The sequence below is a fragment of the Lautropia dentalis genome (assembly GCF_003892345.1).
GTDB classification, from domain to species: domain Bacteria; phylum Pseudomonadota; class Gammaproteobacteria; order Burkholderiales; family Burkholderiaceae_E; genus Lautropia; species Lautropia dentalis.
In genome coordinates, this window is sequence record NZ_RRUE01000001.1 from 1672764 (window position 1) to 1730434 (window position 57671).

At 65.7% G+C, this 57671-nt stretch carries 40 protein-coding genes and 2 pseudogenes (2 of these 42 cut by a window edge); 24 read left to right on the plus strand and 18 right to left on the minus strand.

Annotated features, from left to right (window positions below; all coding sequences use genetic code 11):
* A protein-coding gene (locus EHV23_RS06485; protein WP_125095210.1) for an ABC transporter permease crosses the window boundary here: on the plus strand, positions 1-2366 show its 3' portion. The gene continues 538 nt to the left of window position 1, outside the view; the window shows 2366 of its 2904 coding nt (coding positions 539-2904); the start codon falls outside the window, past its left edge; its stop codon occupies positions 2364-2366.
* A gap of 305 nt (positions 2367-2671) precedes the next feature.
* Entirely contained in the window at positions 2672-3961 is a 1290-nt protein-coding gene (gene aceA, locus EHV23_RS06490; RefSeq protein ID WP_125095570.1) for an isocitrate lyase, read from the plus strand.
* Between the two features lie 177 nt (positions 3962-4138).
* On the opposite strand, the gene EHV23_RS16610 is transcribed toward aceA, so the two are convergent.
* Positions 4139-4321, minus strand: coding sequence for a methyltransferase domain-containing protein (locus EHV23_RS16610; RefSeq protein WP_125095211.1), 183 nt, complete (start codon positions 4319-4321; stop codon positions 4139-4141).
* A 274-nt stretch (positions 4322-4595) separates the two neighbouring features.
* Between EHV23_RS16610 and EHV23_RS15990 the strand changes: the two genes are divergently transcribed.
* The 13 genes from EHV23_RS15990 (at position 4596) to EHV23_RS06560 (ending at position 20285) form a co-directional block, all read left to right on the plus strand.
* Positions 4596-5216: a Flp family type IVb pilin gene (locus EHV23_RS15990; RefSeq protein WP_238990307.1), complete on the plus strand. Its 621-nt coding sequence runs from the start codon at positions 4596-4598 to the stop codon at positions 5214-5216.
* Between the two features lie 194 nt (positions 5217-5410).
* Positions 5411-6844 (plus strand): Tad domain-containing protein, encoded by a 1434-nt coding sequence (locus EHV23_RS06505; protein ID WP_125095212.1) that lies wholly within the window; start codon positions 5411-5413, stop codon positions 6842-6844.
* Positions 6804-7859 carry a hypothetical protein gene (locus EHV23_RS06510; protein WP_125095213.1) on the plus strand — a complete coding sequence of 352 codons (1056 nt, stop codon included), beginning with the start codon at positions 6804-6806 and terminating at the stop codon, positions 7857-7859. The genes EHV23_RS06505 and EHV23_RS06510 overlap by 41 nt, the downstream gene beginning before the upstream one ends.
* A gap of 20 nt (positions 7860-7879) precedes the next feature.
* Positions 7880-8656, plus strand: a complete 777-nt coding sequence (locus EHV23_RS06515; protein ID WP_125095214.1) for a hypothetical protein — start codon at positions 7880-7882, stop codon at positions 8654-8656.
* Between the two features lie 83 nt (positions 8657-8739).
* Positions 8740-9039 (plus strand): hypothetical protein, encoded by a 300-nt coding sequence (locus EHV23_RS06520; RefSeq protein WP_158615862.1) that lies wholly within the window; start codon positions 8740-8742, stop codon positions 9037-9039.
* The gene (cpaB, locus tag EHV23_RS06525) at positions 9036-9830 is read left to right on the plus strand and encodes a Flp pilus assembly protein CpaB (RefSeq protein WP_125095216.1); all 795 of its coding nucleotides are present in this window, start codon (positions 9036-9038) and stop codon (positions 9828-9830) included. The genes EHV23_RS06520 and cpaB overlap by 4 nt, the downstream gene beginning before the upstream one ends.
* Before the next feature lie 617 nt (positions 9831-10447).
* A complete protein-coding gene (locus EHV23_RS06530; protein ID WP_158615863.1) occupies positions 10448-12106 on the plus strand; it encodes a type II and III secretion system protein family protein in 1659 nt (552 codons plus the stop codon).
* 185 nt (positions 12107-12291) lie between these two features.
* A complete protein-coding gene (locus tag EHV23_RS16480) occupies positions 12292-14706 on the plus strand; it encodes a TadA family conjugal transfer-associated ATPase (RefSeq protein WP_125095218.1) in 2415 nt (804 codons plus the stop codon).
* Positions 14703-15569, plus strand: a complete 867-nt coding sequence (locus EHV23_RS06540; RefSeq protein WP_125095219.1) for a type II secretion system F family protein — start codon at positions 14703-14705, stop codon at positions 15567-15569. The genes EHV23_RS16480 and EHV23_RS06540 overlap by 4 nt, the downstream gene beginning before the upstream one ends.
* Positions 15570-15729: 160 nt before the next feature.
* A complete protein-coding gene (locus EHV23_RS06545) occupies positions 15730-16626 on the plus strand; it encodes a type II secretion system F family protein (protein WP_158615864.1) in 897 nt (298 codons plus the stop codon).
* Between the two features lie 216 nt (positions 16627-16842).
* Positions 16843-17208 carry a DUF192 domain-containing protein gene (locus EHV23_RS06550; RefSeq protein ID WP_125095221.1) on the plus strand — a complete coding sequence of 122 codons (366 nt, stop codon included), beginning with the start codon at positions 16843-16845 and terminating at the stop codon, positions 17206-17208.
* Between the two features lie 23 nt (positions 17209-17231).
* Complete coding sequence (locus EHV23_RS06555) at positions 17232-18569, plus strand: tetratricopeptide repeat protein (RefSeq protein WP_125095222.1); 1338 nt, start codon at positions 17232-17234, stop codon at positions 18567-18569.
* A 360-nt stretch (positions 18570-18929) separates the two neighbouring features.
* Positions 18930-20285 carry a TadE/TadG family type IV pilus assembly protein gene (locus EHV23_RS06560; protein ID WP_158615865.1) on the plus strand — a complete coding sequence of 452 codons (1356 nt, stop codon included), beginning with the start codon at positions 18930-18932 and terminating at the stop codon, positions 20283-20285.
* Positions 20286-20294: 9 nt separating this feature from the next.
* Here EHV23_RS06560 and EHV23_RS16005 read toward each other — a convergent pair whose 3' ends face one another.
* Together EHV23_RS16005 and EHV23_RS06570 are read right to left on the minus strand one after the other, a co-directional pair.
* Entirely contained in the window at positions 20295-21716 is a 1422-nt protein-coding gene (locus EHV23_RS16005) for a transglycosylase SLT domain-containing protein (RefSeq protein WP_158615866.1), read from the minus strand.
* Between the two features lie 372 nt (positions 21717-22088).
* A complete protein-coding gene (locus EHV23_RS06570) occupies positions 22089-23420 on the minus strand; it encodes an AAA-type ATPase lid domain-containing protein (protein ID WP_125095225.1) in 1332 nt (443 codons plus the stop codon).
* Positions 23421-24023: 603 nt separating this feature from the next.
* On the opposite strand from EHV23_RS06570, the gene EHV23_RS06575 reads away from it, so the two are divergent.
* Complete coding sequence (locus EHV23_RS06575; protein WP_158615867.1) at positions 24024-26345, plus strand: RelA/SpoT family protein; 2322 nt, start codon at positions 24024-24026, stop codon at positions 26343-26345.
* A 302-nt stretch (positions 26346-26647) separates the two neighbouring features.
* On the opposite strand, the pseudogene mog reads toward EHV23_RS06575, so the two are convergent.
* Together mog and yjgA are read right to left on the minus strand one after the other, a co-directional pair.
* Positions 26648-27250 (minus strand): annotated as a pseudogene (mog, locus tag EHV23_RS06580) (molybdopterin adenylyltransferase); the annotation flags it as partial.
* Between the two features lie 260 nt (positions 27251-27510).
* Complete coding sequence (yjgA, locus tag EHV23_RS15210) at positions 27511-28047, minus strand: ribosome biogenesis factor YjgA (protein WP_158615868.1); 537 nt, start codon at positions 28045-28047, stop codon at positions 27511-27513.
* Positions 28048-28537: 490 nt separating this feature from the next.
* On the opposite strand from yjgA, the gene pmbA reads away from it, so the two are divergent.
* Positions 28538-30019 (plus strand): metalloprotease PmbA, encoded by a 1482-nt coding sequence (gene pmbA / locus EHV23_RS06590; protein ID WP_125095229.1) that lies wholly within the window; start codon positions 28538-28540, stop codon positions 30017-30019.
* 55 nt (positions 30020-30074) lie between these two features.
* On the plus strand, positions 30075-30635 hold the full coding sequence (greB, locus tag EHV23_RS06595; RefSeq protein ID WP_125095230.1) for a transcription elongation factor GreB: 561 nt from the start codon (positions 30075-30077) through the stop codon (positions 30633-30635).
* Between the two features lie 39 nt (positions 30636-30674).
* On the opposite strand, the gene EHV23_RS06600 is transcribed toward greB, so the two are convergent.
* The 3 genes from EHV23_RS06600 to EHV23_RS06610 all read right to left on the minus strand — a co-directional run bounded on the left by EHV23_RS06600 (position 30675) and on the right by EHV23_RS06610 (position 34119).
* A complete protein-coding gene (locus EHV23_RS06600) occupies positions 30675-31700 on the minus strand; it encodes a galactose-1-epimerase (RefSeq protein WP_125095231.1) in 1026 nt (341 codons plus the stop codon).
* Between the two features lie 3 nt (positions 31701-31703).
* Positions 31704-32858, minus strand: a complete 1155-nt coding sequence (gene galK / locus EHV23_RS06605) for a galactokinase (RefSeq protein WP_125095232.1) — start codon at positions 32856-32858, stop codon at positions 31704-31706.
* Between the two features lie 217 nt (positions 32859-33075).
* Positions 33076-34119, minus strand: coding sequence for a UDP-glucose--hexose-1-phosphate uridylyltransferase (locus EHV23_RS06610; protein WP_203228892.1), 1044 nt, complete (start codon positions 34117-34119; stop codon positions 33076-33078).
* Between the two features lie 239 nt (positions 34120-34358).
* Between EHV23_RS06610 and mglB the strand changes: the two genes are divergently transcribed.
* From mglB to mglC, 3 genes are all read left to right on the plus strand, one after another.
* Entirely contained in the window at positions 34359-35345 is a 987-nt protein-coding gene (gene mglB / locus EHV23_RS06615; protein WP_238990308.1) for a galactose/glucose ABC transporter substrate-binding protein MglB, read from the plus strand.
* Positions 35346-35421: 76 nt separating this feature from the next.
* On the plus strand, positions 35422-36960 hold the full coding sequence (gene mglA, locus EHV23_RS06620; RefSeq protein ID WP_203228893.1) for a galactose/methyl galactoside ABC transporter ATP-binding protein MglA: 1539 nt from the start codon (positions 35422-35424) through the stop codon (positions 36958-36960).
* A 13-nt stretch (positions 36961-36973) separates the two neighbouring features.
* The gene (gene mglC / locus EHV23_RS06625) at positions 36974-38005 is read left to right on the plus strand and encodes a galactose/methyl galactoside ABC transporter permease MglC (protein WP_203228894.1); all 1032 of its coding nucleotides are present in this window, start codon (positions 36974-36976) and stop codon (positions 38003-38005) included.
* A gap of 192 nt (positions 38006-38197) precedes the next feature.
* Here the strand turns inward: mglC and EHV23_RS06630 are convergent, their stop codons facing one another.
* The 4 genes and pseudogenes from EHV23_RS06630 to EHV23_RS06645 form a co-directional block, all read right to left on the minus strand.
* Entirely contained in the window at positions 38198-40642 is a 2445-nt protein-coding gene (locus EHV23_RS06630; protein WP_125095234.1) for a RelA/SpoT family protein, read from the minus strand.
* A 268-nt stretch (positions 40643-40910) separates the two neighbouring features.
* On the minus strand, positions 40911-41114 hold the full coding sequence (gene rpoZ / locus EHV23_RS06635) for a DNA-directed RNA polymerase subunit omega (protein WP_125095235.1): 204 nt from the start codon (positions 41112-41114) through the stop codon (positions 40911-40913).
* Positions 41115-41418: 304 nt separating this feature from the next.
* Entirely contained in the window at positions 41419-42042 is a 624-nt protein-coding gene (gene gmk, locus EHV23_RS06640) for a guanylate kinase (protein ID WP_125095236.1), read from the minus strand.
* Between the two features lie 259 nt (positions 42043-42301).
* Positions 42302-43819: pseudogene (locus EHV23_RS06645) on the minus strand (catalase).
* Positions 43820-44743: 924 nt separating this feature from the next.
* Between EHV23_RS06645 and EHV23_RS06650 the strand changes: the two are divergent.
* The 3 genes from EHV23_RS06650 to EHV23_RS06660 all read left to right on the plus strand — a co-directional run bounded on the left by EHV23_RS06650 (position 44744) and on the right by EHV23_RS06660 (position 46757).
* Positions 44744-45310 (plus strand): cytochrome b, encoded by a 567-nt coding sequence (locus EHV23_RS06650; protein ID WP_125095237.1) that lies wholly within the window; start codon positions 44744-44746, stop codon positions 45308-45310.
* A 14-nt stretch (positions 45311-45324) separates the two neighbouring features.
* Positions 45325-45900 carry a YceI family protein gene (locus EHV23_RS06655; RefSeq protein ID WP_125095238.1) on the plus strand — a complete coding sequence of 192 codons (576 nt, stop codon included), beginning with the start codon at positions 45325-45327 and terminating at the stop codon, positions 45898-45900.
* Between the two features lie 278 nt (positions 45901-46178).
* Positions 46179-46757: a YceI family protein gene (locus tag EHV23_RS06660; protein WP_125095239.1), complete on the plus strand. Its 579-nt coding sequence runs from the start codon at positions 46179-46181 to the stop codon at positions 46755-46757.
* A gap of 368 nt (positions 46758-47125) precedes the next feature.
* Here the strand turns inward: EHV23_RS06660 and EHV23_RS06665 are convergent, their stop codons facing one another.
* From EHV23_RS06665 to EHV23_RS06690, 6 genes are all read right to left on the minus strand, one after another.
* Positions 47126-48382: a saccharopine dehydrogenase family protein gene (locus EHV23_RS06665; protein WP_125095240.1), complete on the minus strand. Its 1257-nt coding sequence runs from the start codon at positions 48380-48382 to the stop codon at positions 47126-47128.
* Positions 48383-48604: 222 nt separating this feature from the next.
* Entirely contained in the window at positions 48605-49711 is a 1107-nt protein-coding gene (locus tag EHV23_RS06670) for a carboxynorspermidine decarboxylase (RefSeq protein ID WP_125095241.1), read from the minus strand.
* 608 nt (positions 49712-50319) lie between these two features.
* A complete protein-coding gene (locus EHV23_RS06675; protein WP_125095242.1) occupies positions 50320-51882 on the minus strand; it encodes an efflux transporter outer membrane subunit in 1563 nt (520 codons plus the stop codon).
* Positions 51866-55051 (minus strand): efflux RND transporter permease subunit, encoded by a 3186-nt coding sequence (locus EHV23_RS06680; RefSeq protein WP_125095243.1) that lies wholly within the window; start codon positions 55049-55051, stop codon positions 51866-51868. The genes EHV23_RS06675 and EHV23_RS06680 overlap by 17 nt, the downstream gene beginning before the upstream one ends.
* 11 nt (positions 55052-55062) lie before the next feature.
* Positions 55063-56463, minus strand: a complete 1401-nt coding sequence (locus EHV23_RS06685) for an efflux RND transporter periplasmic adaptor subunit (RefSeq protein WP_238990309.1) — start codon at positions 56461-56463, stop codon at positions 55063-55065.
* A 408-nt stretch (positions 56464-56871) separates the two neighbouring features.
* Positions 56872-57671, minus strand: partial view of an inositol monophosphatase family protein gene (locus EHV23_RS06690; protein ID WP_125095244.1) — the 3' portion only. It continues 154 nt past the right edge of the window; only the last 800 of its 954 coding nucleotides appear in the window; its start codon lies beyond the right edge, outside the window; it ends in the stop codon at positions 56872-56874.

Genomic DNA, 57671 nt, shown 5'->3' on the forward strand with positions numbered 1-57671 from the left:
TGGTGGGGACGGGAGGCAAGGATGCCGTAACCCTCCATCCGGGTGATCGGCCAGCCGGCGCGACTGGGGCGGCGGCCGCGATGCAGCCGGGAACAGGATCGGGACAGACAGCAGGGTCGGAACAGAGCGCAGGACCGGGGCAGGTAGCTGGTGCTGCCGCGCAACCCGGGACCGGCAGACAGCTTGCCCCGGTGTCGCAGCCCGGAACCGGTAAAACCAGCAGTACCAGCGAAACCGGTGAAACGCTCGGCCTGCCCATCGACTGCGCTCCCGCACCCGGCACCGTCTTCGTCGACGAGGCACTGGCCCAGTCGCTCGACCTGAAGCTGGGTGAGCGCCTGACGCTGGGGAATCGCAGTTTCGTCATCAGCCGCTTCATCCTGATGGAGCCCAGCCGCGGCGCCTCCTTCGTCAACTTTGCGCCCCGCCTGATGCTGGCGCTCGACGATCTGCCGTCTACGGGCCTGACCGGGCCCGGCAGCCGCCTGACCTACGGGCTGCTGGTGGCAGGCCCGGCCCAGGCCATGAGCGACTACCAGACCTGGCTGCGTCCGCAGCTGGGGGCCGGGCAGCATCTGGAGAACCTCGACGATGGTCGCCCCGAAATCCAGAACACGCTCACCCGTGCCCGCCAGTTTCTGGCCCTGGTGTCGCTGCTATCGGCGCTGATTGCCGCCGTGGCCATCGGGCTGGGTGCCCGCCGGTTTGCCGAACGGCATCTGGACGGCTTTGCCATCCTCAAGGCCATGGGATTGTCGCAGCGGCTGCTGGCCCGGGCGCTGGGGCTGGAGATGCTCTGGCTGGCGCTGGCCGGTGGCGTGCTCGGTGTCACGCTGGGCTGGGCCGCCCATCACGCGTTGATCGGTCTGGCCCGCGTCGTGCTGGAAACCTCACTGCCGGCAGCCTCGGCCTGGCCGGCCCTGCAGGCCCTGCTGGTGGCCGTCGTGCTGGTGCTCGGCTTTGCCGCCGTGCCGGTGCTGCGCCTGTCCGGCATCACGCCCCTGCGTGTCCTGCGCCGCGATCTGGGGGCGCCGGGTCTGTCCGTCTGGCTGGTGCTGGGCGTGTCGCTGGGCGCCTTTGCCGTGCTGCTGCTCTGGCTGGTGGGGGATACGCGGCTGGCCCTGTTGGCCCTTGGGGGCTTCGTGCTGGCCGCTGTGGTCTTCGTGCTGCTGGCCATGGGGGGCGTGTGGCTGGCGTCCCGGCTGCGTCCGCGCGCGGCCCGGCCGGGCTGGGGGCTGATCCTGCGGCTGTCCCTCACCGGCTGGTCCCGGCGCCTGTCGATGACCGCCGTGCAGATCGTGGCGCTGACGGTCGGCCTGATGGCGTTGCTGCTGCTCACCGTCATTCGCAACGACCTGCTGGCCGCGTGGCAGCAGGCCGCACCGCCCGACGCTCCCAACCGTTTCGTCATCAACATCCAGCCCGACCAGCAGCAGACGGTGCACCAGATCCTCGATGAAGCGGGTCTGGGACCGGTGACGCTGTATCCGATGGTACGGGGCCGCCTGGTGGCCATCAATGACCGCCCCGTACGTCCCGAGGACTACCCCGAGGACCGTGCCCGTCGCCTGGTGGACCGCGAGTTCAACCTGTCCTATGCCAGCCAGCTGCCGGCCCACAACCAGCAGGCGCGGGGGCGGTGGATCGACCCCGAGGCCGCGGAAGTGTCGGCCGAGACCGGCATCATGGACACACTCGGCCTGTCCCTGGGAGACCGGTTGTGCTTCGATGTCGGCGGCCAGACATCCGAAATGACGCTGGTCGGTGCCCGTGAGCTGAAATGGGACTCCATGCAGGTGAACTTCTTCATGATCGGCTCGCCGGCCGTGCTGGCCAGCCAGCCGCAGAACCTGATCACGGCCTTCCATGTGCCGGCCGGGAAGGAGGGCGTGGTGCGACGCCTGTCGGCTGCCATGCCCAACCTCACCATCATCGACACCGGCGTCATCGGTGCCCAGATCCAGTCGATGATCGGCCAGGTCGTCAGTGCCGTGCAGTTTCTCTTCCTGTTCACCGTGGCGGCTGGCTGTGTGGTGCTCTATGCCGCCATGGGCAGCCTGCGCGACGAGCGTGTGGCCGAAGTGGCCCTGATGCGTGCACTGGGCGCGTCCCGCCGGCAGCTGGGACTGGCGCAGCTGGTCGAACTGTCGGCCACTGGCCTGCTAGCCGGCCTGATGGGGGCAGCGGGGGCCACCGTCATGGGCTGGCAGCTTGCCCGGCAGGTGTTCGACTTTGCCTACCAGCCCAGCCCCTGGCTGCTGGCGGGCAGTATCCTGGCCAGTACCGTGTTCATCGTGCTGGCCGGCGGCTGGAACGTCTGGCACCTGCTCGATACGCCGCCGTTGCGTGCGCTGCGGGGCAGCTGAGAGCGGGGCAGGGCTGGCAGTGTTCGGATTCGAGGCAAGTGCAGGGACGGGCGAGACCATCATGACACGCTTCACGCCCGTTTCATGCCGGGGCGGCCGGCGCCACACGCGTTCCACGGCATTTCATAGGTATGAATGAGTTTTCATATTACAAAATCGTGCTTGCCGCTTCCTGGGACCAAAACGGTGAGCCGCCCCAATAACCTACTTTCCGTGCGGGTAATCCCCGAAGATTCGAGGTGGGTTTTCTGGGGCAGAATGGAGGACATGTCCAACACCCCCAGAACAAAGGAGACAGACCCATGCTGACACGTGAACAGCAAGCCCAGAACCTGCAGAAAGAATGGGCCGAGAGCCCGCGCTGGCGAGGCATCCGCCGCGGCTACACCGCCGATACCGTGGTGAACCTGCGGGGTTCCCTGCAGCCCGCCCATACCCTGGCCTCCCGCGGTGCCGAAAAGCTCTGGAAACTGATCAACGAAGAGCCGTTCATCAACGCGCTGGGTGCACTGACCGGCAACCAGGCCATGCAGCAGGTCAAGGCCGGGCTGAAGGCCATCTACCTGTCCGGCTGGCAGGTGGCTGGCGACGCCAATGGAGCGGGCGAGATGTACCCCGACCAGTCACTGTATCCGGCCAACTCCGTGCCGCAGGTCGTGCGCCGCATCAACAACACCTTTACCCGCGCCGACCAGATCCAGTGGTCCGAGGGCAAGAATCCGGGGGACGCCGGCTACATCGATTACTTTGCCCCCATCGTGGCCGATGCCGAGGCGGGCTTCGGCGGCGTGCTCAACGCCTTCGAACTGATGAAGGCCATGATCGATGCCGGTGCGGCTGGCGTGCATTTCGAGGACCAGCTCGCCTCCGTGAAAAAATGCGGCCACATGGGCGGCAAGGTGCTGGTGCCCACGCGCGATGCCGTGGCCAAGCTGATTGCGGCCCGTCTGGCGGCCGATGTGTGCGGTGTGCCCACTGTGCTGGTGGCCCGTACCGATGCCGAAGCAGCCGACCTCGTCACCTCCGACATCGACGACAACGACAAACCCCACCTGACCGGTGAACGCACCGTCGAAGGCTTCTTCCGCAGCAAGCCCGGGCTGGAGCAGGCCATCTCGCGGGGTCTGGCCTACGCACCCTATGCCGATCTGGTCTGGTGTGAGACCGGCAAGCCGGATCTGGAATACGCCCGCAAGTTTGCCGAGGCCATCCACAAGCAGTTCCCCGGCAAGCTGCTGGCCTACAACTGCTCGCCCAGCTTCAACTGGAAGAAGAACCTCGACGACAGCACCATTGCCAAATTCCAGCGCGAACTGGGCGCCATGGGCTACAAGTTCCAGTTCATCACGCTGGCGGGCTTCCATGCGCTCAACTACTCGATGTTCCATCTGGCGCACGGTTATGCACGCGAGAACATGTCGGCCTTCGTCGAGCTGCAGCAGGCCGAGTTTGCCGCGGCCGACCGTGGCTTCACGGCCGTCAAGCACCAGCGTGAGGTGGGTACCGGCTATTTCGACGCCGTGACCACCGCCATCGAAGGGGCTGAAAGCTCCACCACGGCGCTGAAGGGCTCGACCGAGGCCGAGCAGTTCTGATGCCGGCCTGACAGCCTGACTGACCGTGCAGGCCGTCGGCTGCACGGACCATGCAGCAACCGTGCCGGGCTGTCGGGCATGTTCATGGGCAACCGTCCGGCGGAGCGGATGTATTTCCTGCCGGGGGCATCTATCCGTCCCCGCATTCGCTCCGCCGGCTGGTTGCCATGACATCTTCTATCCCGTTCGGATCCCTGTCAGCATCAGCGCAGGATCCCGCCAGAAATACACGGTGTTTACGCTGAGCACGCGGTCGAAGCTCGCATCGGCCAGCGGTAGCCGGCCGCCGTCATACAGAACATAGCTTGCGAGCCCCGCCCCTATGAAGGGCGCATTGAACCGGTTGGGAGCCTCCACCATCGTGGGGGAATTATCCAGTCCCGCGTAGCGGACTTCTTTCGCGTGCCACAGTAGACATTACATGGCCCAGCACGCATCCATTGCCGGCCCCCGGTTTTAGTACCTGCTGCTCCGGCTGCAGATCCACCTGCTTCATGCTACCGATGCCACGGGGGGCGCCGCACGCAAAAAGAAGCCTGTGCATTCTTGCACGGAAGAGGACAAATGGTACGGGCAGCAGTGGCGATTGCAGGGGGATGAGCGGCAGGCCGGCCAGTCCATATGGCCAGGCCGGATGGACTATCCGGCCGTTCATCGGAAAGGCGCGCATCGTGAACAGGTTCCTGTGAAAGCAGCTGCCCCCACAAAAAACAGGAAAAAGGTCACGCGAGCCGCCGGAATATCGAAACCCGTGGTCAGAAAGGATAAGCCAAATGGCCTATCCATGCATGTCCATCTGGCCGATTGCCGGAAAAACGCGGAACGCTCAAGATGGCGTCACTTTCAACACGCCACCTGGAGAAACCAAATGGCACACGCAGTAAAAACCCCCGTTTTTTCCTTCAACACCATCAAGGCCGAGGCCACCCAAACCATGAACACCAAAAACGCCGCTTCCTCTTCCATCAACGCCGCCGCCGACATGGCTGCGCAACGCAAGACCTCCCGCCGCAAGTCGCTGGGCCAGGGCATGACCGAATACATCGTGATCGTTGCCCTCGTGGGCGTGGCGGCGATCGGGACGTATTCGTTCCTGGGTGGCGCGATCCGCTCCAGCACGGCGGGTATTGCTCATGAAATTGCTGGTGAGGATGCCAAAACGTCGATCGATGCGGCGAAAGCGGCTGCAGAAAATGCGCTCAGCCAGGCGGGCACGAAGAAAACCCTGAACAACTACAACGGCGGCAATCACTGATGGCACAGGCTGTGAAGTCTGTTCATCCGGGGAGTAACGCATGATGGATTCTCTGTGATTCCACGCGATGCGCCCCCCGGGCCCATCAGACCCGGCTCTGGCATCGATTGCACCCCCACTGCAACGTCGAATGCCAGAGCCGATTTTTTTCAGTGATCGTTTCCATCCACAACCATTCTTCTGGAGAAACTTCCATGAAGCCGAGGTTCAGGCATGCCCATCCACCCGCACACCGGCAGAAGGGCCAGGCGCTGGTGCTGGGCATGTTCATTCTGGTCATCGTGGCCATGCTGACCTTCTTTCAGTTTTCGACAGGGCAGGTCACGACCGCGCGCATGCGGCTGGTCAACGCAACCGATGCAGCCGCCTACAGCGCTGGTCTCTGGCGGGCGCGCGTCTTCAATTACTACGCCTACAGCAACCGGGCCATCATCTTCAATGAGGTGGCCATTGCGCAGACTGCGACGCTGTTGTCGTATACGGGGTTTCTCACGCAGGTGGTGAAGACTGTTGACAACAAAACCTGGTGGATTCCGTACTGGGGTCAGTTCATCAAAGAGGTCAGTGAGATGGCCGAGGCGGCCAATCAGGCGCTCCAGTTGATCAGCAGCGTCGAAGTGGGCGCAAGGGGGCTGTACGTCAAGGCATTATCAGCAGGACAGACCGCGATGAATGCCACGACCAATGGCTGGTTCATGACGCAGCTGGCCACCGAGGTCATGAACAAGGCGGACGCCTCATTTCACGCGTTTGTGCCAGAACCCAATGAAAGACTTAGCGTTCAGCGCAAGGGAGATGACCGGGGCAGGCTGCGCGAGGTGGTGACGGGTTCGCTCGATGATTACTCGAAGAACCGTTCCAGTACGTTGAATCTTTTCAATATGCTCCGGGTGGAATGGCGAGGGCAGACCGAGATGATTCGGGATCACGAAGCGTCTATGGACCGCTGGCAGGCATATGACACCCTTTCCATTCATGAAAGAAAGCACGGACTGTTTGGAGGAATGCGGGAGCGTAAACCGATTGGCTGGAGCGGTGTTGAACTGGCCGCCAATCCCAAGAATGGCATGGACGCCCTGCAGGGCTGGACATGGACTGAAGAAGGCCGTCCAGTATGGCAACCCGCTTCCAATGCGAGCGGCGAGAAAACCACCAATGCCAGGGCATACCGCGAGATTTCGCGCTCACGGTTCTGGTCTTCCCGTGCGTACTCAGGCCTTCCGGGCGTGCGGGAACTGAACCTCTCCCGGGATGCGCTGAACGCAGAGGCTGGGAGATTCCCGACCGACAGCGTGGTGGTGATCGGTGCAATCAGAAAGAACAACACCATCAACACCGCCGATCAGGCGAAGATCGGTGCAGGACGGCTGAAACTCAAGGACAACTTTGCGGACATGCCAGCCCTGCGGGCGACGAACCTGGGCCACGCATCCATGGTTGCCGTCTCCCGTTCACGGATCTATTTTCGTCGGCCTCCGGGTGCCGACAGCCGCCTCGAGTATGCCAGCATGTACAGCCCGTACTGGCAGGTTCGGCTGGATGAGGTAAGTGATGCCGAACGCGCCGATGCGATTGCAACGGGCGGACATGGCGGTGCAGCCCTTCGTGTACTCAACGGAGCGTCCTGACATGAACGCCTCACGCATGTGTAAACCCGGCACCCTGCAGGATGGCCAGGCCCTTGCCGAAACGCTCGTCATTGCCTCGTTCGTGCTCGTGCCCTTCATCATTGCAGTGCCGATGCTTGCCAAGTACCAGAGCATTCGGCAGGCCACCGAAGCCTCTGCCCGGACGGCGGCATTCGAATGTACCGTTCGTATCGAGGACTGTCATCAGGACGCGGCCACCGGGGAGGTGGCCGACCAGATCCGGCGTCGTCACTTCAGTCAGGCGCATATTTCCATCCGTTCGGATGAAGCGCCAGAGGATGGGCAGCTTGCCACGGAATCCAACCGTTTCTGGGTCGACCGAAAGGGCAAGTCCCTGCTGGACAGCTATGGCGATGTTGCGCTCAATATCACCCAGGAGCGCTTCAATGCCATCGCCAATCCCGGCAACCGTCTTGTCAACAATCTTGTGACTGCGGCCGACACGCTGGCAGGACCTTCCCGGTTCGGGCTTGAATTGAAGCGTGGCCTGTTCACTGCACAGGTCCAGAGCCGCGTTCCGTTGGACAGCTGGTGGGCTGACGCAGTTCCGGGGCGTGCCGATGAACCGCTCGTGTTCAGCAGCAGCCTCGCCGTGGTTGCCGACAGCTGGAATGCGAGCAGCAGCAAGGGTGATGAGGTACGAAGCGTTGCCTCGCGTGTTGCGAAGGGGCGCCGGCTGATGCCCTGGGATGCGATGGTCCGGCTGGCCCGACTGGGCAAGACGGATGGCGTGGGTGACGCAGTCCGCAATGCGTCGGCCGAGCAGATGGGTAGACTGAACCGCCTGGATCTCGATACGGGCTTTGAGCTGATTCATGCACCGATCACCGCTTCGATTCATACCCTGGGACGAGGTGATGCGCATGCCAATCCAGGCCGCCGCTTCGATTACCACCAGATCGACGTGGATGTCGTCCCCCGGGACCGCCTTGAAGGTCAGCAGCGGCCCGCGTCGCGTCCCGCCACACGTGATGGCCGAACGGCCAATCCCTGATTCTCACCCGCAGGCAAATCATGAAAGTCAATGATCGATCCATGTCCGGCAAGCGGCGTGTTGGCCAGCATGCACGGTATCTGGCCACCTGCATCGTGCTCTCGGGAGTGTTTCTGTCTTCGGTACAGGCACAGCCCCACTACCAGCCCCACGAACAGATGATCATGCCCGACACCCTCGTCCCCGGTGGCCGTGTCAGCATCAGCCAGTTCACCTCCAGCATCCCGCAGGACGATCTGCTCAGGCAGTTCGAAGAAGCCTGGACCCAGCCGGATGCACCACCGCCGATGCGCAGCCAGCGGGATGGCTGGCAGGTCATCACCCATCTGGATGGCCCCGTCATCGAATCCGTGGAGCTGCGCAGGCAGGGGCCCGGTGTGCAGGGGCGTCGTGTCCGCTGGACACCGGACGAAAAGGCTGCCGGTACGCTGGCCGACGATGCACGCTGGTTCGGCAACCTGCTCCCCAAAACGGCCACGGCGCTGCCGGCCATCACCCACGTGGATGGTGGCCACCGGGTCAGCACCTTCGTGGCCACCACCGATGACAGTGTCGTGCGTCTGGACAACTGGATCGGCCGCCGGCTGGAGCGGCAGGGCTACCGGATCATCGGCGGTGGCCCGAATGCCAGCCAGACCGGCAGTGCGAACCAGGCCGGCAGCACGAAGCAGACCGGCAAGGATGGCCTGGGTGATACGCGTGCCGTGTTCTACGCGCGCGATGGCGAGGAGGTGGCCCTGACGGTTTCGAAGCAGGCCAACCGGCAGTTTGCGGTGATGCACTGGAGGCGCGCATGAACCTGTCCATCTGGCCTAGGCCGAATGGGAAATGTGGACATTGTCGCATTTCCCAGCGGAGCGGCCGCGGGCATGATGTCTGCATGGAAACACAACCTTCGCTGGATGCAGATCCGGTGCGTTCCGGAGCACGGAAACATCGTGCCGGCCGACATGCCGCGGCCCGGGATTTGCGCATGACCCCGAACGTCGCGATGCGGCAATCGCGTTTCATCCGAACGTCCCGGGCAGCGCCGCGTGGGCAGGCCAGCATCGAGTACGTGGTGATCTGCCTGGTACTCGTGCTGGCGCTGTTTCACGGTGATCCGAGCCCGATGGACCGGATGCTGTCGGCCATCCAGCACCACTATGCCCGTTTCACTTACTCCATGTCCTTGCCATGAATCCCATTGTCAGTCGTGTTCTCGAGCGTCACCGCAACAAGCTGCTGATGTCGGCGGCCCTGCTGTGTGGCGGTGTGGCGGTTTACGCCGGTTCCCAGTATGTCAACGAGCAGGTGCAGGCCGAGCGGGCCCGCCTGCAGGTGCCCGACCAGCAGACGGTCGAGGTGGTGGTGGCCAGCGCTGCCCTGGTGCCGGGCGACACGATCAGCGCAGCCAACATGGCGGTGCGTTCGGTGCCGGTCGATTATGTGCCCAGCGGGGCCGTCACCCCCGACCAGTTCGAGGCGCTGGATGGCCAGCGGCTGATGCAGCCGATGCATCCCGGAGAAATCCTGTCTGCCCACGCACTGGAATCGGCAGACCGCCAGATGTTCTCGTCGCGGGTGCGTCCTGGCATCCGTGCCATGACCATTTCGGTGGACGAGATCAATTCCATTTCCGGCATGCTGCAGCCCGGTGACCGGGTGGACCTGCTGCTGACGGCGCGGCCACCCTCGGCCGATGGTCGCGGTGAGGCCGCGCACGATGCCACGGTGCCGCTGCTGCAGAACCTGCTGGTGATGGCCACCGGGCGGCAGGTGCGCCCCGGTGATGCGGGTGAGGGCGAGGGCCGCAGTTTTTCGGCGGTGACGGTGGAGGTGACGCCCGAACAGGCGCAGCGTCTGATCGTGGCGCAGCGTGCCGGCCGGCTGACGGCCGTACTGCGCAACCCGGGCGATGGTGAGCCAATGAATACCGCAGCCTGCCCGTGCTCCCGTGGTGCCGCGTCGTGCGGTGGTACGGCGCGATGAGCGCCCGCAGATGATCGTCGGTGGCATGGGACAGGCGGCAATGGGGCGGATGCCATCGTACAGCCTGGGCGGTCGTGCAGCCGGCCTGCCTGCGCAGGAAACCGGGGCCTCACCATGGGCCCATGCCTATGGGGTTGCCGGAAACATGGCGGGTGGCAGTGTTGGCATCGCACCTGCGGCGGGGGCCGTGCCTCCGGCGGGTTCCACGCCTTCTTTGGGCGCCGTGCCCGCTGTCGGGGCCGCATCTGCCGTGGGTTCCACGCTCTCCGTGGGCCCCAGACCGGCAGCTGGAGCCACGCCTGCGGCGGGGGGCGCCGTATCCCCGGTGGGGGCCACACTGGGGCGGGCCTCCGTGTCTGACAGAGGTTCCGCGAGAGGACCGGCTGGAACACCCGCTGCCTCTGCCGCGGCTGGTGCTGCATCTGCGGCATCCGCCCTGGCCGGCCGTTTCTGAGCACCTGGCCGCCTGACCGATCCTGGCGCGCGGGAACGAACACGTCCACGACTCGCGCCAGTTCCGAATACCTGCCTGTCCGGGCTGCTGCATGGCCTTGTGTTGTGTTCCGCGCATCCCGACAGCGCTTCTCCAATCCAGATTTCATTCAACGGTGTTTCCCATGTTCCACGCCACACCGGCCAGCCACCTGTTCTGGCCACGTACCCTCTCTGTGGCCCTGCTGGCCGCGTTCTCCCTGCAATCCACGCCTGCCCTGGCGGCTTCCAAGCCGGTGGGGACGGCCGCCGCCGGCGGCACCCCGGTCCGTTCTTCTGCCGCGGTGTCTGCTGTCGCCGGACATTCCGCGGCACGGTCTTCGGCACAGCCCGGTGCTCCTGCAGCGCCGGACGCGCTGGAGGGACTGCTGGCACGGGTGACGGCGCGCACGCCCGCCGCACCCGCCGCGCCTGCTGCTGCCAGCGACCGCCGGGCGATTCTGCTGGCCGCGGCCGAGCGGCAGAAGGCGCTTGCGTCGGCGCCTGCCGCCTCTGCCGCCGTTCATGAAGCGCGTACTTCGATGCAGGCAGGGCCGGTTGCACCGGGCGCGACATCCGGGGTGGAAACGCTCACGCTGTCCCTCGGCCAGGGGCATCTGCTGGAGGTGGGCGATGTGAAACGGGTGGCACTGGGCTCCGGCCGGGTGCTGCAGGCCAACTGGCTGGACAACCGGCAGATCCTGCTGATTCCGGAAGCCCCGGGCGACACCACGCTGCATCTGTGGCTGCGCAATGGCCAGATCCGTATCTTCCAGATTCACGTGACCAGCGCCAATGGCGAGCGCCTGGCCGCGGAAATGAATGCAGTGCTGGGTGAGCGCAGCGGCGTGCGTGCCCGGGCCCTGGGAGACCGCATCCTGCTGGAGGGAGAAAACCCGACGGAAGAGGGCGCCTGGCGTGCTGCCGAGCTGACCCAGCGCCATCCGCAGGTGGTCAATCTGGTGACGCGTCGTGGTTTCGAGCAGATGATCAGCCTCGAGGTGAAGATGATCGAGATCGGCCGCAATGCGCTCAAGCAGCTGGGCGTGCGCTGGCAGGGGGGCAATGGTGCCGGGGACTGGGCGGTGGCCGGGCCGAGCTTCGGTGTGATCGGGGATTTCAAGCGTCATGCAGCCTTCCTGCCCGGCGGTGCGGCGCAGTCGCATGGCCTGCCCACGGCCCCCTACGTGTCGCCCTTTGCGGCGACCTGGGGTATGGCCTCGTCGCTGTCGACCATGATCGACATGATGGTGCAGAACGGTGATGCGGCCGTGCTGGCCGAGCCGCGCCTGTCCACGCGCTCCGGCGGCAAGGCGCGCTTCGTGGCCGGCGGCGAGCTGCCCATCCCGGTGCTCGGCGCCAATGGTTCGGCCAATGTGGATTTCAAGGAATATGGCGTGCGCTTCGAGGTCGAACCCCGGCTCAATGACCAGGGTGTGATTTCGGCGGCCCTGCATACGGAGGTCTCGTCGATCGACGAGGAGGTGCAGGTGATGGGCGTGCCCGGCCTGCGCAAGCAGAGCGCCAATACCGACGTGAACCTGCGTCCCGGCGAGACGCTGGTGATTGCCGGCATGGTGCGCAGCGAGATGTCCCGGGCGGTAACGAAAATTCCGGGGCTGGGCGATCTGCCCATTCTGGGTCATCTGTTCAAGTCCAAACGCTTCCGTCAGCGCGAGTCCGAAATGGTGGTGCTGATCACCCCGCGGCTGAGTGGCCAGGGACAGGGGGGTGTGGATGCACGTGCCCAGGCGCTCGAAACCCGTGCCCGCGACCTGAAGAAAAGCATCGACATGCTGGACTGAGTCTTGCAGAAACACCTGCGCTTCGGGTGCAGGGCGCGCTACCACCGGGCCGGATGCAGCGTTGAGGGACATGGCCAAACGGCCTAGGCCATCCGGCCAGCCGTGACAAATGTTCCACGACGCCGGCTTTCGCTTGCGCTGAAATGGGCGGGTGAACAGCACCATCTACACAGGGTGATACGAACATGCTTGAAATCGTGATCGAGGAAGAGGGTCGGGAAAGCCGGACCGTGCGGGTCAGCCAGTTCCCGTGCCAGATCGGCCGTGGCCGCGAGGCCGGAGTGCAGCTGTCGGGCTGGCGCATCGCCCGGGTGCATGCCGAGCTGCAGCGCATCGGCCGGGGCATCAAGCTGGTGGACCAGGGCACGCTGGTCGGCACACGCGTCAATGGCGAGCGGATCGTCGAATATGGTCCGCTCTCGGAGAAGGATGAAATCGAGGTGGCCGGCTACCGCCTGCGGGTGCAGGGCGACGCGCTGCGCCAGGCAGGGCCCCAGCCGGATGCCCGGTTGTTCGGGGATGAGGGGGCCGGAGGCAGGGAGGCTGGAGGCAGGGAGCCTCGGGCACTGCATGGCGGTGCGGGCGTGCTGCGGCCACTGCAGGGGACTTCGGGTGTGCCGGCTGGGGTCGGGGCGGATACGGATGGTGCTGCAGAAGAGACCTCGCGACAGCTGGCCGATGCGGTGATCCGCCAGGCCGCCCGGCTGGATAAGCAGGCACAGTCGGATGTGAAGGGGGGACGTGCAGGTTCCCTGCCCGGTGCCGCACACGCCATCCATGCAGCGGATGGCGCCCATGCCGTTGATGTCGTCCATGCAGCCGATACGGCCAGTGGAGCCGAGGCGGCCAATGTATCTGATGCGACCCGTGCGGCAGACGGCGCGGACAAGGCATATCGCGATGGCGAGGCGGGCATAATGCACCGTGCGGATATCGCCGCGCCGCATGATGGTATGGACGGGACCATGACACAGGTGCTGCAGGGCACTCCGGAACAGACGACGGCAGACAGCGTCGGCATCTGCCGTACCGTCGGGGGCAGCCGTGGCGGCAACGCTGATGGCAGCCATGCCGCCGGGAACGGATTCTTCAGTGACAGTGACAACGGCAATGGCAGCGGCAGCAGTAACGACAACGGCAATGGCAACGGCAACCGGGGCCATGACGGCAACTCTCGTGCCGGCAGCGCCCAGCGCCATGCAGGCAGCACGGGCAACCCCGCTGGCCATGCCGGCGCCCCGGGTACCGGCACCGGTTCCCGTCAGACCAGTGAAGACGAAGCCGAACAGGCCCGTCTGGCCGGTTACGCCCGGGCTGCGCAGGAGCAGACGAAGGCCCTGGGCTGGCGGCGGCTGGTGCAGCGCCAGCTGCTGGAGGTGATCGACCTGCGGCGCAGCAACCTGACGCAGTTTTCGGCCGACGAGGTGAAGGCCGAGGTGCGCTCGGCGGTGGAGCGGATCGTGGCGGAACTGAAGAACCTGCCGGAAGACATCGACCGTGAGATGCTGGTGCAGGACAGCGTGGACGAGGCCGTGGGGCTGGGGCCGCTGGAACGCCTGATGACCGATCCGCTGGTGAGCGAGATCATGGTCAACAGCGCGAGCGATATTTTCGTGGAGCGCAAGGGCAAACTGCAGCAGGTGCCGCTGGCCTTTTCCGATGACAACGCCATCCGCAATGTGATCGAACGCATCGTGGCGCCGCTGGGCCGGCGCATCGACGAATCCTCACCGCTGGTGGATGCCCGGCTGCCCGATGGTTCGCGGGTCAATGCCATCATTCCGCCGGTGGCGCTGAAGGGGCCGAGCATCACCATCCGCCGTTTCAACCGCACGGTGATGACGCCTGCCACGCTGGTGCAGAATGCCAGTGCCTCGGCGGCGATGATGGAATTCCTGCGCATCAGTGTGGAGCAGCACAAGAGCATCATCGTCTCGGGCGGGACGGGCTCGGGCAAGACCACGCTGCTCAACGTGCTGTCCAACCTGATCCCGCAGGGTGAGCGGCTGATCACCATCGAGGATGCGGCCGAGCTGAAGCTGAATCACCCGCACCTGGTGTCGCTGGAATCCCGGCCACCCAATGCCGAGGGGCGCGGTGCCATCACCATTCGCGATCTGGTCAAGAACGCGCTGCGGATGCGCCCGGACCGCATCATCGTCGGTGAATGCCGGGGGGCCGAAGCGCTGGACATGGCGCAGGCGATGAACACCGGCCACGAGGGCTCCATGACCACCGTCCACGCCAACACGCCGCGCGATGTGCTGTCGCGGCTGGAGGTGCTGATGCTGATGGCGGGGCTGGATCTGCCGGTGACGGCGCTGCGCGAACAGATTGCCAGCGCCGTGGACCTGATCATTCACCAGGCGCGGTTTTCCGATGGGTCGCGCCGCATCACGTCGATCACCGAGGTGTGCGGGGTGGAGAGCGGCAAGATCCAGTCGCACGAAATCTTCCGCTTCGAACAGACGGGAATCGGCGCCGACGGAAAGATCATCGGCCGCTTCAGGGCGTGCGACGAAGTGCCGTCGTTTTACGAGGCGCTGCGTGACCGCGGCGTGAAGGTCGATTTCAGCATTTTCGAGGACCACGACAAATGAGCCTGTTTTCCGGAAACTGGTTCTGGGTGGGGGCAGTCGCCCTGGGGCTGGCGGTGGTGATGGCGGTGCTGGTGCTGGCCCCCGGTGCCGTGAAGGCAGGGGGTGATTACCGCCGCCACTTCAGCGGCCGGGTCGGCCACGGCATGAAGGAGCTGCTGCTGTTCGTGGACGTGGACCGGCTGTTTCGCGCCAACCTGCTGCTGTGCCTGGTGGCTTGTGCGCTGGTCTGGTTGCTGACGGGTTCGCTCTTTCTGGTGCTGGTGAGCGTGGCCCTGTTGGGCGCGCTGCCTTCCCTGCTGATTGCGCATCTGGGTGCGCAGCGCAGAAAGCAGTTTGCCCGCCAGCTGCCCGACGCGATGATGCTGATCGGTGGTGCGGTGCGCGCCGGCGCCAGCATGACGCTGGCACTGCGCCAGATGGCCAGCGAACTGCCGGCCCCCGGTGGCCAGGAGTTCGACCTGCTGCTGCGCGAATTGCGGCTGGGGGTGACGCTGGACGATGCGCTCTTCAGTCTGGAAAAACGCATGGGCTGTGATGACCTGCGGCTTTTCGGAGCGGCGGTGCGGATTGCCAACGAAAGCGGCGGCAACCTGGCTGAGACGCTGGAAAGGCTGGCCGACACCATGCGCAAGAAAATGGCGCTGGAAGACAAGATCATGGCGCTGACCTCACAGGGGCGCATGCAGGGCTGGGTAATGGTGGTTCTGCCGCTGGGCGTGGGGGCTGCGCTGTTTGCCATCCAGCCGGATGCGATGACGCCGCTGATCCACAGCTGGCAGGGCTGGGTCACCTGTGGGGTGGTTGCCATCCTGGAAGTGGTGGGGCTGCTGTTCATCCGCCGCATCATGGCCATCGACATCTGAACGGGTGCTGGCATCGAAATTTGAATGGCTGTATCGGGATCTGGGCGGCTGCATCGACATCCGGGCACGCCTGTCGGTCCGCGGACATGTTCCCGGGCGCCACTGGCATATGCATACCTGGTATCTGGGCATTCTCATCGGTCTTCAGAAGGAATCCATCATGAGTCAATTTTTCTCCGGGGCCTTGCCCTTCCTGGCCATTGGCGCGCTGGTGCTGTGCGTCTGGCTCTTCATGCTGGCAGGCTCGCGTGTGGTGGCCGAGGTGCCACAGCAGCAGAAAAATGAATATCACGACGATCCACCGCGCTACTGGGTGCTGCTGGGCTGGCTGGGCCATGCCATGGCATTCTGGGTAACGCCGCTCATTTCCAGCACCACCCGTCGCCGCCTGCAGGAGCAGCTGCGCAAGGCTGGTCTGGAGTTTTCGCTGACGGTGGAGCAGTTCGTGGCCGGTCAGGTGCTGGGTGCACTGATCGCCCTGCTTATTCTGGTGGTGCTGATGCTGCCGCATGGCCTGCCCAGTCTGCTCTGGTGCACGGTGGCCATGGCGGTGGGGGGCTTTCTGCCGGCCAGCTGGCTGCGTGACCTGGGCGAGCGCCGCACACGCCAGATCGGCAAGGCGTTGCCCTTCTATCTGGACATCATCACGCTGGCCATCGAGGCCGGGTCGAACATGACGGGGGCGCTGCAGCATGCCGTGGACAAGGGACCGTCCGGCCCGATGTGCGAGGAGCTGCGCCGGGTGCTGCGCGACATCCGTGCCGGCCGTACCCGTGCCGAATCGATGCGGGCCCTGGCCGAGCGGCTGCGCATGCCGGCGGTATCGAACTGGGTGGCGGCCATTCTGACGGCTGAAAAGCAGGGGGCCAGTCTGGGGCCTATCCTGCGGGCGCAGGCGGACCAGCGCCGCAACGAACGCTTCATGCAGGCCGAGGCCATGGCCCTGAAGGCACCAGTGAAAATGCTGTTCCCGCTGATGACGTGCATTTTCCCGTGCACCTTCATCATCGTGTTCTTCCCGATCGTCGTGCGCATCATGAACGAAGGACTTTTCTGAGAGTCTGGGCATTTCAGTCTTCTCCCTGACGATGGATGCTCCCCGGATGAAGGACTCTCCCCGGATGGCGGACTTTCCATGGATGATGGCTTTTCATGGACGATGACTTTCCCTGGGTGATGAGCTTTTCCGTGACGATGGACTTTTGAGAGCCTGGCACGACGGTTTTTTCAGACGATGGGCCTGTGCAAGCCTGACGTTTTTTCTTGAATCATCATGAACACTTCCGTACGAATCCATACCCTCGTGGCCCGCCGCTGGTGGCAGCGTGCCCGGGGACTGATTGCCCGGCCACAGCCGCGGGCCGGTGCCGGCATGTATTTCCCGCACACCTGGTCGGTGCACGGCATGGGTATGGCCCATGCCCTGGACCTGGTCTTTCTGGATGCGCAGATGCAGGTGCTGCGCTGCTGCCGTCTGCCTGTGCTGGGTGTGCGCAGCTGCTGGCGTGCGCATGGTGTACTCGAGATGCGGTGCGGGGAAATTGCCCGTCTGGGCATTCGGCCGGGAATGCAACTGCAGCTCGATGAGGTGGCGGACATTTTCTGTGGGATGCCAGAGGCCGCAAGGCCGGCGCTGTGACGATGGACGAGGGAAAAATGGTGATGCGTGAGCAACAGGGTCATTCGGTCGGAACGGCGGTGGCGGCAAACAAGGGCATGGGAGCGGGTATGGAAGAACGGGTGAATGAAGGTGTCACGGCAGGCATGGACGTATTTCGGATGCCGTGGCTTCACGCAAGGCGAGTGGGGCTGCATGCAAGACGGGCGGGCGCCATGTACCTGCGGGCGTCCGTGGCCGGGGCCGTGCTGCTGCTGTCGGCCGGCAGTGCCCTGGCGGGAGGTTCCATGGCGGGAGGCGTAACGGCCTCGGGCCGGATTGCCGGGGGTGCGATGCCTGCCACCCTGCGGCAACCGCAGGCGGCGCTTCAGCTGGGGGACCTGTCGCCCGCCACGCTGGCACGGCTGTACGCCGAAGCCGAGCAGGATTACCGCCAGGGCCGGGATGTACAGGCACTGCAGACGTTTTCGTCGCTGCTGGAGCTGGCGCCCCGGTACCGGGAAGCCGCCTGGCTGCGTGTGGGCAACATTCATCAGCGCAGCGGCGCAACCGGTGCTGCGCTGGATGCGTACCGGCATCTGCTGCCCAATCCGGCGGATCACCGTGTGCCTGCCATCTCCCGTACGCGCGGCGAAGGAACGGCCGTATCCGGTGGGCCTTCCGTCCGTGCATCGTCCGTACGGGGGGCTTCGTCCGGGCGAGCTGCGTCGGCAAAAGCGGCCATGGTGTCTGCGGAGCGCGACCGTCAGGCCATCCAGCTCAAGGGCATGGTCAACCTGCTTACGCTGTCGATGCAGCAGACACAGGCCGCACTGGACCATATTGCGCTGCTGCAGCAGGACCCGTCCGTGCGCACTGCGGCCGGTCTCAGTGCCGAGGCCGAGGCAGCGCTGGTGGAGGGACTGCTGGCGCAGGCGGCCCGCATTCAGCAGATGCTGGGGGCTGGTGTGGGTGCTGGTAGTGCGGCTGGCATGGCCACCAGTGCTGGCATGGGAGCGGGTGCTGGCACGGGAGCAGGTACTGGCATGGAAGCGGGCGCTGGCATCGGAGCGGGGAACGCATCGGCTATGCGTGCCGCCGGTGGACGTGGTGCTGCCGCCCGGGCAGTGGCTGGATCGGGCGCAGGCCAGCACACGGGGGCTTCGGGCATGCGGGGGGCAGCCATGGGTCAGGCGGTGCCGGCACGCCCGTCCCGTCGGGATGGACAACCTCCGCAGATGCTGGTGGGGCATCCTGTCCTGCCCGGTGAGACGGGCCATCCCCGGGATTCCGGTGAGGCAGGCCATTTTCAGGACTCTGGTAGTGCAGGGAAATCCATGGCGCCGGTGCCCATCGAATATCTGGATGAGGCGCCGGATGCACACCCAGGGCGCCTGTCATGAACACGTTCGTTCACGCGCGCACCGTGCAGGACAGGGCGGCGGCGCAAATTTTCAATGGCTTTGGTTCGGTGTGCTTTCGTGCAAACTCTTTTTGAGTAGATGGTCATGAAATTTATTTCACGGAAATACCTGCCATCAAAAAGCATGCCGGCGCAGCATATGCTGCCCTTGCAGAAAAATCTTCCGGTGCAGAACATGCCGTCTTTGCAGAAAGATCCGCTGGCGCAGAGCATCCCACCTTCGCAGCGTAATCCGCCCGTGCAGGGCACACCGTCTTCGTCAGAAGAATTGCCCCGGTACGGAATGCCGCCCTGGCGGGGGACAAGCCCGGTACGCCGCCTGCCGGCAGCTCGCCGCACCATGGCCGGCATGTCGATGGTCGAGCTGGTGGTGGCCGTGCCGGTACTGCTGGCGGTGGGGATGGGGCTGATACAGTTCATCATGGTCTACCATGCGCGCCAGTCGGCAGAGTACGCGCTGCAGGAGGCGGCACGTGCGGGCGCGGTCGATCATGCCCGGCCCGAGGCCATGCTGAAGGGGCTGGCGCGCGGGCTCGTGCCCTGGAAGTACGGGGCCACCAGCATGACGGACAAGCTGGCCCTCGAGCTGGCCGAATATGCACGGTTGCAGGCAACGATGGCCTCGGGAAATACCGTGGCGCAGACCGCCGTCGGCGTGGCCGTGACCGACACCCTGTTCGACCTGAAGCAGCTCTCGCCCTCCACCGAGAGTTTCGAGGACTGGGCGCAGCCTCGGCTTGATGAGGCCCGGGGCGTGATCGACCGCCAGGAGGTCGAGATTCCCAACGACAACCTCGACAACCGGCGCGAGAAGGCACAGCCGGCATCGGGTGTGGCGGGCTACCGGGGGCGGGAGCCCATCGGTACCCGCTCCGGCCAGACGCTGGCCGATGCCAACATGCTGCGCCTGGAGATGACCTACGGGGTGAAGCTGAAGGTGCCCGGTATTTCGGCCCTCGTGCTCAAGTCACTGAAACACTGGCATGGCTGCGATTCGGTGGTCGGGCTGGCCGGCAACGTGGCCCGGCAGGATGACCGCTGCAGGTACTACCTGGCCGGCTTCATTCCGGTGCAGACCGTGGCCACGGTGCGGATGATGTCGCCGGCCTGGCGTTCGCCGCTGGTCCAGGCGGCCGTGCCCTCGGCCATTGCCGGTTCACAGGGCGTGTCGCTGGGCGCAGGTACGCTGCGTCCGTTGCCCGAACGTCGTCCCACGGCCGTGACGACGGGCGCGGCACCGCGGTCGGATGGCCTGGCCTTCACACGGCCCGTGGAAACGGAGCCGGTTCGCTGGGGAAATGGGAGTGCTCCGGTGGCTGTAGGCCATGTGGAAGGTGACGCCACGGGCGGTGCAACCAGTACAGCCGGTACGGCGGACGCCGCTGCAGCCGGCCAGGGCGAGGGGAACGCGACCCCGGCCCCGCAACGCCTGACGGATGACGTGTTCTTCAAGCCGCCCCAGGCGTCGTCCAGCACGGCGCCAGATCCGCTGAAGCAGGCGGTTCAGGATTTCACGGGCCACAAGGCACAGGGCGTGACCGGAACTGGTGCCGCCGGCGCGACCGGCGATGCCGCGCATCCCGCCCTGTGCACCGCGGCGGACGGCATGCCGGGCGAGGGGGACGCGAATGGTGTTGGCCGGAAAGGAGTACCCCGGGAGGGCGCCGCCCGGAAAGCGTCTACCGGAAAGGCGTAACCAATGATGTCAGCTGTCGCGGCCGGCTGGTACCAGACCGGACATGGTCGAGCCGGGGTTCTTTGCTGAGGCATCCCGGGTCTTGCGTTCCCTGAACAGCGAGCTGGCCGTGGCGTTCGGGTCGTAGGGGTGCCGGTCGAACGGGTAGGCGGCGCGGATGCGCTGCACGTAGGCCAGGGTCTCGGCATAGGGCGGAACACCGTTGTAGCGGTCGACGGCACCTTCTCCGGCGTTGTAGGCGGCCAGTACCAGACTCACGTCACCCCGGTAGTAGTTGAGCAGCCAGCGCAGGTAGGCCATGCCTCCCCGGATGTTCTGCGCCGGGTCCATGATGTCGGTCACGCCGAAGCGCTCGGCCGTTTCGGGGATGATCTGCATCAGCCCGAAGGCATTGCGGTCGGAGCGGGCATTCGGGTTGAAGGCCGACTCGGTGGACATGACCGCCAGCACCAGCCGCGGGTCCAGCCTGTACTTGCGGGCCTCGGCAATGACGTGCTTGACGATCTTGGCGCGTGCGGCGCCGGCCACCGGGTTGCGGCTGCGCGCGGTGTGGTTGCCGAGTGCGGCCAGTTCGGTGACGGTGGCCGAGCGCTCGACCGAACCCTTCTCGACGACGCTGCCCTTCACGCAGTCGGGCAGCACCTCTTTGGTCATCTTGTAGCGTTTGGTCAGATCCTGCGCGATGTCGCTGCCGAAGCGGGCGGCGCGCTGAAACAGTGTGGCTGCCATGTCCGGATTGGCGGGCACGCCACGGCCTTCTTCGTAAATCCAGCCCAGGCGCACCATGGCGTCGGGGTAGCCCCCACGCGCTGCTTCACAGTACAGTGCCTGGGCGCGGCCGTAGTCGGGCCTGCCGGTGAAGCCAGCCTCGGCCAGCATGCCCTGCTGGACGATGTCGCGGTAGTGCTCGACGGCATTGACTTCCTTGCGCGCCACCTTGCGGGTGAGACCTTCGAGGTTGATGGTCTCTTCGGTGCCGCGTCTGGCACGGCTGCCGGCGGTACGGGTGGCCTTGCCGCCGAAATTGTCGAAACCGTTGAACTGGTCGTCCTGGCCCGGGCGCACCTTCTTCTGGAGGGCGCCGCTGGGCTGGGGCTGGCCGGGGATCTGTTTCTGGCGCCGGCCCTGCTGGGACTGGAAGTTCGTGACCTGGGGTGTGCGGTAACTGTTGATGGACTGGTTGCGCCGGTCCATGCCGTAGGAGCCGCGTCCGGCACGGCCGGAGGACCAGTTGGTGCTGGGCGCCGACAGGGCGCCGCGGCTGCCCTGGTAGTAGCTGCCGCCATTGGAGCCATTGGCACCGGTGGGCGCTCCGACAGGGCCGCCAATGGGACCGCCGCTCTGTGCGGCGACCGAGGCCGACAGCAGCAGGAGGGAGGAACCCAGCAGGGTTCGGGTCCGGAACGGAACCCGTTTGATGGAGGCAGCCAAGGGGTGTACCTCTGGAGTGGAACACAGTCCGAAGGAAGAGGATGTACCGTCTGCACGATGATGCGTGCGCAGCGCGGTGCCGCCTTTTCCGGCGGGGCGGGCGGTATGCCACGCATGCCATTTTACCGCAGGTGGTACCGTTTGACGGTACTTTTGCCAGTCTGGGTGGAAATGGTGGCGGGCTTTGGGCAGGGCGGTGCGTGCGGCTGGGGGCCGTGTGGTGCGGTGTCGTGCCGTGTCGCGTGTGTTGTGTGGTTTGCCGCTCGGGGAAGTGCTTCTGTCGTGAAAACGCCACGGCCCGGCAGGCAGGTGCCTGGCCGGGCCGTGGCAAACCGGAGCACCCTGCGGCATCTGCCTGCAGGGAGGGCACGCTCAGCGCATGTGGTGCTTGGCAAGCAGGTCGTACAGCGTGGGGCGCGAGACGCCCAGCGTGATGGCGGCCTTGGCGATGTTGTCGTTGGCGTCCTTCAGGGCGCGGATGATGGCATCGCGCTCGGCTTCGTCACGGGCATGCTTGATGGTGACCGGCGGCAGGGTCTCGTGGGCCGGCAGACCGAGGTCGGCTGCCTGGATGACGACACCGTCGGTGGTCAGCATGGCCTGGTGGATGACGTTGCGCAGCTCGGTGATGTTGCCGTGCCAGCTGTAGCGGGTGATGGCCACGACGGCATCGTCGGAGAGCACCATGCGCGGCTGTTCCGGGTTGTCCTGGTGGCTCTGGTTGAGCAGCCACTGGGCCAGTTCGCGGGCGTCGTCACCCCGCTGACGCAGCGGCGGCAGGCACAGGTGTACCTGGCCGAGGCGGTCGTACAGGTCGCGGCGGAACTGGCCCTCGACGATGCGGTTGCCCAGCGCCGGGCTGGCGATGCTGATGACCTGCGGCAGGGTGTTGACATCCTTCCAGCGGGTTTCGCTATTGTGGATGAGGTAGAGCAGCTCGGTCTGGGTGGTGGGGTCGAGCTGTTCGACGTTCTCCAGGATGACGATGGGCTGGCCCGATCCCTGATACTCGGTGGCGGCCTTGCGGAAGATCACCTCGATGTCGATGCCGCGGGTGTAGCGGTTGCAGCTGATGATCGGGGGCATGGCCACCGGCGGCAGCTGGCTGGGATCCACGCCGGGGCGCTGGCCGTTGTGCTGGGCGAAGTAGTGGGCCAGTGTTTTGCGGCCGGTGCCGGGCTCGCCCTGGATGAGGATGCGCAGGTTGTGGCCCAGCAGGCGGCGGGCCCGCTTGACGATGCGGCGTACGGCGGCATCGCTGCTCATCATGCCGGGGATCAGCTCGTTGAGCGGGCGAACCTTGGTCAGGCTGATGTTGTGCAGGCGGATCTGCTGCAGGCGCCGGGCGCGCTGCACGGCATACGGCAGCACCTGCGTGTCGGACGGATAGGCCAGCACGTCGTAGACGTTGGGCAGCAGCAGCTGGCCGGCCAGGTAATCGTCGGTGGCGCCGATGGCGATGATCTTGGCGTTGGGGCTGGCGGCCGTCAGCTGGCGGCAGGCGTCCAGCGGCGAGTTGGCCTGGCTGGGGCTGCCGTGGGTGCCGAAGTCGAGCACGATGACGTCGACATCGGTGCTGTGCAGCTTGACGATGGCCTTCTTGAGCCCCTGGATGTAGAGGGCATCCCTGGCCAGCGGAGTGTTCTGCAGCCCGATAGCGTGTTCGGGTGCCAGTTCGACGATCATCAGGTGCTTGTTGCTCATGGACGGATTGAAAGGTCGCCTTGGACGTCGGGTATTCCATCAGAAGCGGAACTTCCCTCTAAGGACATACTGCACGCTTCGTTCAAGGCCAGTATTGGCGGTTTGATATTTGTTGCACTGTCTTGTTAGCGCAACAGGTATTCCAGCCCCTGTCTGTCAGTGTGTGTGACAAATGTACGTGTCCTGGCGGGGCCAGCGCGGGGATGAATGCGCCCATGACATGCCCCGGTTGCCTGCCGTCACGGGGAGCAGGAGGGGGCCCGGGTGCCGTCATCCTGGCCCGTCTGTCACGGACCACCCATGTCTTCTCCGGTGGGCGGGGTAGCCGCGGAATGGATGAGGTCAGGCGAGAGAAGCGCCTTTTGACTGGTTACAAGGTATCGTCACGCATCGTGGCGAAGCGGGCGTCACAGCGTCGTCGGGCAGGGGCGGCAGGCAGGGAAAGCCCCTGTGGTCGTGAGGTCTGAAACAATGTTTCGTGGCGTACCATCATGGGCTGGACGGGTGAGTCCATGACACGCTCGGGTGCTGCCATGCCACGGGGCCGGCAGTCGTGAGCACCGACAGGGCGGCGTGACCGGTACCGGCATGGAGGCCAGGGTGATGGAAGCGGACAACGGGGCGGCGCCGAACGCCGGAACATGGCTGGAATGGGCCCAGACCTGGCTGGATGGCCATGGAGCGGGCGACTGGACCGTGACGGGATATGGGCCGCTGGGCGAGGCACGGATTGCGCACGGCGAGGGCGTGGCGGCCGTGCTGCAGCTGCAGGGGGCCGATCCGATCACCCGGATGCTGGGGCTGCTGGTGTGCAGTGATCCATGGCCGTCGCAGGACGAGCTGGACCAGCGCCTGGGTGAGGAGATGGGGGCCTACATGGGGACGCTGCTGGCCAACAGCCAGCGGCTGATGGCGCTGTCGTTCGGTGCAGTGATCGCCGGGGACGGGCACGGCCAGCAGCAGACCGAGGTACTGCGGCGCATGACGCTGGCAATGGCACGCGATGTGCGGGTGGTGATGGTGCGGCTGGCCTCGGCGCTGCAGTCGCTGCGGCATGTGGCGGGCTCGTCGCTGCCGGATGACATGATGGTGCCACTGGCGCATGGGCGTATGCCGGGGCATGAGGCCAGAGGGCCGAATCCGGTGGATGATGGCGCCGCGGTGCCGGCCAATGTGCTGGGGCTGGCACAGGAGGCCATGCAGGTGCTGGCGCCGCTGGCAAACCGGCTGGGGCTCTACCGCATCAAGTGGGAAATGGAGGATCTGGCTTTCCGCGTGCTGCAGCCCGAGCGCTACCGGACGCTGGCCAGCCAGCTGGAGAGTCGCCGGCCGGAGCGGGATGCCTTCGTGGCCAGTGCGTCGGTGGAGCTGAAGGCGCTGCTGGCCGGCCATGGCATCAATGCCCAGGTGAAGGGGCGTTCGAAGCATCTGTACAGCATCCACAACAAGCTCAGGGCCAAGAATCTCACTATGGAGAACCTGAAGGACCTGCGGGCGCTGCGGGTGATGGTGGAGTCGCTGGCCGACTGCTATGCGGCGCTGGATGTGGTGCACCAGCGCTGGGAGCCGGAGATGGAGGAGCTGGATGACTACATTGCCGATCCCAAGCCCAATGGTTACCAGTCGCTGCACACGGTGGTGAAGGCCGATGACGGCCGGCCGATGGAGGTGCAGATTCGCACCCGGGCGATGCACGAGGCGGCCGAGTACGGGCTGGCCGCGCACTGGCGCTACAAGGAAAGGAGCGCGCCGGGCGGGGGCAGCGTGGTGGTGCCGTCGCTGGACGGACAGGCGCGGATTTCGTGGCTGCGGCAGCTGCTGGCCTGGCAGCAGGACCTGGGCACGCAGATCTCGGCAGGTGACGAGGCCAGCACGGCCGACGATTCGGTGATCTTCGTGATGACGCCGCAGGGGCGGGTGATCGAGCTGCCCACGGGATCCACGGCGGTCGATTTTGCCTATCACGTGCACACCTCGCTGGGGCATCGCTGCCGGGGGGCGCGTGTGGACGGGCGGATGCTGCCGCTCAACAGGCCGCTGGTCAATGGCCAGGTGGTGGAGATCGTCCAGGCCCGGGTGGGTATGGACGAGCCGGGCCCCTCGCGGGACTGGCTGAATCCGGAACTGGGCTTCGTGCGCAGCTCCCGGGCACGGGCCAAGGTGCGGCAGTGGTTCAACGCACAGACGCGCGGCGAGGAGCAGGCAGCCGGCCGGGAACGGGTGGAAAAGGCGCTGGCCCGGGAGGGCTACGGCACGCTGTCGCTGGATGAGCTGGCGGCGAGGCTGAAGTATCCGTCCACGCAGGCGCTGTTTGCCGGGGTGGCCCGCGAGGAGGTGGGGACGCGAACGCTGGAGGCGGCCATTCGCAACGAGCCGCTCGTGCCGGTTGCCTCTCCGCCGCCTGCACCGCCGCCGGCCGAGGCACGCCGCGCGGAGGGCAGTCAGGGATCCAACACGGTGCTGGTGATGGGGGTGGATTTTCTGATGACCCACCTGGCGGGCTGCTGCCATCCGGTGCCGCCGGACGAGATCACCGGTTTCGTCACGCGGGGCCGGGGGGTGTCGGTGCACCGTCGCAACTGCCCGGCGCTGGCGGCCCTGCGGGCGAAGGCACCGGAGCGCGAGCTGGCCGTGTCGTGGGGCGATGACTGGGACAAGCCGCTGAAGACGAAGGGGGGCCAGCTCAAGCCCCGCCGCTTCCAGGCGGGGGTGCTGGTGACGGCCGAGGACCGCAACGGTCTGCTGCGCGACATTCTGGACATGCTGGCCCGCGAGCATTGCTCGCTGGTGTCGGTGCAGAGCCAGTCGGTCCGGGAGCTGGCGCGCTTCTCGCTGGTGCTGGAGGTGTCGTCCGGGGAGGCACTGGCGCGCCTGCAGGGCCTGATCCGGCAGATACCGGGGGTGTCGGGCTGCCGGCGGGCGTAGCAAGGGGCTTTCCTGCTCCATGGCCATGTCTGGGATCGGCCTGTTCGTGTTCCGGACAGCCGGGACTTTGGCCAGTGAGCCCGGCATGATTACTGCCTTGCGCCCCCCTGTTTTTTGGTGAATGCCCTGGCCGCAGCAGGTTCATTGATGGAAATGACCCGCAGAAGGAGCGGGGCTCAGCCCAGTCCCGGCATCTCCAGATGGGAGAAGGCGGTGTCGGGGGTATCACCGTTGCCTTCGCCGCTGCCTTCCTGACCAACGGCAGGGGGTGTGGCGGAGACGGGCTCACCCGGCGTGACCACCGGTGCGGTCGTGGCCGATTTGGGGCGGAAGGCCCGGCAGACTTCGGGCCGGGTTTCGATGTAGGGGGCGCCGATCAGGTCCAGGCAGTAGGGGACGGCGGCAAAGATACCGGGCACGGTGATCTCGCCGGTGTCGGCGTCGCGCACGCCCTCCAGAATCTCGCGGATCGATTTGGGCTGGCCGGGGAGGTTGATGATCAGCGTGTTGCCGCGGATGACGGCCGTCTGCCGCGACAGGATGGCCGTGGGCACGAAATGCAGGCTGATGGCGCGCATCTGTTCACCAAAGCCGGGCATCTCGCGGTCGGCCACGGCGAGCGTGGCCTCCGGCGTAACATCGCGCGGCGTTGGCCCCGTGCCGCCGGTGGTGAGGATCAGGTTGCAGCCTTCGGCATCGGCCAGCTCACGCAGGGTTCTGCTGATGTCTTCCAGTTCGTCGGGAACCAGCCGGCTGCAGCCGAGCCATGGCGAGGCCAGAGCCGAGTCGAGCCACTCGGCCAGGGCCGGAATGCCCCTGTCTTCGTACGTTCCGCTGCTGGCCCGGTCGGAAATGGAGACGAGGCCGATCCGGAGCGGTGCGGTGTCGTGTATATCGGTGGACATGGCGCGGTTCCTCGGTGTGTGACGATATGCAACGGATGATAGCGCCGATGTCCGGTGGGTGGCGGTTACGGGCCGGCGGGTGGCAGGGTGATGTACCGGCACAAGCCCGGAATCCGGTGGCCGGTGTACCTGCGCCGCATGATGGCGTGGACCATGAGCTGGTAGACGGCAGACGGCAGACAGCAGACGGCAGACGGCAGATGGCAACAGGCACCAAATGGCGGGTCTCAGGCAATGGCGCGGGCAGGTTCGCGGGCGCTTCAGCCGCCCGTGGCGTCGATCATGGCCTGCACCAGGGTGTCGTACAGCAGGCGGTAGAGCTGGCGCTGCTGTTTCGGCGGCTTGCCGGTGGATTTTTCGCGGCGTGCCTGGGCCACCAGGGCGGGCAGGCCGAGGTGGGCTGCCTCGGGGTGCTCATCGATGAAATCGGTCAGTGACAGGCTGCCGTCGATGAGACCGTCGCGCCAGCGTTCGGCACGGTGCATCAGGTGGATGGCGCTCTGGTGGCGCTCCTCGTCGATGGCCAGGGCCTGCTCGATGGCGCTGGCATCGATGTTGCGCATGATCTTGCCGATGTACTGCATCTGCCGGCGCAGGCCTTCGTGGCTTTTGATGCGGCGGGCCTCGTGGACGGCCTGGGCCAGCTCCTCGGGCATCGGTACGCGTTCGAGCTGGCTGGCGGGCAGCTTGACCAGTCGTTCGCCGAGGGCCTGCAGGGCGTGCATCTGCTGCTTGCGGCGCGTCTTGCTGGGGGGCGCGTCATCGGCGCGGCCAGCGGTCGCATCGTTTCCTGGCATGGCATCGCCCATGCCAAGTGCTGCATCGCTTCCCGATGTGGCATCGTCCATGGTGGGGGCCGCGTGGAGGTCGGAGGCGTCGTCCTGAAAATGGGGGGCTGGATGGGGCATGCTCTGGGAAGGAGGGGGTAGGCTGGCGTTTCCCTGCCAGACAGGGCGGCCTGCCTTGCCTGTACAGTGTACCGGGTCAGCCCATGGATTATTCGGGGGGCAGCGCGGGGGCGAATGTGTCCACGACACGCTCCGGGTGCGGGGTGTTGCCGGCAGACGCTGCGGGTGGTGGCAGGTTGCACGGCTGCTATATGATACTTGCTGGATTCCCGTTTCCTGCTGCGTGGGTTCCGATTCCCTCCGCATGGGTTTCGATCCCCGCCGCCTGGGTTCTGATCCCTTCCGCATGGGTTCCGATACCCGTTGTGTGGGTTTCGGTCCCCGCCATGGGATTTTCCGGCTCCTGCCACGCCGATTTTCTGATTCCTGCCCCGTCACGATGAGCAAAGCTGCTGCCAAATCCTCTTCTGCTGCCGCCCGCACCTCTGCTGCCCGCACGGCAGCCACGCCGAAAGCCCGGACCGGGCACCTGCCGGTCCGGTACCTGAAAGGAAAACCGGCGGATGACCGGCCGCTCTTCGACTATACCCGGGCCGATTTCGAAGAACTGGTGCGCGATGCCCTGCGCCAGGCGCGGCGGCTGGGGGCCTCGGCGGCCGTGGCCGAGGTGTCGGAGTCGTCGGGGCTGGCCGTGACGGTGCGCAAGGGCAAGGTCGAGACCATCGAGCAGACCCGCGACAGGGGGCTGGGCATTTCCGTCCATGTGGGCAAGCGGCGCGGGCATGCCAGCACCAGCGATTTCAGTCCGCAGGCGCTGGCCCGCACGGTGCAGGCCGCCTACGACATTGCCGCCATCACCGGCGAGGATCCATACGCAGGGCTGCCCGAGAAGAAATTCCTGGCGCTGGGTGAGCATGATGTGTCGGGGCTGAAGCTGTTCTCGCCCTGGCATGTTTCGGTGGATGAGGCCATCGAGCTGGCCCGCGAGATCGAGGCGGCCAGCTTTGCCGTCAGTTCCGGTATTGCCAACAGTGACGGTGCCTCCGTGTCGGTGGGGCACGGACATTTTCTGTCGGCCAACTCCCGCGGGTTTTCGGGGGGATTCCCGCACAGCCGGCATACCCTGTCGGTGGGGCCCATTGCCCGCCGGGGCCGGGACATGCAGCGCGATGGCTGGTATTCGTCGGCGCGCGCTGCGGCCGATCTGGCCGACCCCGTGGCGCTGGGCCGATATGCAGCGGAACGTGCGCTTTCACGGCTGGGTGCGCGCAAGCTGAGTTCCCGCAAGGCACCGGTGCTGTTCGAGGCGCCCCTGGCGCTGGGGCTGCTGGGCAGTCTGGTTCAGGCGGTGAGCGGCTCGGCCCTGTACCGGCGGGCGACATTCCTGGTGGATTCGCTGGGCCGGCAGATCTTTCCCGATCATATCGACATCGAGGAAGATCCGTTCATTCCGGGGGCCATGGGCTCGGGGCCGTTCGATGACGAGGGCGTGACCACCCACGCACGCGATGTGGTGTCGGGTGGTGTGCTGCAGGGGTATTTCCTGTCCACCTACAGTGCCCGCAAGCTGGGCATGAAAACCACCGGCAATGCGGGTGGTTCGCACAACCTGCGCCTGTCCAGCCGGCTGACGAAGCGGGGGGACGATTTTGCCCGCATGCTCAAAAAGCTGGGCACCGGCCTGCTGGTGACCGAGGTGATGGGGCAGGGCGTCAATTACGTGACCGGCGATTATTCCCGGGGGGCCAGTGGTTTCTGGGTGGAAAATGGCGTGATTCAATATCCGGTGGAAGAAATCACCATCGCAGGCAATCTGGCCGACATGTATCGCAGCATCGTGGCGGTGGGCAACGACGAGCTGACCCGTGGTACCAAGACCAGCGGCTCGATCCTGATCGAAGAAATGGCCATTGCGGGCTGAGTGACCGGGCTGGGCGGGCGCTGGCAGCCTCCGGTCACTGGCCGAAGGAGAGCGGATGAACAAGGCTTTTGTGCGCGAAAACGACGACGCCGATGACGAGGATGATGATCTCGAACCGGCGCAGCTGAAGGTGCCCGGGGGCAAGAACTACATCACCCGCACCGGCTATCAGGCGCTGCGTGACGAGCTGGCCCATCTGCTGGACGTGGAACGCCCCGAGGTGGTGCAGGTGGTGTCATGGGCGGCCTCCAATGGCGACCGCTCCGAAAATGGCGATTATCTGTACGGCAAGAAGCGCCTGCGCGAAATCGACCGGCGTATCCGCTTTCTGACCCGGCGCATCGACCGGGCCGAGGTGGTCGACCCGTCGGCTCACCACGGCAATGACCAGATATTCTTTGGTGCCACCGTGACCTACAGCGAACCGGACGGTACTGAGCGGCGCGTGCAGATCGTGGGGGTGGACGAGATCGATCCGCTGGGCGGGAAGATCTCGTGGATATCGCCGGTGGCCCGCGCGCTGATCAAGGCGCGCGAGGGCGACGAGGTGACGCTGATGACCCCGCAGGGGCGGATGGAGCTGCTGGTCGAGTCGGTGGAGTATCCGGCACCCTGACGCCTGCTGCAGCCTGTTGCACGCGCCGGGTGCCGGGCTTCAGGCGTAGTCGAACTCGCAGCGGATCACGTGCCGGTACAGCTCGCCGGGCTGCAGGACGGCCTGTCCATGGGACGGGCTGTCGGGCGGGTACTGGCTTTCCAGCGCAATGCCGGCGTGGCTGGCATACGCGCTGCCATCCCGTTTGGGTGTGCCCGCCAGATGCTGGCCCGTGTACAGATGCAGTGCCGGCTGGTTGGTCCAGATGGCCAGACGTGCCCGGTCGTCGGCGGCATGCAGTTCGGCGGCCCGGTTCAGCGTCACGCCCTGATCGGTGCGCACGGCGGTATCGCTGTCGTCGTCCAGCAGAAAGCTGTGGTCGTAGCCATGCACCTTCTGCTGGTCGGCATCCCGCAGGATGTCGGTGCCGATCCGTTTGCCGGTGCGAAAATCGAATCCGGTCCCGTTCACCGCGCACGGTGGCGCATCCGGAATGCCATCGGCGCCCACGGGCTGATAGCGGCTGGCGTGGATCTGCAGCCACTGGTTCAGGCCGTCGTCACCGTCGCCACCATTGAGGTTGAAATAGGCGTGACTGGTGATGTTGCAGGGGGTGGGCGCGTCGGTGCGCGCCAGATACGTGATGGTCAGGCTGTCGTCGTCGGCCAGCTGGTAGATGACCTCCACGTCCAGATTGCCCGGAAAGCCCTGGTCGTCGTCGGCGCTGTGCAGGTGCAGACGCAGGGTCTGGCCGGTGGCCGGCAATACCTCGGCCAGCGCCGGACTGGGGCCGGGCTGCCAGCGCTGCCGTGAGAACCCTTCAGGCCCTCCGTGCAGGATGTGGGGAAACTGGTTGGTGGCCAGCGCATGCCCGGCGAAGCGGGCATTGGCGATGCGCCCGGCATAACGGCCGACGCTGGCGCCCAGGTAGCTGCTGCCGGCCAGCATGGTGGCCAGATCGCTGCTGCCCAGCAGGATTTCGCGGGGACCGCCAGACAGCGGCAGGACGCAGGAGGTCCAGCAGGCGCCCAGCGGGTTGAGGGTGACGTGTATGCCGTGGCGATTGGTGAGGGTAACGGTGTCCATGCTTCAGGCTACCACATGCGCGCCCTGGTGGGCGCTGCAGAGGTAAATCCGGGCCTGAAGGCCGCCGCTGCGGGCCGGGTACCGGGTGGTGACGGCTTCGGTGACGGCATCGACCCTGGACTCGGGGACCAGCGCCACCACGCAGCCGCCGAAGCCGCCGCCGGTCATGCGCGCGCCGCCTGCGGTGCCGATCACGCTGGCAACGATGTCGACCAGTGCGTCGATGGGGGGCACGGTGATCTCGAAGTCGTCCCGCATCGAGGCGTGGCTGTCGGCCATCAGCTGGCTCAGGCGTGTCACGTCATGGGCAGCCAGTGCCGCTGCGGCGGCCTGGGTACGGGCATTTTCGGTGATGACGTGACGGGCGCGGCGATACACCACCGGATCCAGCGCATCGCGGGCGGCGTCCAGCTGCGCCAGGCTCACGTCCCGCAGCGCACGGACGCCGAAATGGGCGGCCGCCGTCTCGCACTGCCGGCGGCGCGTGTTGTATTCGCTGCCCACGAGGCCCCGCTGCACCTTCGAGTCGATGATCATCACCTTCAGGCCGTCCGGCATGGGCACGGCGCGGGTGTCGAGGCTGCGGCAGTCGATCAGCAGCGCGTGCCCTTCCTCACCCAGCGCGGAGATGAACTGGTCCATGATGCCGCAGCGGCAACCGACGAATTCGTTTTCGGCCTGCTGGCCCAGCAGGGCGATGTCCCTGCCACTGGCATCGAATCCGCAGAGCGTCTGCAGGGCCTTGCCCACGCCCACCTCGAGCGCTGCCGATGAACTCAGGCCGGCGCCCTGCGGCACGTTGCCGCTGACCGCCATGTCGAAGCCGTGAGGCAGGACGCCGAAGCGCTGGATGAACACGTCGACCACGCCACGGATGTAATTGGCCCAGTGCTGGCTGCCCTGTGCCGGACGCTGGCCGGCCGGGAATTCGTCGATGGCGTTCTGGTAATCAAGGGCCACCACACGGATGATGCCGTCGGACCGGGGGGCGATGGCTACTTCGGTGGCGAAGTCGATGGCGCAGGGCAGCACGAAGCCGTCGTTGTAGTCGGTGTGCTCACCGATCAGGTTGACGCGGCCGGGGGCGCGGACGACGTGCCGGGCGCGAACGCCGAAATGCTGCTGCAGAGCGGCAGCGGTGTCCTGGATGGATTTCATGATGGGAGAACGTCTGGACAGAGAGATGATGCGGGTGAAACGGCCGGTCGAAAGCGCTTTCCGCACTGGGGTATGGGCGTTGTCACGTGCCGTGTCGTCCGGACCGCCGGCTGGCCGACAGGATCGTGTGGCCCGGCATCGCCGGTGCATGGCGTCCTGGCAGTACACGGATTCAGGGGCTGTGCGGGGGCGAATGAGTCCATGACATGCACCAGAATCAGGCCGTCGGTGCGTTCTGGCGGTAATGAACCGTGGACACGGCGCGCAGACGTTCGGCGGCCTGTTCGGGTGTGAGGTCGCGCTGGGCCTCGGCCAGCATTTCGTAGCCGACCATGAACTTCTTCACCGAGGCCGAGCGCAGCAGCGGTGGGTAGAAATGCGCGTGACACTGCCAGTGGTCGGTGGGGGCGTCGTCGAAGGGGGCGCCGTGCCAGCCCATCGAGTACGGGAAGCTCGTCTGGAACAGGTTGTCGTAGCGGGTGGTGAGTTCCTTCAGCACCCGGGCGAGATCCGCCCGCTGGGCGGCGCTGGCCTGCGTGAGGCGGGGCAGGTGGGCGCGCGGCATCAGCAGGGTCTCGAAGGGCCAGACGGCCCACCAGGGCACCACCGCCAGCCAGTGTTCGCCATCGACCACGATCCGCTCGCGCTGCTGCCGTTCGCGTTCGGCGTAGTCGAGCAGCAGGTTGCGGCCATGGCGTTCCAGATAGCGGCGCTGGCAGACATCGGCCTGCGCCGGATAGTTTGGCAGAAAGTCACTGGCCCAGATCTGGCCGTGTGGGTGCGGGTTGGAACAACCCATGGCCGCGCCCTTGTTCTCGAAGATCTGCACCCAGCGCCAGCGGGCGCCCAGTTCGTCGTACTGGGCGATCCAGGTGTCGATGACGCCGCGGATGGCTGCCTCGGGCAGCTCGGGCAGCGTCTTGCCGTGGTCGGGCGAGAAGCAGATGACCCGGCCGGTGCCGCGCACGCTGTCGCTGGCAAGGAGGGGATCGTCCCCATGGTGGGGCGGCGTGTCGGGCAGCAGGGCCGGGAAGTCGTTGGTGAAGACGTAGGTGCCGGTGTAGGGCGGGTTGGTCTCGCCGCCCACACGGGTGTTGCCGGCACACAGGTAGCAGTGCGGGTCGTGTGCGGGGCGGGGGGCGTTGTCGGGGGCTTCCTGCTGGCCCTGCCAGGGGCGTTTGGCCCGGTGGGGGGAGACGAGGACCCAGCTGTCCTGCAGCGGGTTGTAGCGGCGATGGGGGTGATCGGCAAAGTCGAACATGGGCAGCATCCTGTGCCGAATGGGTTCACAACCCGTCCTATGGTACGCCTGTGCATCGCTGCCGGTGGCGCACATGATGAACAATCGTGATTTTTCTCAACGACGTGGAAAATCGCTGTCATCGGCAGGCGAAAAGGTGGAAAAATAAGGCATCGCACGGTCTGTTCACGTCGTGGACAGGTTCGTGCCGTACAGCAGCTTCTGATTTGAAAACAAATTTAATAGTTGGAGATCATCAGATGATGAAAAAGACCATTCTGGCCGTCATGCTCTCGGCTGCCACCTTTGCTTCCGCTGTACAGGCTGCAGACCGGGTGGGCGTGACCATCTACAAGTACGACGACAACTTCATGTCCACCATGCGCAAGTCGCTGGAAGGCATTGCTGCCAGGCAGTCGGATCTGAAGCTGCTGATGAACGACTCGCAGAACAACCAGTCGATGCAGAACGACCAGGTCGACATCCTGCTGGCCAAGGGCGTGAAGGCGCTGGCCATCAACCTGGTGGACCCGGCGGCCGGTGCCACCGTCATCGACAAGGCCCAGGGCAGTGACGTGCCGGTGGTGTTCTTCAACAAGGATCCAGGCCAGAAGGCCATCGATTCGTACGCCAAAGCCTGGTACATCGGGACCGATCCGGTGCAGTCGGGCGTCATCCAGGGCGACCTGATTGCGAAACAGTGGAAGGCGCACCCCGAGTGGGATCTGAACAAGGATGGCAAGCTGCAGTATGCGCTCATCAAGGGCGAGCCCGGCCACCCGGATGCCGAGGCCCGTACCGAGTGGGTGGCGAAGGAGCTGGAAGCCAAGGGCATCAGGACCGAGCGTCTGTACATGGACGCCGCCCTGTGGGATGCCGCCAAGGCCAAGGACATCGCCCAGGCCTGGCTGTCGGGCCCCAATGCCGGCAAGATCGAGGTGATCATCTCCAACAACGACTCCATGGCCATGGGGGCCATCGAGGCGGCCAAGGCCCAGGGCAGGAAGCTGCCGATCTTCGGCGTGGACGCGCTGCCCGAGGCCCTGCAGCTGGTCCGCAAGGGTGAAATGGCCGGTACGGTGCTCAACGACGGCGCCGCCCAGGCCAAGGCCATCATGGATGTGCTGCCCAACCTGATCGCCGGCAAGGAACCGGGTGAGGGCAACGGCTACGAATTCAAACAGCACTATCTGCGTCTGCCCTACATCGGCGTGGACAAGGACAACCTGGGCGAGTTCCTCAAGTAAACCGGACGGGGAACGGGCGGGCAGCCCCGGGCAGCAGCCATGCCCGCCTGTTCTTCACCCTCTGGAGACCAAAGTCATGTCGTCCCCGATGGCGTCCGTGGCTGCCCCGCCTGCCGAACCGGCCGGAGAATTCCTGCTGGAGATGCGGGGCGTCCACAAGAGCTTCCCCGGCGTGAAGGCGCTGGACAACGCGCAGCTGATGGTGCGTCCGCATTCGGTTCATGCCCTGATGGGCGAGAACGGCGCCGGCAAGTCCACGCTGCTCAAATGCCTGTTCGGCATCTACCATGCCGACCAGGGCGAAATCCTGTTTCTTGGAAAGCCCGTCTCGTTTCGTACTTCGAAGGAGGCGCTGGAAAACGGCATTTCCATGGTGCATCAGGAGCTGAACCTGGTGCCGCAGGTGTCGGTGATGGACAACCTCTGGCTGGGGCGCTACCCGCAGCGGGGGCCGTTCATCGACCATGCGAAGATGTACCGTGACACGAAGGCCATCTTCGAGGAGCTGGACATCGATGTCGATCCGCGCCAGAAGGTGGCGGATCTGACGGTGTCGCAGATGCAGATGATCGAGATCGCCAAGGCGTTTTCGTACAACGCGAAGATCGTCATCATGGACGAGCCGACTTCCTCGCTGTCGGAGAAGGAAGTCAACCACCTGTTCGGGATCATCGAAAAGCTCAAGAACCGGGGCTGTGGCATCGTCTACATCTCGCACAAGATGGACGAGATCTTCCGCATCTGCGACGAGATCACCATCCTGCGCGACGGCAAGTGGATCGACACCCAGCCGGTCAAGGGCCTGACCTTCGATGAAGTGATCCGGATGATGGTGGGCCGCGATCTGGGCGACCGCTTCCCGGAAAAGACCAATCAGCCGGGTGAGGTGGTGCTGCAGGTCAGGGGGCTGACGGCCCGCAACCAGCCCTCCATCCAGGACGTGTCCTTCGAACTGCGCCGGGGCGAGATTCTGGGCGTGGCCGGTCTGGTGGGGGCCAAGCGTACCGACATCGTCGAGACACTCTTTGGCGTACGCGAGGCCAGCGCCGGCGAGGTGCTGCTGCGCGGCAAGCCGGTGCGCAACACCAGCACCGTCAAGGCCATTCGCAACGGCTTTGCGCTGGTGACGGAAGAGCGGCGGGCCACCGGCATCTTTGCCGGGTTGGGCGTGGACTTCAACTCGCTCATCGCCAACATGCCGCACTACGAGCACCACGGGCTGCTGCAGAACAAGGGCATGCGCGGTGATACCGACTGGGTGGTGCGTTCGATGAACGTCAAGACACCCAGCCAGCGCACGACGATCGGCTCGCTGTCGGGCGGCAACCAGCAGAAGGTGGTGATCGGCCGCTGGCTGCTGACCAAACCCGACATCCTGATGCTGGACGAACCCACCCGTGGCATCGACGTGGGGGCGAAGTTCGAGATCTACCAGCTGATCAACGACCTGGCCGTCGAGGGCAAGAGCATCATCATGATCTCCTCGGAAATGCCCGAACTGCTCGGGGTGTCCGACCGCATTCTGGTGATGAGCAACGGTCGCGTGGCCGGCATCGTCAATACCCGGGAAACCAGTCAGGAAGAAATCCTGCACCTGGCCGCCAAATATCTCTGACAAGGAATCCATCGTGAGCTTTTCCCGCAGCCCCGCGCAGATGGCCGGGGACTTCTTCAAGGAATACGCGCTGTATTTCGTCTTCGTGATCCTGCTGGCGGTGATCATCGTCGAGGACAGCAGTTTTCTGAGCATCATCAACCTGTCCAACATCCTCACCCAGTCGTCGGTGCGGATGATCATCGCCCTGGGGGTGGCCGGCGTCATCATCACGCGCGGCACCGACCTGTCGGCCGGCCGCCAGATCGGGCTGGCGGCTGTGGTGTCGGCCACGATGCTGCAGGCCGTGGACAATGTGAACAAGGTTTTCCCGGAGCTGGGCGTGGTGCCGATTCCGCTGGTGATCCTGCTGGTGTGTGCCATTGGCGCACTGATCGGCCTGCTCAACGGGGTGATCGTGGCGATCCTCAACGTCACACCGTTCATCGCCACGCTGGGTACGATGCTGATTGCCTACGGCGTGAACTCGCTGTATTACGATGCCGTCGGTTCGGCGCCGATTGCCGGCTTCGATTCGGCCTTCCGCAGCTTCACGCAGGGCTACTTTGCCATTCCGCTGCCCGGGGCCGGTACCTTCCGGCTCAGCTACATCACCATCTATGCGCTGATCGCCATCCTGTTCACCTGGGTGCTCTGGAACAAGACGCGCTTTGGCAAGAACATCTTTGCCATCGGCGGCAACCCGGAAGCGGCCGCGGTGTCGGGCGTGAACGTCACACTCAACCTGATCGGCATCTATGTGCTGTCAGGTGTGTTCTATGCCTTCGGTGGCATGCTGGAAGCGGGGCGGATCGGTTCGGCCACAAACAACCTCGGCTTCATGTACGAGCTGGATGCCATTGCCGCCTGCGTGATCGGCGGGGTGTCGTTCAGCGGTGGCGTGGGCAAGGTGGCGGGCGTGGTGATGGGCGTCATCATCTTCCAGCTGCTGAACTACGGCCTGTCGTACATCGGGGTGAACCCGTACTGGCAGTACATCATCAAGGGCGGCATCATCGTGCTGGCCGTGGCGATGGACTCGATGAAGACGGCGCGGAAGAAATGATCCTCTAGCATGCCGGCCAGTGGAGTCATGCGGGCTGACATGTCTGGGGTTTGTGCAGAAAGGGGCCTTAAAAGGGCCCCTTTCCGTGTGCGGTGCGCCCAGCAAAAGGATGCGGGCTGGGGCGGGAATGGCCGCGTGACTGCCACGGTCGGGAAAATCATGCAGGTCTGAGGGTTGCCACGACCGGGCAGCTCAGGCCCGCGTGATCGTCCGCGTCTGCGGCAGTTTCCGCAGCCGGCGGAACACCTCGGCCAGGTGGTCGCGGTCCTGCACCTGCAGGGTGAAGCGGATGATGGCCACCAGCTCCGATTCGGTGTCCATGGCCACCTGCAGGATGTCGGCGTCGGCGGCGGTGATCTCGCTGGCGATGCGGCCGAGGATGCCGCGTTCGTCATCGGCGGTGATTTCCACCATGGTGCGGAACATGCCGCTGACTTCCTCGCCCCATTCCACGTCGATCCAGCGTTCGGCGTCGCGGCTGATCTGCCGGCGGGCCGTTTCGCATTCCACGCGGTGGACGGAGAGGCCATGACCGCCGCGCATCTGGCCGATGATGCGGTCGCCCGGGACCGGGTGGCAGCAGGGAGCGGCCTGCAGCGAAATGCCATCCACGCTGGAAATGACCATGGGGGCGGTACGCGGGGCCAGGGTAGAGGTGACGGCGCTGGCGCCGTTGCTGATGTCCAGCGAGATGGCGCGGGCGACCACGGGGGCCAGCTTCAGGCCCAGGCCGATGTCGGCGTAGAGATCGGTGACCGATTTGGCGGCCGTGTCGCGGGCGGCCTTTTCCAGGATGGCCGTGTCCAGATCGGCCAGCCGGATGCGCAGGCTGGCCAGCGACTGGGCCATCAGCCGGCGACCCAGCTCGACCGATTCGTCGTACTTCATCCGCCGCAGGAAGGAGCGGATTTCGGCGCGTGCTTTGCCGGTACGGGCAAAGGTGAGCCATGAGGGGCTGGGGCGGGCGTTGGGGTCGGCAATGACCTCGACGATGTCGCCGTGGGTGAGTTCGGTGCGCAGCGGTACCGGGTCGCCGTTGATGCGGGCGGCCACGCACTGGTTGCCCAGGTCGGTGTGGACGCTGTAGGCAAAGTCGATGACGGTGGCGCCGCGCGGCAGGCCACGGATCTGGCCCTTGGGGGTGAAGACGTAGACGGCGTCGGGATAGAGGTCGACCTTGACGTGGTCGATGAATTCGAGCGAGTCGCCGGTCTGCTGCTGGATGTCGAGTAGCGACTTGAGCCAGTCGAGCGTCCTGATCTGCTGGCCGGCACTGTTCTCGTCGCTGCCGCGGTTCTTGTAGAGCCAGTGGGCAGCCACGCCGGCCTCGGCCATCTGGTGCATTTCGGGGGTGCGGATCTGGAATTCGATGCCGCCGCCGTGCGGGCCGACCACCGTGGTGTGCAGGGACTGGTAGCCGTTTTTCTTGGGGACGGCGATGAAGTCCTTGAAGCGGCTGGTGTTGGGCTTGAAGGCGCTGTGGATGGCGCCCAGCGCCAGGTAGCAGGAGGCGAGGTCGGGCACGATCAGCCGCACGCCGAAGAGGTCGTACACCTCGGAAAACGAGACGTGCTTGTCGACCATCTTGCGGTAGATGGAGTAGAGCGATTTTTCGCGGGTGCTGATCTCGGCCCTGACGCCGAGACGGGCCAGCGCCTTTTCGGTGGTGCTGGTGACGCGGCCGAAGGCATCGCGCCGGGTGCGGGCTGCCACCTGGATGGCCTTGGCCAGGGTGTGGTAGCGCATCGGGTGCAGGTAGCGAAAGGCCAGGTCCTGCAGTTCGCGGTACAGGCCATGCAGCCCCAGCCGGTTGGCGATGGGGGCGTAGATTTCGAGGGTTTCGTTGGCGATGCGTATCTGGCGATGCCGGCTGACGGCGTCCAGCGTGCGCATGTTGTGCAGCCGGTCGGCCAGCTTGACGAGGATGACGCGCACGTCGCGCGCCATGGCCAGCAGCATCTTGCGGAAGGTTTCGGCCTGGGCGGTTTCGCGGTTGCCGAATTCCATCTTGTCCAGCTTGGACAGACCATCGACCATGTCGGCCACCACGCGGCCAAACTGCTGGGTGAGTTCGGTCTGGGTGACGGCGGTGTCTTCGAGGGTGTCGTGCAGCAGGGCGGCGCACAGGGCATCGCCATCGAGCTGCCAGCTGGCACAGATCAGCGCCACCGCGATGGGGTGGGTGATGTAGGGTTCACCGGTGGAGCGCTTCTGTCCGCGGTGGGCCTGCTCGGCCACCTGAAAGGCGTGGCGGATGCGCTGCAGGTCGGTGTCGGGCAGGTAGAGGCGCGCCTCGGCCAGCAGCGGGTCGATGGTGACGCGCTCGGACCAGTTGGATTCTTCGGCCGTGCCGGTCAGATGCGGGCGCGGCGCGAAGGCGGTGATGACCGGGGGGGCACTGGGCTGGGTGGCAGTGCCCCCACCTGCGCCAGCGCCGGTTTCTGCGTCAGTGCCGGTTTCTGTGCGGCTGCCTGCGCCGGTGCTTTCCTCTGTGCCAGTGCCTGACCCCGTGCCGGATGCCGCCGCGGCAGCGGGGGCGCTTGCTGTAACGGGTGCTGTGCCGGCAGGGGCAGGGGCGTCCGGCAGCGCCGCGGCCGCCGGAGGTACAAGAGTGTTCTCGGGGCGGGTGTCGGGCATGATGGGCTGCCTGGAGGATGATGGAAAAGGTTCTGGCTCCCGGGATGAGCGGAATCGTCCTGGGGCCGGTCGTTCCCGGGGGACTGTCTGGCGGCCCGGTGGCGGTGCGCTGTGCTGCACGGCCCCGGCTGGCCTGGCCGTCCGCTCTGCAGGGAACAAACCCCTGCGGAAGGCGACCCTTGCAGGGGGCAACCCTTTCAGGGAGCAACCCGTGCAGGGGGCAGATCTCTGGACCGGCAGAGGAGATGTCTGGGCGAGGCGGGCGGTCTCAGGTGGGAACGCGGCGCAGCATTTCGCGGCCGATCTGGCCGGCGGCCACTTCGCGCAGGGCGGTGACGGTGGGCTTGTTGCGGCTTTCGACCTTGGGCGTGTGGCCCTGGGCCAGCATGCGGGCGCGATAGGTGGCGATGAGGGTCAGCTCGAAACGGTTGGGGATCTGCTTGAGGGAGTCTTCGACGGTGATGCGGGCCATGAAAGGGTCCTTGTTCGGGCGGGATCGCCGTGGGTGATGCCGTGCCCGTGAGGGGCACAGGTAGGGGATTGACCGGGAAACGGGCTCCCAGCCGTCAATTTTAACGGTAGCGGGCGCTGTGTGCCAGTGGCTTCATGACGCGCTCAGGAGGGATTCGGCGCCCTGCCCGAAGAAAGCCATCGGGTGTGCATGGCGCGTCATGACTGTGCTGGCCGTGCCTGAAGCCATGGAGGATTCTGCGGCTCTGCCACCTCATCCCGCACGCCTTGAGGGCAGGGACGAAAGCATGTTCACGAATGCACGCTCAGAGAATGCCCAGTGACTGGAACAGCGAGGTATTCAGGGCCGCCTGCTGCAGGAAGCGGCAGCGCGCCGTGTCGGCAATGCCGATGAGCTGCTGTCGGGCCAGTTCGAAGTCCTGGTTGATGATGATGTACTGGAACTGGCCGGCGTGGGCCAGTTCGCTGCGGGCGGCGGCCAGGCGGCGCTCGATGGTGGCGGCGCTGTCCTTGCCGCGGGTCTGCAGGCGCTGCTGCAGCACCTCCAGCGAGGGCGGGGCGATGAAGACGGAGACGGCCTCGGGATAGAGAGCCTGGACCTGGGCGGCGCCCTGCCAGTCGATTTCGAGGACGATGTCGGCGCCCTGGGCGATCTGTTCGTCGATCCAGATGCGGGAGGTGCTGTAGTAGTTGCCGTGTACCTCGGCCCATTCGAGGAATTCGCCGGCGTCACGACGGGCGAGGAAGTCGTCTTCGGTGGTGAAGAAGTAGTCTTCGCCATGTTTTTCACCCTCGCGCGGGGCACGGGTGGTGAAGGAGACCGAGTGGCGGATGTGCGGGCGTGCCTGCTGCAGGGCACGTACCAGGGTGGTCTTGCCGGCCCCGGAGGGGGCGGCGATGATGAGGATGGATCCGGCGTGTGACGACATGGGGGGAGGAAATGGGTGGTGCAGCCTGCCCTGTCCGGGGGGCCGGACAAGGGCAGGCTGCGGAGCACGATCCGGCATTTTATCGTTCCCGGGCACCGGCTGCTGGTGTGCGGAACGGTTTTTTGCGGAGTCCGGCGCCAGCCTGGTCGTGACACGTGCCGCGGTGGGGGGCCGGAGGTCGACCCATGAACGGCGCGTTCAGACGCGTGCGCGTGTGGTGCACCCGCAGACCGGGAAAGACTGTCCGGGAATGTGCTGTTCAGACCCTCGCGCTGGCCAGATCGTGCCGAGGCAGTGCGTCTTCCTCAAAGAGGATGGCGCGTGCCCGCAGGGCGGTGCGCACGCCCGCGCCGTAGGCCGGATCGGCCCGGTCGAAGTGCACGAGCTGGCGATCGATGATGAAGGCTGGCACACCATCCATCGAGCCGGCGATGTTGGCACAGAGGCGTGCCTGGTGGGCAGGATCCAGCAGGCGGAACAGCGCACCGGCCTGGCTGTAGTCGTCGTTGCCGGCGCGGTGGTCGTAGCGGTCGGCGTCGCCGCTGATTTTCAGGGGCGGTTCGCGGAATTCCGGTGCCTGCTTCGCACCACCGAAGGAGTTCGGTTCGTAGTAGGCGTCTGGGGCGCCGCTTTTCAGGCCCATGAAATTCATCTGGCCATCGGCGTGGTAGTGGTGCACCGGACAGCGGGGTGCATTGACCGGCAGGGCCTCGTAGTGGGTGCCCAGGCGGTAGCGGTGGGCGTCGGCATACGAGAAGATGCGGGCCTGCAGCACCTTGTCGGGGCTGGCGCCAATGCCGGGCACGAGGTTGCTGGGCGACATGGCCACCTGCTCGATCTCGGCAAAGTAGTTGTCGGGGTTGCGGTTCAGCTCCATCACGCCCACCTCGATCAGCGGGTAGTCGGCATGGGGCCAGACCTTGGTGAGGTCGAAGGGGTTGTACGGCGTCCTTTCCGCGTCGGCTTCGGGCATGATCTGCACGTACAGCGTCCAGCTCGGGTGGTCGCCGTGTTCGATCGCACGGTAGAGATCTTCCTGGTAGCTTTCGCGGCTGCGCCCGATGATGGCTTCGGCATCTTCGTTGGTGAGGGTACGGTGTCCCTGCCGGGTCTTGAAGTGGAACTTGACCCAGAAGCGTTCTCCGTGGGCGTTCCAGAAGCTGTAGGTGTGGCTGCCATAGCCGTTCATGAAACGCGGGCTGGCGGGGATGCCGCGGTCACTCATCAGGATGGTGACCTGGTGCAGGCTTTCGGGCGACAGGCTTCAGAAGTCCCAGGCGGCGGTGGCACTGCGCAGGTGGGTGCGCGGATGACGCTTCTGGGTGTGGATGAAGTCGGGGAACTTCAGCGGATCGCGGATGAAGAAGACGGGGGTGTTGTTGCCGACGAGGTCCCAGTTGCCCTGATCGGTATAGAACTTGACCGAAAAGCCACGCACGTCACGTTCGGCGTCGGCTGCCCCCATCTCGCCGGCGACGGTGGAGAAACGCGTGACCAGCGGGGTGACCTTGCCCACTTCGGCAAAGAGGCTGGCACAGGTGTAGGGGGTGATATCGTGGGTGACGGTGAAGGTGCCGAAGGCACCCCAGCCCTTGGCGTGGACCACCCGTTCGGGGATGCGCTCGCGGTTCTGGTGGGCGAGCTTTTCGAGCAGCTGCCAGTCCTGCATCAGCAGCGGGCCACGGGGACCGGCCGAGAGGCTGTTCTGGTTGTCGACCACGGGCGCGCCGGCGCTGGTGGTCATGATGGGACATCGCTGGATGGAGGTATGGGTCATGCTTGTGTGCTCCTGTTTCGGGTTGGAGGTGACTGGGGGCGGGCAGGAGAGACTGCGCATCGTGGTGCCTGCTGCACCGGGTTTGCGGTGGTCGCGCCGTGATTGAAGAGGCGGTGTCGTCCGCACACAGGGCGACGGGGCAGGCAAGGCGCTGTAACCCTCGAAAGGTTGTGTCGATCATGTGTTGCCCTGATGTCAGTGTAGGGAGCATGGCTTGATAGGTCTATTGGATTATTTTTACTGGTATCATTGGATGTTGCTATTGATGGTTTGGTTTTATCCGGGAACGGGAACTGGTGCGCGTGTCAGCAGGGACCGATGACGGCAGTGAACGGTGCGTGATGGATCACGGCGAGATGAAAGACGGCATGAGGGAGGCGGACGGTGTGCATCAGCCGATGGGGCGGTACAGAGCGATGGGAGGGGGCATGGGAAACGTCTTTGATTGTTCCGAATATAGAGACACAAGTTGCCTGTTGACGGGCTTTGTTTTTTCCTTCAATGCAGTTACAGTGCGTCCTTCATGATGCCGGATGTGCAGCCGGCTGCCGGTGCGTCAGTCGGGTACAGTGGATGTCAGCAGGGGGCGTCAGCCGGGTGCAGGGGCGCTGCGTTGTTCCGGGAAAGGGATGCTGGACCAGTGACCCGCAGGCAGTCCCGGATGTGCCGCCCGGTGGGCAACCCGGGGAAGCTCTCACCGTCTCGTCCCGGAAGGCGCGAGTGAGGTCGGAGCTGTCCGGTGCGCAATCCGGGGAAGCCCTCACCCTGCGGGGTGGAGGTTCCCTTGGGTTTTCCCGGGGTTGGGTTCTGCGGGGCGCTGTCTTCCCGTTTCTCTTTTGCGTCGCTGTCTTCCCGACAGCTGTTTTTCATGGCGGTCGCCCGTGCGGCGGCCGGTTTCAGATCGCCATTTCCGGATATTGCCTCATGCCTGAAAATGTCGCCCGTTATTCTTCCTTCGCCATCGTGCTGCACTGGCTGATGGCGCTGGCGCTGCTGGCCTTGGTGGGCCTCGGTTTCTACATGACCGGCATGCCGATGTCGCCGCTCAAGCTCAAGGTGTTCTCCTGGCACAAGTGGGCCGGCATCACGCTGCTGGTACTCGTGCTGGTGCGCATGGTCTGGCGGCTGGTCTCGCCGGCACCGGCTCTGCCCGGGGGCATGTCGCGGCTGATGAAGCTGGCGGCCCATGGCGGGCACCTGGCCCTGTACGGGCTGATGCTGGCCATTCCGCTGTCGGGCTGGCTGATGAGTTCGGCCAAGGGCTTTCAGACGGTGTGGTTCGGGGTGCTGCCGCTGCCCGACCTGATCGGCAAGAATCTCGAACTGGGCAAGGCGCTGTCCGGGGTGCACTGGACGCTGAATGTGGCCCTGCTGGTGATCGTGGCCGGGCATGTGCTGGCGGCGCTGATGCACCAGTTCGTGCAGAAGGATGGCACGCTGTACCGGATGGTGCCGGCCGAACGGCTGCGTCCCGGCGTGTCCATTGAATGAATGAGGAGATTCGAATGAAAATGCATATCCCCCTGGCGGCGCTGGTGGCTGCGGCCGCCCTGGCGGTGCTGCCGGGCCAGGCCTTGGCCGTGCAGTACACGCAGCTGGTGCCTGCAAAGAGCAAGGTGGGCTTTCAGTACGAGCAGATGGGCGTGAAGGTCGATGGCAGCTTCAAAACGTTCACCAGCGAGATCAGCTTCGACCCGGCCGAACCCGCGAAGGGCAGGGCGACGCTGGAGGTGGACCTGGCCAGCGTCAACGCCGGCTCGCCGGATGCCGATACCGAGGTGGTGACCAAACCCTGGTTCAATGTGGAGGCCTTCCCGAAGGCCCGTTTCGAGTCGACCTCGATCACGGCAAAGGGAAGTGATGCCTACGATATCGCCGGCAAACTGACCATCAAGGGCAAGACGAAGGACGTGACCTTCCCCGCCACGTTCAAGGCAGACGGTGACAGCGGTACGTTCACCGGAACGCTGACGATCCAGCGGGGCGACTATTCGATCGGCGAGGGCGACTGGGCCTCGTTCGACATCGTGGCCAACGACGTGAAGATCGACTTCGATCTCAACGTGACCGCCGCGAAATGAGTGTGGTGCATGGCTGGCCGATCATGCCAGCGATATCGTGCCGGCAGCGTGGCCGCGGCGCAATGAGCGTGGTGGCGCGCCGGAAAGCCAGCTAGAATTTCTGTAACCCAAGTGTAACTCGCAGCGGGCTACCGGGAGTGGGGGGCAATGACCCTTCGAGGTGATTCCTTCGGGAGCTGCGGCAGGATCTCTCGCCGTTTTTTGCAAAAGCGGAAGGCCCTGCCGGGAGCGCTGCAATTTCCATCCCTTTTCAGACGACAACCAAGGAACCGTTCAAGATGAAGAACCTGATCAAATTCTCGGCCATTCCGGTGCTGGCCGTGGCGTTTTCCGCCCCTGCACTGGCTGCTCCCAAGACCTACGCGGTGGATCCGACCCACTCGTTTGCCAATTTCTCGTACAACCACATGGGCCTGTCGGAGCAGGAAAGCCGCTTCGACACCACGAGGGGCTCCATCGTGTACGACCCGGTGGCCAAAACGGCTGCGGTGAATGTCGACATCGACACGGCTTCGGTGGATACGGGTTCCGATCCGCTGGACGAACACCTGCGTGGCAACGATTTCTTCGACAGTGCCAAGTATCCGAAGGCCACCTACAAGTCCACCAAGGTAGTGTTCAAGGGTGACAAGCCGGTGTCGGTGGAGGGCAATCTGACCATCAAGGGCGTGACCAAACCGGTCACGATGACCATCGACTACTTCTCGGCCAAGGAACACCCGATGAAGCGCAAGGATGCGCTGGGTGCCAAGGCTCACATGACGATCAAGCGTTCGGACTTCGGCCTGAGCAAGTTCGTGCCCGCCGTCAGTGACGATGTGACGATCACCGTGCGCGTGGAAGCCGTGGTAGAGTGATGCCGCGGCTGCGGTGAACCGCGCCACAGGCCGGTGCATGGGGGCCTGCGCATTGCAGGATTCCTGCGGGGGTTCCCGGGGGGCGGAAGTCGGGACACGATCGCCCCGGTGTCCGGCCCGAGGCGTGGTTGTCCGCGTGAAGCCCACAAAGCCCCGGAGCTGCACCTTCCTTTGAGAGAGAGGGGGAGGTGCCGCTTGCGGGGCTTTTCCGTTGTGGCGTGGCCTGGGCGGCGCGAGGAGGCCGGTTTGCGTCATGACCCCGTGAATACCTGCCCGGGTGTCGATGTCGCAACGGCGGGAACATCGCGGGCACCCTGCTGGACGCAGGGCCATGCGCTGGACGGCGCGGCGCAGGGCCGCGCTACATGCTACGCGCGGATTTCCGGGGCCTCTTCCAGCGCCACGTCGTGGCTGCCTTCCTTCACCCGGGTGGGCAGGCCCATGCCGGCCTGCAGGGTGAGCAGCGGCAGGGGAGGCAGTTCCTCGACGTTGGCCATGTGGCCCACATCCCAGGTGCCGTCGGCGATCAGCAGGGCGGCGGCCACGGCCGGCACGCCGGCGGTGTACGAGATGGCCTGGCTGCCGATCTCGGCAAAGGTTTCGGCGTGGTCGCAGATGTTGTAGAGGAAGACCTCGCGGGGCTTGCCGTCCTTCTCGCCCTCGAGCAGGGTGCCGATGCAGGTCTTGCCGGCGTAGTCGGGAGCGAGCGATGCCGGGTCGGGCAGTACGGCCTTGACCAGCTGCAGGGGCACCACTTCCTGGCCGGAATCGAGCTTCACGGGCTGCTCGGACAGCAGGCCCAGTGATTTCAGCACGGTGAACACGTTGATGTAGTGCTCGCCAAAGCCCATCCAGAAGCGGATGGTGGGGATTTTCAGCGTCTGCGACAGGGAGTGGATCTCGTCGTGGCCGGTGAGGTAGGTGCTCTGCGTGCCCACCACCGGGAGGTCGTCGGTGCGGCGTACTTCGAACATCTGGTTGGAGACCCACTGGCCATTCTGCCAGGTCCAGGCCTGGCCGGTGAACTCGCGGAAATTGATTTCGGGGTTGAAGTTGGTGGCAAAGTAGCGGCCGTGGCTGCCGGCATTCACGTCGATGATGTCGAGTGAATCGACCCGGTCGAACCAGCGCTGCTGCGCCAGTGCCGCATAGGCGTTGACCACGCCCGGGTCGAAGCCGATGCCGAGCACGGCGGTGACGCCCTTTGCTGCACATTCATCGCGGTACTGCCATTCGTAGTTGGCATACCAGGGCGGGGTTTCGCAGATCTTTTCCGGCTCTTCGTGAATGGCGGTGTCGAGGTAGGCCACGCCCGTGTCGATGCAGGCGCGCAGCACGCTCATGTTGACGAAGGAGGCGCCGACGTTGATGACGATCTGCGCACCGGTGCTGCGGATGAGTGCCCGCGTGGCCTCGATGTCCAGCGCGTCCAGCGCGTGGGCCTCCAGAATGCCGGGCCCCTGCAGGCTGCCCCGGGCGTGAATGCTGTCGATGATCTGCTGGCATTTGGCCAGACTTCGGGAAGCCAGGTGGATGGCACCGAGTTTCTGGTTGTGCTGGGCGCATTTGTGGGCCACGACGTGGCCCACACCGCCCGCGCCAATGATCAGGACGTTTTTTTTCATGCCAGGATGACTTTCCGGATGAGGCGGGACGGTGTCACGGCTGATCCGCAATGCAGGTGCGGTGTGGAGCGTGTGGAGGCCGTCCCGGCCAGTGGGGTGACAACGGTTGCAGGGCTGTCCGTATGCCCCGGTCTGGGCTGGAGCGGTACGGACAGGATGGATCGGAAATCGGATGGATCGGGAAGCAGCCAGCGGTGCTGGCCGTGACAGGGAAGCGGATGATCAGGACAGCGCGTCGCGGAAGTCTTCGTAGCCGAACTGGCGCTGCATCTCGATGCGGCCGTCGAGCCGCCGCACGGCAATGGCCGGCATGGCCACGCCATTGAACCAGTTCTTCTTGACCATGGTGTAGCCGGCGGCGTCCTGCAGCGAGAGCCGGTCGCCCGGTCTGAGCGGCTGCGGGAAGGAGAACTCGCCGAAGATGTCGCCGGCCAGGCAGGTGTTGCCGGCCACCTGGCTGCGCCACGGGCCCACGTTGGGTTCGATGCGGGCCGGCAGGCCGTAGGTGAGCAGATCCAGCATGTGGGCTTCGGTGGAGGCGTCGATGATGGTCACGGGCAGCTCGCGCTGGTCGTCCAGCACGTCGAGCACGCTCACTTCCAGTGTGGCGGCACCGGTGACGGCGGCCTCGCCGGGTTCCAGATAGACCTGTACCTGCATGCGGTCGGCGAAGGCGCGCAGGCGGTCGGCCAGCCGGTCCAGCGGGTAGCCGGGCGCGGTGAAGTGGATGCCGCCACCCAGGCTGACCCACTGCAGCGGCCTGAGCAGGGCGCCGAAGCGTGCCTCGATGTGGTCGAGCATGCCGGAAAAGTCGTCGAAGCTGCGGTTTTCGCAGTTGTTGTGGATCATCACGCCGCTGAGGCGGTCGATGACGGTGGCGATGCGGGCCGGGTCGGACTCGCCCAGCCGGCTGTTGGGACGTGACGGGTTGGCCAGCAGGTAGGGTGAGTTGCTCACGCCCGGGTTCAGCCGCAGGCCCAGTGGCGTGGTGCCGCACAGGCCCCCCAGGCGTTCGAGCTGGCCGATGGAGTTGAAGATGAGCTTGTCGGCCAGGCGGGCGGCCTCGGGCACGTCGGCCTCGGGCCAGGCCACGCTGTAGCCGTGGGTCTCGCCGCCGAATTTCTCGTGGCCCAGCCGCACCTCGTTGAGCGAGGAGGAGGTGGTGCCGTCCAGATACGGCCGCATCATCGGAAACACCGACCAGCCGGCAAAGCACTTGAGCGCCAGCAGGGCCTTGGCACCCGAGCGTTCGCGCAGGCGGGCGACGGTTTCGAGGTTGGTGCGCAGCTTCGATTCGTCGATGAGATAGCAGGGCGTGGGTAGGGTCATGCCGTGAGCAGGTAACAGGGGTGCAGACCACCGGCTGGGGTGGGCGCGGCAGCAGGCCGGCCGATGCCGGCCGGAAGAACGGCGGGGAGCCCGGAAGCAGGTCTGCCGGGCGCCGGGTACGGGGCGCTTGCCGCCCGCGTATGCCGGCATGGGAGGACGCGGCCGGCTGTAGAACCGCTGGGACGCATGCGTCCATGACACGTGCTGGTGCCGGGACAGGGATGCCGTCCGGCGACTGGCGGCAACCTTGGGCCGGCGCGTATGGACCGCAGCGAATATACCGGTTGTGGTGTTTTTGTCAATCCGGGGGCAGCGCTGTCTGGCCGGCGAGACCAAAGGGGCCAGGCAGAGAGGGTGGTTGCTGGCGGCGCCGGTCTCCGCCTGATGGCGCGAGGAAGGGGGCAGACATGATGAGGCCCGGAAGGCGGAAGCCGCTTTCCGGGCCGGGAGAGGCTTCTCGCGGGGGAGAAGCCAGCGTGTCATGAGTCCATCACGCTTCAGGAACAGGACCGGCACGCCCTGGCATTACGGGCAGGGGCCGTCCGGTGCACAGTCCCCTGGCACGGGTGATGCCCGTGTGCCGTGGGGGACCATGCCGCCGGGTGGGCTTACTTCCAGCCGCCGCCCAGCACCTTGTACAGCTCGACCAGGTTCTGGCGCTGCTCGGCGCGGGCACTGATCAGCGACTGCTGGGCCGTGAAGTGCGAGCGCTGGGCATCCAGCACGTCGAAGTAGCTGGAGACACCGCTCCTGTAGCGCAGGTTGGCCAGCTCCAGACGTTCCCCTTCGGTCTTGACCAGGCTCTTCTGGGCGTCGAGCTGCTCGATCAGGCCACGGCGGTTGGCCAGGGCATCCGACACTTCGGAGAAGGCCGTCTGGATGGCCTTTTCGTAGTTGGTGATGGCGATCTTCTGGTCGACCCGGGCCACGTCCAGATTGGCACGGTTGCGGCCGTAGTCGAAGATCGGCAGCACGGCCGCCGGGTTGATGGTCCAGATGAACTTGCCGTGGTTGAAGAGGTCATCCAGCTGCGAGCTGCCCATGCCGGCCGTGGCCGTGAGGGTGATGCGCGGGAAGAAGGCTGCCCGCGCCGCACCGATGTTGGCCTCGGCCGAGCGCAGCTGCAGTTCCGCCTGGCGGATATCGGGGCGGCGTGTCAGCAGGTCCGACGGCAGGCCGGCCGGAACCTCCTCCAGCTCCACGTGATTTTCGTGGGTGTCGACCGACAGCAGCTCGGCTGGTGGCTGCTGGCCCAGCAGCAGGACCAGCGCATCGTAGGCCGTGTCACGCTGGCGTTGCAGCTGGGCCAGAGTGGTGCGGGCCGTGTAGACCAGCGAGTCGGCCTGCTTGGCATCCAGATCGGAGGCGGCACCATTGCGGTACTGCAGCTGGGTGAGCTTCTGCGACTCCTCGCGGGTCTTGAGCGTGGCGCGGGTCAGTGCCAGCTGCTCGTCCAGCGACTGCAGGCCCAGGTAGGCGTTGGCCACACCGGCCACCAGGTTGATCTGCGCGGTGCGCTGGGCCTCTTCCGTGGCCATGTAGGTGGCCAGGGCGGCATCGGTCAGGTTCTTGACCCGGCCGAAGAAGTCCAGCTCGTACTGGGTGATGCCCAGTCCCAGGCTCAGCGTGCTGGTCTGCTGCCCCGTCAGGATGCTGGGTTCCCGCTGCAGCTGGAAGCTGCCGTTGACGCTGGGCAGGCGGTCGGCCCGCTGGATGCGGTAGGCCGCCTGGGTGCGCTCGACGTTCAGCGCCGCCAGCCGCAGGTCACGGTTGTGGTCCAGGGCAATCTGGATGAGCTGCTGCAGGGCCGGGCTGACGAAGAACTGCTTCCAGCTGATGTCGGCTGCCGCCGCAGCGCCGGTGACGGCCGTGTTGCCGGCGCCGGCCTTATGGCCGTCGGCTGCCTGGCCTGCGGCACTGGCCGGCCGGGCATGGGCGAACTCGCCAGGCACCGGTGCCTGCGGGTTCTGCGGGGCCGGGGCCAGCGTGCCGCAGCCGGCCAGCACCAGCAGCGAGGCCAGCAGGCCCAGCCGTGCGGGCTGGCGCCGGCCACCGGCGTCATGCGCGGCATGTCCCGCCTGACGGGCCGGGCCCGAGGCGCCCCGCAGGGCGGTGCTCACCGGAGCGGCGGGGGTGGACAGGGCCACCGAACGATCAGTATTGATTGTCATGGGAGATGCGCTCCGGTTGCTTTTTGGGTTGTGCGCCGGTTTCACCCCGGCGGAACAGCCACATCACGATCACATAGAACATGGGCACGAACATCAGGCCCAGCACGGTGGCGGTGATCATCCCGCCGGTCACGCCGATACCGATGGCCTTCTGACTGGCCGAGCTGGCCCCGGTGGCCACGGCCAGCGGGATCACGCCCAGCGTGAACGCCAGCGAGGTCATCAGGATGGGGCGGAACCGCAGGTGGGCAGCCTGCAGGGCAGCCGCCACCACCGACTTGCCGTCCCGTTCATGCAGTTCCTTGGCGAACTCGATGATCAGGATGGCGTTCTTGGCCGACAGACCGATGATGGTGATCATCCCCAGCTTGAAGTAGACGTCGTTTTCCAGTCCGCCCCAGGTGGTGGCCAGGATCACGCCCAGCAGGCCCAGCGGCACCACCAGCATGACCGAGAACGGGATCGACCAGCTCTCGTACAGGGCTGCCAGACAGAGGAAGATGGCCAGGATCGAGAAGGCATACAGCGTGTAGACCTGATCCCCGGAGCGTTTTTCCTCGAACGAGATGCCCGTCCATTCCAGCGAGAAGCCCGCCGGCAGCTGCTTGACGGCCTGTTCCAGCTCGGCCATCAGCTGGCCGGTACTGACGCCCGGTTTGGGGTCGGCATCGACGCGCATGGTGGGGTAGCCGTTGTAGCGCACGGTCTGCATGGCGCCCATGGCCCAACGCACGCTGGCAAAGGACGAGAAGGGCACCGGCTGGCCGGAGGAGTTGAGCACGTTCAGCTTCAGCAGGTCCTCGGGCAGCATCCGCGCCGGTGCGTCGGCCTGCACGATCACACGCTGCAGACGCCCGCTGTTCGGGAAGTCGTTGATGTAGCTGGAGCCCAGCATGGTGGACAGCGTGCTGCTGATGGAGGCAAAGGGCACGCCCAGGGCGCTGGCCTTGTTGCGGTCGATGTCCACCTGCAGCTGCGGGGCGTCTTCCAGACCGTCCGGACGCATGGTGGCCACCCCGGAGTTCGGGTTGGACAGCACCATGCCCATCAGCTGGTTGCGGGCCGCCAGCAGGGCCTCGTGACCCTTGCTGCCGCGGTCCTGCAGGCGGATGGCCACACCGTTGCCGCGACCCAGCTCGGAAATGGCCGGTGGGTTGAGCGGGTAGATGAAGGCGTCACGGATGGTGGCCAGCTGCCGGAAGGCGCGGCCGGCCAGGGCGGTGGCGGACTGTCCTTCACCCTTGCGCTCATCCCAGTTCTTGAGCGGCACGAAGGCAAGGCCGGCGTTCTGGCCGCGGCCGCTGAACGAGAAGCCCAGCACGCCCACCATGTGGTCGACCTCGGGCTGCTTCAGCATGTAGTCCTCGATCTGGCTCATCACGGCCTTGGTGCGTTCCTGCGAGGCGCCGGCCGGCAGCTGCACGTTGACGATGATGTAGCCCTGGTCTTCCTGGGGCAGGAAGCCGGTGGGCAGGCGCATGAAGAAGAAGCCCGTCACGCCGATGATGACGGCATACAGCAGCATCCACCAGCCGGAGCGGCGGATGATCTTCGCCATGCTGCTCTCATAGCGCTTGGCCGACGCGGCAAAGCCTCGGTTGAACCAGCCAAAAAAACGACTGAAAAGACGGCTGAAGAATCCCCTTTGAACATGATGGTGGCCGGCTTCGACGGGCTTGAGGAACGAGGCGCACAGCGCCGGCGTCAGCGACAGCGCCATGAAGGCCGAGAAGCCGATGGAAGTGGCCATCACGGCCGAGAACTGGCGGTAGATGTTGCCCACGGCGCCGCCGAAGAAGGCCAGCGGAATGAACACCGACACCAGCACCACGGTCACGCCGATGACGGCGCTGGAGATCTGGCCCATGGCCTTGAGGGTGGCCTCCTTCGGTGGCAGTCCCTCTTCGCTCATGATCCGCTCGACGTTTTCCACCACGATGATGGCGTCGTCCACCACGATCCCGATCACCAGCACCATGCCGAACATGGTCAGCACGTTGATCGACATGCCCAGTGCCAGCAGCACGCCGAAGGTGGCCAGCAGCGTGACCGGCACGACGATGGTCGGGATGAGGGTGTAGCGGACGTTCTGCAGGAAGATGAACATCACGATGAACACCAGCACGATGGCTTCCACCAGGGTGTGGACCACCTGTTCGATCGAGATGTCGACGAAGCCCGAGCTGTCGTACGGGATCTGGGCCTTCACGCCCTGCGGGAAGTACTGGGACAGCTCGTCCAGGCGTTTCTGCACGGCGCGGGCGGTGGCCAGCGCATTGCCGCTGCTGGAGAGCTGTACGCCGATACCCACGGCCGGCTTGCCGTCCAGGCGGGCGGAGGTGGCATAGCTCTGCGAGCCCAGTTCGATGCGGGCCACGTCCTTCAGGCGCACGGCGGCACCGTCGGTGGCCGAGCGCAGCACGATGTCACCGAAGCCTTCCACGGTGTTCAACTGGCCTGGGGCTACCACGGTGGCAGTCAGCGTCGTGCCGGGGGTGTTGGGCAGCTCGCCGATGGCACCGGCCGAGATCTGCACGTTTTGCGCCTGGATGGCGGCGTTCACGTCGGCGGCCGAGAGCTTGTAGTTCTCGAGCTTCGACGGATCGAGCCAGATGCGCATCGAGCGCTCTGCACCGAACTGCTGGGCACTGCCCACGCCGTCGACCCGCTGCACCTCGGGCAGGATGTTGCGGGCGGCATAGTCACCCAGTGCGGTGGTGTCGAAGGACGGATCGTCCGACGACAGCATGACGAACATCAGGAAGTTCGACCGCGACTTGTCGACCGACACCCCCTGCTGCGTCACCGCCGAGGGCAGGCGCGGGGTGGCCTTGGACAGGCGGTTCTGCACGTCCACCTGGGCGAGGTCCTCGTTGGTGCCGTTCTCGAAGGTGAGCGTCAGCGTACCGGTGCCGTTGGCCTGGGCCACGGCTTCCATGTACATCAGGCCCGGCGAGCCGTTCATTTCGCGCTCGATGACGCTGAGCACGGAGTCTTCCAGGGTCTGGGCGGAGGCACCCGGGTAGGTGACGCTGACCTGGATGGTGGGGGGCGCCACCTTCGGATATTGCGAGATGGGCAGCTGGGTGATCGAGACGACCCCGATCACCATCAGGAAGAGGGCGACGACCCACGCGAAGATGGGGCGGTGAATGAAGAATCTGGCCATGAAGCTGCCTCTTATTTGCTGTCGCCGTGACCGTCAGCACCCTGAGCCTGCTGCTGGGCGTCCTGACCCTGCTGTTGCTGCTGGCCCTGCTGCTGCTGGCCCTGCTGCTGCCCGGCTGCGCCCGGCTGCTGCGCAACGGGGGGCTGGCCGGGTTGCCAGGGTACGGCGATGACCTTGGGTACGCGCATCATCTCGACCAGCTGGAAGCCATCGACCATGACCTGGTCACCGGCCTTCAGGCCACCGACCACCACCCAGTTGGTGCCCTGGGCGCCACTGATCTGCACCGGAACCTGCTTGCGGGTGGCTGCCGGTACCTGCCGTTTCTGGCCGGTTTTCGGGTCCGGCATCTCGACCGTGCCGGCCGGTTCGACGAGGGTGACCAGGTCGCCCTGGGCGGTGCGGGTGACGGCCTGCTGCGGAATCAGCACGGCTTCGGGAATCTGCGCCTGGTCGAGCAGGGCACGCACATACATGCCCGGCAGCAGCGTGCCGTTGGGGTTGGGCACCTCGGCGCGCAGGGTGACCTGGCCGGTGCTTTCGTTCACGGTCAGGTCGGTGAAGAGCAGCGAGCCCTTCTCGCCGTATTCGCGTCCGTCGTCGAACTGGATGCGTACGGCGGCGCCTTCACCCCCTTCGGCATGCTTGAGCTTGCCACTTTCCAGACCGGCCTTCAGGCGCATGACGGCCGAGGCGGGCTGGGTGATGTTGACGTAGACCGGGTCGATCTGCTGCACGGTGGCCAGCGGCGTGGCGGCCCCCTGGCCGACCAGCGCGCCCTCGGTGACCAGCGCCCGGCCGATGCGGCCGCTGATCGGCGAGGTGACGGTGGCGTAGGACAGGTTGATCTGGGCCGTCCTGAGGGCGGCACGGGCCACGCCGATGTCGGCCGCTGCCTGCTTCTGGGCGGCCACGGCATCGTCATAGTCCTGCCGGCTGACGGCGTTGGCCTTGATCAGCGGGGTGTAGCGGGTGACCTTCTGGGCGGCCAGCTTCTCGGCCGTGATGGCCCGGTTCAGCGAGGCCTGGGCACTGTTGACGGCAGCTTCCAGCGGGGCCGGATCGATCTGGAACAGCTTCTGGCCGGCCTCCACGTCCGAGCCTTCCTTGAACAGCCGTTTTTCCAGGATGCCGGCGGCGCGGGCGCGAATTTCGGCCACGCGCGAGGCTTCGACACGGCCGGGCAGGTTTTCGGAGATGCCCACCGGGGTGAAGGTCACCTTCAGTACGCCCACCGGCAGGGCGGGCGGTACCTGGCTGGCGGCGCCGGCCTCCTGCTGCCCGCCGCCCTGGTTGCAGGCGGCAAGGGCGGCCAGCGCGACGCTGATCACAAGGGCTTTGACGGCATGGCCCGCCGGGCGGGTCATGCGCTTCTGGCGGCCATCCTGCCGCGCGTGAGGGGCTTGTTTCATGGAAAAACAGGTTCAGCGAACGAAGAGGCCGGAGGAGAAAGCGTCAATGACCGGTGAGTCATTTTCCGGCGTGGGTTGGGGAGTCTAAACCAGTCGTGGGCCGTTGGGGTATTCCGGTGTGCAACAGTGTTTTGCCGACAACGCCCGGTTGACGGTCCGATACTGGCTGAAAATTGCGCCAGCGCGGTCTGGCCGACCGTGCTGGTATCGTGGGTAAAGGGGGGGAGAGATGAAAAGCGGGGATGGAAAGGCAGAGATGGAAAGCAGGATCGGGAGGGCCGGCACAGCCCGGGTAAGATGGGCCGCTACCGGCTGCCGTGGGCTGTGCTGGCTGCCGGGTGGGACGGCAGCCAGGTTGCCGCGGTTGTCGTGACCGTGCATCCGGCAAATGCACCGGACTGGTGCGGGTCAGTCCTGCCCGGTTTTGGCGTCCGGGGCCTTGCCGGCGTCATCGGTGCGCGGACGGGCACGCAGCTTGCGGCGCGGGGCGGCAGCGGGTGCCGTGGCGTTACCATCGGCCGTGCCTGTGCATGCTGGGGCGGGGGCATCGCCCTGGGCGGGCTGCAGCAGGGCCACCAGCTGCGAGAACAGCTTGGGATTGCCGGCCAGGGCCTGGCCGGCGTCCAGATAGCCGGCCTCGCCGCTGAAATCGCCCATCAGGCCACCGGCCTCGGTGACCATCAGGCTGCCGGCAGCCATGTCCCATGCTTTCAGGCCCCGGTCGAAGAAGGCATCGAAGCGGCCGGCGGCCACATAGGCCAGATCGAGCGCGGCCGAACCGGTGCGGCGCATCACGGCGCCCTTGTCGACCAGCGGACGCAGCATACCCAGATGGGCATCCGGCGTGCGGGCACGACGGAACGGAAAGCCCGTGCCGAGCAGGGCATCTTCCAGCCGGAAGCGTTTGGTCACGCGGATGCGGCGGTCGTTCAGATAGGCGCCGCGGCCACGGGTGGCGGTGAACAGCTCGTTGCGGTTGGGGTCGAAAATGAGCCCCTGCGTGACCTGGCCGCGTTCCATCAGGGCGATGGAGATGCAGTAGTGCGGCAGCCCGTGGATGAAGTTGGTGGTGCCGTCCAGCGGATCGATGATCCAGAGATGCTCGACGTCGCGCAGCGGGGTGTCGTGCGAGGCGAAACGGCCGGGCTGGAAGCCGGATTCTTCGGCGAGAATGGCATGGCCGGGGTACGCGCCGAGCAGCGTTTCGA

Bases quoted from the DNA above. Each gene is read 5' to 3' on its own strand.
- EHV23_RS06610 (WP_203228892.1), bottom strand. From the start codon at position 34,119: ATGTTCGACTTTGCCGATCACCCCCATCGCCGCTACAACCCGCTGCAG.
- EHV23_RS06660 (WP_125095239.1), top strand. From the start codon at position 46,179: ATGAAGAACCTGATCAAATTCTCGGCCATTCCGGTGCTGGCCGTGGCG.
- mglB (WP_238990308.1), top strand. From the start codon at position 34,359: ATGATGAAAAAGACCATTCTGGCCGTCATGCTCTCGGCTGCCACCTTT.
- pmbA (WP_125095229.1), top strand. From the start codon at position 28,538: ATGAGCAAAGCTGCTGCCAAATCCTCTTCTGCTGCCGCCCGCACCTCT.
- EHV23_RS06530 (WP_158615863.1), top strand. From the start codon at position 10,448: ATGTTCCACGCCACACCGGCCAGCCACCTGTTCTGGCCACGTACCCTC.
- EHV23_RS06665 (WP_125095240.1), bottom strand. From the start codon at position 48,382: ATGAAAAAAAACGTCCTGATCATTGGCGCGGGCGGTGTGGGCCACGTC.
- galK (WP_125095232.1), bottom strand. From the start codon at position 32,858: ATGAAATCCATCCAGGACACCGCTGCCGCTCTGCAGCAGCATTTCGGC.
- EHV23_RS06575 (WP_158615867.1), top strand. From the start codon at position 24,024: ATGGAAGCGGACAACGGGGCGGCGCCGAACGCCGGAACATGGCTGGAA.
- EHV23_RS06680 (WP_125095243.1), bottom strand. From the start codon at position 55,051: ATGGCCAGATTCTTCATTCACCGCCCCATCTTCGCGTGGGTCGTCGCC.
- yjgA (WP_158615868.1), bottom strand. From the start codon at position 28,047: ATGCCAGGAAACGATGCGACCGCTGGCCGCGCCGATGACGCGCCCCCC.
- EHV23_RS06555 (WP_125095222.1), top strand. From the start codon at position 17,232: ATGCGTGAGCAACAGGGTCATTCGGTCGGAACGGCGGTGGCGGCAAAC.
- EHV23_RS16610 (WP_125095211.1), bottom strand. From the start codon at position 4,321: ATGGTGGAGGCTCCCAACCGGTTCAATGCGCCCTTCATAGGGGCGGGG.
- EHV23_RS06630 (WP_125095234.1), bottom strand. From the start codon at position 40,642: ATGCCCGACACCCGCCCCGAGAACACTCTTGTACCTCCGGCGGCCGCG.
- EHV23_RS06520 (WP_158615862.1), top strand. From the start codon at position 8,740: ATGGAAACACAACCTTCGCTGGATGCAGATCCGGTGCGTTCCGGAGCA.
- rpoZ (WP_125095235.1), bottom strand. From the start codon at position 41,114: ATGGCCCGCATCACCGTCGAAGACTCCCTCAAGCAGATCCCCAACCGT.
- EHV23_RS06600 (WP_125095231.1), bottom strand. From the start codon at position 31,700: ATGGACACCGTTACCCTCACCAATCGCCACGGCATACACGTCACCCTC.
- EHV23_RS06675 (WP_125095242.1), bottom strand. From the start codon at position 51,882: ATGACAATCAATACTGATCGTTCGGTGGCCCTGTCCACCCCCGCCGCT.
- EHV23_RS06510 (WP_125095213.1), top strand. From the start codon at position 6,804: ATGGCGGTGCAGCCCTTCGTGTACTCAACGGAGCGTCCTGACATGAAC.
- EHV23_RS06515 (WP_125095214.1), top strand. From the start codon at position 7,880: ATGAAAGTCAATGATCGATCCATGTCCGGCAAGCGGCGTGTTGGCCAG.
- EHV23_RS06655 (WP_125095238.1), top strand. From the start codon at position 45,325: ATGAAAATGCATATCCCCCTGGCGGCGCTGGTGGCTGCGGCCGCCCTG.
- EHV23_RS06545 (WP_158615864.1), top strand. From the start codon at position 15,730: ATGAGTCAATTTTTCTCCGGGGCCTTGCCCTTCCTGGCCATTGGCGCG.
- EHV23_RS06650 (WP_125095237.1), top strand. From the start codon at position 44,744: ATGCCTGAAAATGTCGCCCGTTATTCTTCCTTCGCCATCGTGCTGCAC.
- EHV23_RS15990 (WP_238990307.1), top strand. From the start codon at position 4,596: ATGGACTATCCGGCCGTTCATCGGAAAGGCGCGCATCGTGAACAGGTT.
- EHV23_RS06550 (WP_125095221.1), top strand. From the start codon at position 16,843: ATGAACACTTCCGTACGAATCCATACCCTCGTGGCCCGCCGCTGGTGG.
- mglA (WP_203228893.1), top strand. From the start codon at position 35,422: ATGTCGTCCCCGATGGCGTCCGTGGCTGCCCCGCCTGCCGAACCGGCC.
- greB (WP_125095230.1), top strand. From the start codon at position 30,075: ATGAACAAGGCTTTTGTGCGCGAAAACGACGACGCCGATGACGAGGAT.
- EHV23_RS16480 (WP_125095218.1), top strand. From the start codon at position 12,292: ATGCTTGAAATCGTGATCGAGGAAGAGGGTCGGGAAAGCCGGACCGTG.
- gmk (WP_125095236.1), bottom strand. From the start codon at position 42,042: ATGTCGTCACACGCCGGATCCATCCTCATCATCGCCGCCCCCTCCGGG.
- EHV23_RS06670 (WP_125095241.1), bottom strand. From the start codon at position 49,711: ATGACCCTACCCACGCCCTGCTATCTCATCGACGAATCGAAGCTGCGC.
- EHV23_RS06505 (WP_125095212.1), top strand. From the start codon at position 5,411: ATGAAGCCGAGGTTCAGGCATGCCCATCCACCCGCACACCGGCAGAAG.
- cpaB (WP_125095216.1), top strand. From the start codon at position 9,036: ATGAATCCCATTGTCAGTCGTGTTCTCGAGCGTCACCGCAACAAGCTG.
- EHV23_RS06540 (WP_125095219.1), top strand. From the start codon at position 14,703: ATGAGCCTGTTTTCCGGAAACTGGTTCTGGGTGGGGGCAGTCGCCCTG.
- EHV23_RS06570 (WP_125095225.1), bottom strand. From the start codon at position 23,420: ATGAGCAACAAGCACCTGATGATCGTCGAACTGGCACCCGAACACGCT.
- EHV23_RS06685 (WP_238990309.1), bottom strand. From the start codon at position 56,463: ATGAAACAAGCCCCTCACGCGCGGCAGGATGGCCGCCAGAAGCGCATG.
- EHV23_RS06560 (WP_158615865.1), top strand. From the start codon at position 18,930: ATGGCCGGCATGTCGATGGTCGAGCTGGTGGTGGCCGTGCCGGTACTG.